The organism is Caballeronia sp. LZ033 (assembly GCF_031451265.1).
GTDB lineage: Bacteria > Pseudomonadota > Gammaproteobacteria > Burkholderiales > Burkholderiaceae > Caballeronia.
Window position 1 is genome coordinate 2906632 of sequence record NZ_JARUXQ010000001.1, and the last position, 55506, is coordinate 2962137.

Sequence of the window (55506 nt, forward strand, 5' to 3'; positions counted from 1 at the left end):
CGCAGAACAGAACCACTGCACTTCCGTCTTGCGTCGCTGCATCAGCAGCAGAGAAACGAGATTATGAACAACGTTTTGAAGTCTGTCAACAAGAAATTCGAACTTCCTTATCGACCAAAACTGCTTTGCGTCGATCCGCCTCACTTGATGCAAACGGGCCGTGTGGACTTCACACGGCCCGTCGACCTCAAGCTTGGTGCCGGCTGCAGGACTCGAACCCGCCACCTCATGATTACAAGTCAAGCGCTCTACCTGATGAGCTAAGCCGGCGAAGGACGAGATTCTACTTCATTTGACGACTTTGAGGTGGGACCTCACAGCCGATTTCGAAGCGTCTTCTCCGAGCCCGGACTGCGGCTCTTCGCGCGCGGCATCGGCTGCCTCGCCCGGCGATTCCTCGACCTGGCGAGGAGCGCGCTCGGCGGGACGCGGCGCAAGCGGCGCACCGACCGGTTCCGCGCCAGGATGCGCCGCCGGCTCGACCGGGAAGGCCATGCCCTGCCCATTCTCTCGTGCATAAATGGCGAGCACATTCGCCACCTGCACTTCGATCTTGTGCGACTTGCCAGAGAACCGCGCGCTGAACTCGATCCATTCATTGCCCATCTGCAACTGGCTCGTCGCCTCGAAGCTGATGTTCAACACGATCTCGTCGTTGCGGACGAACTGCCGCGGCACGCGCGTAGCCGCGTCGACCCGCACCGCGATGTGTGGCGTGAACCCGTTATCCGTGCACCATTCGTACAGCGCGCGCAGCAGATAAGGCTTGGTGGAAATCTCTTGCATCAACTTTCCTCCGCCGGGAGCGCCGCGCCGCACAAGTGCGCGCCGCCGCGTCCCAACGCTCTCAGACTAGCGACGCATCACCTTTTCGGAAGGCGTCAGCGCTTCAATATAAGCCGGTCGGCTGAAGATCCGCTCGGCATACTTCATCAACGGCGCTGCATTCTTCGACAACTCGATGCCGTAGTGATCCAGACGCCACAACAGCGGTGCGATTGCCACGTCGAGCATCGAGAATTCTTCGCCCAGCATGTACTTGTTCTTCAGGAAGATCGGTGCGAGCTGCGTGAGACGGTCGCGGATGGCACTGCGCGCCTTCTCGTGATTCTTCTCGGCCGCCTTGCCCTTCTCGTTCTCGAGCGTCCCGACGTGCACGAACAACTCTTTCTCGAAATTGAGCAGGAACAGCCGCGCCCGTGCGCGCTGCACAGGATCCGCGGGCATCAGCTGCGGATGCGGAAAACGCTCGTCGATGTATTCATTGATGATATTCGACTCGTACAGGATCAGGTCCCGCTCGACGAGAATCGGCACCTGGCCATACGGATTCATCACCGCGATGTCTTCCGGCTTGTTGAACAGGTCAACGTCGCGAATCTCGAAATCCATGCCCTTTTCGAACAACACCAGCCGGCAGCGCTGGGAGAACGGGCAAGTAGTGCCGGAATACAGAACCATCATGTTTTTAAAGTTCCTTCAGTAAACTCGAAGGGCCGGCCGCGGCATTTTCCTGAGAAAACGCCGTCGCGCCGACCCACGCCGTTGAAGGCGCGCTATTTGATATCTTTCCAGTATGCCGCGTTCAGGCGCCACGCGAGGAAACTCAAGAGCGCCAGGAACAGCAGAACCCAGACGCCGAGCCGCTTGCGCGTCTGCTGCGCAGGTTCCGACATCCACGACATGTACGAAACGAGATCGGCTACAGCAGAATCATAATCCACGGACGACATGGCGCCCGGTGTAACCTGAGTGTAACCCACGAATCTTCTTACCTTTTCGCCAGTGTGCTCGTCGACGTCGGTCTCGAACTTGGCGTCCCGGATGCCCTGCAACGTCCACAACACATGGGGCATGCCGACGTTCTCATACACGAGATTGTTCCAGCCGGTGGGCCGGGTCGGATCACGGTAGAAGCTCCGCAGATACGTGTACAACCAGTCCTTGCCGCGCGCCCGCGCCTCCACCGACAAATCCGGCGGCGCCGCGCCGAGCCACGCCTTCGCGTCTTCCGGACGCATCGCTATGGACATGGTATTGCCGACCTTGTCCGTCGTGAAGAGCAGATTTTCCTGAATTTGCTTCTCACTGAGGCCGATGTCGGTCAGCCGGTTGTACCGCATCAGCGTCGCGCTATGGCAGTTCAGGCAGTAGTTTACAAAAATCTGGGCGCCATGCTGCAGGGACGCAAGATTGTCGGAACTGTCCGGCGCGCGATCCAGGACCGCGCCTTCCTGGGCATGCACCGTCGTCGCCGTTCCGAACGCAAACAGCACCGCACCGATCATCGATATTGTAGAGAGCCATTTTTTCATCGTATTCGTCTCCGGACGTGAGCTCAGTGAGGTTTGTAGTGCACTCGCTCCGGCGGCGTCTTGAATTTGCCGCGCGGCGTCCAGAACGGCATGCCGAGGAAAAACGCGAAGTAGATCAGCGCGCAGATCTGCGCGATCAGCGTCGCGGCGGGCGATGGCGGTCGCGTTCCCAAAAAGCCCAGCAGCAGGAAGGCGAACACGAAGATCCCGTAGAACACCTTGTGGAACAGCGGCCGGTAACGGATCGACTTGACCGGGCTGCGGTCAAGCCACGGCAGGAAGAACAGCGACACCACCGCCGCGCCCATCACCACCACGCCCCAGAATTTCGATTCGGTCAGCGCCATGAAGATCAGCACGAGCACCGCCAGCACCGGCAGGCCCAGCCGCCACTTGCCGCGCGCCTTCAGCAACGCGAGCAAACCAAGCACCGCGATCACGATCATCAGCACGATCTTGAACGGATCCGTGGTCGCGCGCAGCATCGCGTAGAAAGCCGTGAAATACCAGACCGGCGCGATTTCCGGCGGCGTCTGCAACGGATTGGCCGGCACGAAGTTGTTCGCTTCGAGGAAATACCCGCCCATTTCCGGCGCGAAGAAGATGATCGCCGCAAAAATCAGCAGAAATACGCTCACGCCCATGAAGTCGTGCACGGAGTAGTACGGGTGGAACGGAATGCCGTCGACCGGGATGCCGTTCGCGTCCTTCTTCGCCTTGATCTCGATGCCGTCCGGATTGTTCGAGCCCACTTCATGCAGCGCGACCAGATGCGCGACCACCAGACCCAGCAGCACCAGCGGAATTGCAATGACGTGGAACGCGAAGAAGCGGTTCAGCGTGACATCGGAGACGACGTAATCGCCGCGAATCCACAGCGACAGGTCCGGCCCGATGAACGGAATCGCCGAGAACAGGTTCACGATCACCTGCGCGCCCCAGAACGACATCTGCCCCCACGGCAGCAGATAGCCGAAGAACGCCTCGGCCATGAGACACAGGAAGATGGCGCAGCCGAAAATCCACACGAGTTCGCGCGGCTTGCGGTACGAGCCGTACATCAGCCCGCGGAACATGTGCAGGTAGACGACGACGAAGAACATCGAGGCGCCCGTCGAGTGCATGTAGCGGATGAGCCAGCCCCATGGCACCTCGCGCATGATGTACTCGACCGATGCGAACGCGAGCGTCGCATCGGGCTTGTAGTTCATCGTCAGGAAGATGCCGGTGACGATCTGGTTCACCAGCACCAGCATGGCAAGCGAGCCGAAGAAGTACCAGAAGTTGAAGTTCTTCGGTGCGTAGTATTCGGAAACGTGCTTCTTCCACGTGGAGGTCAGCGGAAACCGGCGATCGATCCAGCCGATCAGGCCCGTAGTCTCCACTTCCTTGTCTGCGGTCGCCATTTACGCCTCTCCCTTTTCGTCCTTGCCGATCACGAGTTGCGTCGCGGAAGTGAACATGAACGGGGGAATGTCCAGGTTCTGCGGCGCAGGCTTGTTTTTGAAGACGCGGCCCGCCAGGTCATACGTGGAGCCGTGACACGGGCAGAGGAAACCGCCCGGCCAGTTATCGGGGAGATTGGGTTGGGCACCTTCCTGGAAGCGCGGCGTCGGCGTGCAGCCCAGATGGGTGCACACGGCGACCGCCACGAGAATGTTCTTGCGATCGGCACGGGACCGATACTCGTTGTTGCAGTACTCCGGCAACGGCATCGAGAATTCCATCTTGGACTTCGGGTCGGCCACTTCGTTGTCGGCCTTCTTGATGTCCGCGAGCATCTCGTCGGTGCGGTTGAGGATCCACACCGGTTTGCCGCGCCAGGCAACCGTCATCATTTCGCCCGGCTTGAGTCCGCTGATGTCGACCTCGACGGGCGCGCCCGCCGCCTTGGCCTTCTCCGATGGAGCGAACGAGCCCACGAAGGGCACGAGCGTTGCCACACCTCCGACACCACCTGCTACGGTCGTCGCAATCAGCCAGGTACGGCGGCCGCCGTCGACGCGTTTCTCATCCTTGTCTCGCATCACACGCCCCACTTCTGAGTTGGATTTATACCGTCACATCAGTGTTCCGCCGTTAGTGTGCGCGAATGGACTTGGCATTTACAAGGGCTGACTAGCAAAAATCACTCGAAGTAATTGATGCTTCAGGGTTTTCCCCACGTTTTTCGCGCAATCTCGTGAAGCATTCTTTTAACGCTGTTAAGGCGGTTGCAAGCAGAAATAATCGATGCTGCGACTTAATGGCGCATTAAACCGGGTTATCGATGTCGATAAAAAGATGCTCGATATCGAACTGCTCCGAGAGATGTGCGCCCAGCGCCTGCACGCCATAACGTTCGGTGGCGTGATGACCCGCGCCGATATACGCGACGCCCGATTCCGCCGCCGTGTGCATGGTCTGCTCGGAGACTTCGCCGCTCAGATACACGTCGGCGCCGGCCGCGATGGCTTCGTCGAAATAGCCTTGCGCGCCGCCGGTGCACCATGCCACGCGGCGCAGTTCGCGGTCCGCATCGCCGAATACGAGCGGCTTGCGGCCGAGCGCATTCTCGACCATCGCGCTGAAGTGCTCGAGCGAGAGCGGCATCCCGAGCGTCGCGATCCAGCCCAGGTCCTGGTCGGCGAAACGGTTGTCCGCGATCAACCCGAGCCGCGCACCGATCTGCGCATTGTTGCCGAATTCCGGATGCGAATCGAGCGGCAGGTGGTAGGCGAACAGGTTGACGTCGTTGGCGATCAGCGTGCGCAGTCTGCGATGCTTGCGCCCCGTGATCTGCGGCGCCTCGTTGCGCCAGAAGTAGCCGTGATGCACGAGCACGGTGTCGGCGCCCCATTCCAGCGCGGCCTCGAGGAACGCCAGCGAGGCCGTCACGCCGGTCGCGATCTTCTGCACGCGGCGCGTGCCTTCAACCTGCAGACCGTTCGGGCAATAGTCCTTGAAGCGGCCGATTTCCAGCAGATTGTTCAGATACAATTCGAGTTCGATCCGATCCATGAAATCCTCTATCCCTTCAAATGCTTAGACGCTTCTGGCTATTTTTTGCCCAAGCGGTCACCGTGCTTTTGGCCCTGATGTTCATCATTGCGACCTTGAAACCGCAGTGGCTTCAGCGCCAGGGCCAGTTCGGCAAGCAGCTTGCCGAGCCGATCGTCGCGTTGCAGGAAGTGGCGCCGAGCATCGGCTCACGCCCCGTTCAATCGTCCTATTCGGAAGGCGCGCAAAAGGCGATGCCGGCCGTCGTGAACGTGTTCTCCAGCAAGGACGGCAACCTGCCGCCCGACCCGCGCGCGAAAGACCCGCTGTTCCGCTATTTCTTCGGTGACAAGAACAAGCGCAAGAGCGACGAGCCGCCGGCGTCGAATCTCGGCTCAGGTGTCATCGTCAGCTCGGAAGGTTACATTCTAACGAACCAGCATGTCGTCGACGGCGCAGATCAAATCGAGGTTGCGCTCGCCGATGGCCGCACGTCCAGCGCAAAGGTGATCGGCGTCGATCCGGAAACCGATCTGGCGGTGCTGAAGATCAACATGACCAACCTGCCGTCCATCACGCTCGGCCGCATGGACCAGACGCGCGTCGGTGATGTCGTGCTGGCGATCGGCAATCCGTTCGGCGTCGGGCAGACGGTCACGATGGGCATCGTCAGCGCGCTCGGCCGCAATCACCTCGGCATCAACACGTTCGAGAACTTCATCCAGACCGACGCGGCCATCAACCCGGGCAATTCCGGCGGCGCGCTCGTCGACGTCAACGGCAACCTGCTCGGCATCAATACTGCCATCTACTCGCGCAGCGGCGGTTCGCTCGGTATCGGCTTCGCGATTCCGGTGTCCACTGCGCGCAGCGTGCTCGAAAGCATCATCACGACGGGCAGCGTGACGCGCGGCTGGATCGGCGTGGAGCCGCAGGATGTGACGCCGGAGATCGCCGAATCGTTCGGGCTGGACCAGAAGGCCGGTGCGATCGTTGCGGGCGTGCTGCAAGGCGGCCCGGCCGACAAGGCCGGCATCAAGCCGGGCGACATCCTCGTGTCCATCAACGACGACACGATCACCGACACCACGCGCCTGCTCAACGTCGTTGCACAGATCAAGCCGGGCACCTCGGTGAAGGTTCACCTGATGCGCAAGAACAAGGAGCTCGACGTCAACGTGATGATCGGCAAGCGCCCCGCGCCGCCGCGCGCGCCGCAGATGCCGGAAGACGATCAGGGCGACCAGGGCGATCAGAACGACGAGTAAGAGGCGCCGCGTCTGAATAGCGAAAAAGGCAGCTTCGATGACTCGAAGCTGCCTTTTTATTTGCATGAGCGCGTGGGGCGCGACAATCGGCCGCACCCGTTCGGCTATTCCGTTGCCGCTTCGTCCTTCTTGACGCCATCCTTGCCGATCACCATCCGCGCCGCGATGATGCCGGCCTCATAGAGAATCACCAGCGGAATGGCGAGGATCAGTTGCGAGAACACGTCGGGCGGTGTGACCACCGCCGAAATGACGAAGGCGCCGACGATCACGTAAGGGCGGATCTGCTTGAGCTTCTGAATGGACACGACGCCCATGCGCGCGAGCAGCACCACGACGATCGGCACCTCGAAAGTCACGCCGAACGCAAGGAACATGGTCAGCACGAAGCTCAGATAGTTGTCGATATCCGTCGTCATTTCCGCGCCGAGCGGCGCATTGTAATGGGCCATCACGCGGAAGATGGTCGGGAACACGACGAAATAGGCGAACGCCATGCCGCACAGAAACAGCGAATAGCTGCTGAACACGAGCGGCGCGACCAGCTTCTTCTCGTGCTGGTATAGACCCGGCGCGACGAACGCCCAGATCTGGTACAGCACGAACGGCAGCGCAATGACGAAGGCGACGAGCATGGTCACCTTCATCGGCACGAAGAACGAGCCGGTGACGTCGGTGACGATCATCTTGCCGTCGCGCGGCAGGTTCTGCATCAGCGGGCGCGCCAGCAGCCGGAAAATGTCCGGCGCCCAGTACACCAGCCCGATGAACACGACGATGACCGACGCGCCCGCGCGAATGATGCGGTCACGCAGTTCGACGAGATGGGAAATGAACGTCTCTTCGACAGGCTCTTGCTTTGTTTCTTGCGGGTCGCTCACGCCGCCCTCGGTTGGAGTCATCGGTGAAGGAAGTGCGGCTCTCAGAAGAACTTCGTCGGCCGGCGCAGGGTGGCCGGCGTATGGCGGGCAACGCGCGCCGCGCCCGATTGCACGCGCGTGCGATGCACGGTGGTGCGTTTGTACCAGTTGGGGATTGCGCCCTGCTTGACGCGCCAGTTCTTGCGCTTCGCCGTGCCCGAAGTGGACGACGACTGCGCCCAGGGCTTGTCCGATCCAGCCGACGCCATGTCCACCGCTTCATCGGCACCGCCCGCGATGCTCGGCGCGACCGACGTGCCCTGATTCCACGCGTCGTTGAGTTCGGTTTCGTGGCGCTTCAGATTCTCGTGGATCGACGTTTCGACGTTGGACGCCGCCGTCTCGAACTCGGTGCGCATCTTCTTGAGTTCGTCGAGCTCCATCTCGCGCACGACTTCCGACTTGACGTCGTTGATGTAGCGTTGCGCGCGCCCGAACAGCGCGCCCGCCGTGCGGGCCACGCCGGGCAGGCGCTCCGGCCCGAGGACCACCAGCGCCACGACGCCGATGACCGCCATTTTTGTCAGACCGAGATCGAGCATTGAACGAGCTGTGAAGAGTTGCGGTCGGCGGACGGATTAACGGTAGTCGCCCGAACGGGACTTGTCCTTCGCTTCGACGTCCACCGCGCCGTTACGCGGCAGTTCGCGCTGGTCGGCCGGAGTGGCAGCCGTTTCATTCTCGCGCATGCCTTCCTTGAAGCCCTTCACCGCGCCACCCAGATCGCCGCCGATGTTACGCAGCTTCTTCGTGCCGAAGACCAGCGCCACGATCAACAGAACGATCAACCAATGCCAAATGCTCAACGAACCCATGAATGAAAACTCTCCGTGATTCCGCCCCGATTGGGATTCCGCGACGGAAGGTCGGCCTTTCAGCCCGTGCCGAGACAGGTCGCCTCTGCATCAGTTATCGATTTTGCTCGCCCAATATTTCATTGGAAAGGAGAAAGCCAACAAACCTTTCAGTTTTATCCCATCCGGCGCCACGGACGGTCGCCCGCCAGCAGATGCGCATGAATGTGATACACCTCCTGACCGCCCCCCGGCCCGGTATTGATGACCGTGCGAAAGCCGGTTTCGCCGCCCGTGTAGGCCACGCCCAGTTCCTTCGCCAGCCGTCCGACGAGGCTCACCATTCTACCAAGCAGCGGACTATCGCTTTCCGTGCAGTGCGAAAGTGTCTCGATATGTTTCCGCGGAATCACCAGCACGTGCACCGGCGCCGCCGGATTGATGTCGTTGAAGGCGACGAATTCATCGTCTTCGTAGACTTTCGTGCTCGGCAACTGGCCCGAAGCAATCTTGCAGAAGATGCAGTTGTCTTGGCTCATGAATTTTCCGTGGATCAGAACCACGCACGCGGTTCGATCGTCTTGTTTTCGTAGAGAAACAGCCAGCCCTTGACGACGCGGTAAAGCGTCCAGATGCTGACCGCGGCAAGAATCAGGAAGCCGACGCCGATCCAGATCGTCACGAGTCCGATCACATGGCCGAGCAGCGCCCACCAGAACGTGCGGATCTGCCAGGTGAAGTGATCTTCGTACGGCGTGCCGGCGGCGTCGCCGCGCTTGATGTAGTTGAGAATGATGGCGATCAGGCCGGTCAGCCCGCCCGTCAGCCAGTAGACGGCGTACAGCGCATACAGCACATGGGTGAAGGTGCGCATGTTGCGCGGATCGCTCGAATCCTGCACGACAGGCGGCGGATACGGTTCATAAGGCCGGTTCATGCTTGCCCTCCTTCGCATTGAAGCGAAAAGCTCGTCAGCCGCCGTTCTGCTCGCGCTCGCGCGACTTGCGCAGCGCCTTCTCCTCGATTCCCGACAAACCTTCGCGCCGCTCCAGTTCCGCGATCACGTCGGCAGGGCTCAAGTCGAAGTGCGACAGCATCACGAGACAATGAAACCACAAATCGGCGACTTCGCTGACAAGCGCCTTCGGCGCGCCGCCATGTCGCGCGTCCTTCGCGGCGAGCACGACTTCCGTCGCTTCCTCGCCGATCTTCTTCAGGACCGCGTCATCACCTTTGTGAAAGAGTCGCGAAACGTAGGATTGTTCCGGATCGCCGCCCTTGCGGCCGTCGATGACGGCGGCAAGGCGCAACAACGTGTCCAGCGTGGTGGCTTGCGTCATTTGTAGATGCGTTCGGGGTCTTTCAGCACGGGCTCGACGGCAACCCACTCGCCGCTGTCCGCCGTGCCTTCGAATTTCTGGAAAAAACAGGAATGGCGGCCGGTGTGGCACGCAATGCCCGACACCTGCTCGACCTTGAGCAGCACGACGTCTTCGTCGCAATCGAGCCGCACATCGTGGACATGCTGCACGTGTCCGGATTCCTCGCCCTTGAACCACAGGCGCTGGCGCGAGCGCGAGAAATACACCGCGCGCTTGAGTTCGATGGTCTTCGCGAGCGCCTCGCGGTTCATCCACGCGAACATCAGGACGTCGTTGGTCGAGGCTTCCTGCGCGATCACCGGCACGAGGCCGTTCGCGTCCCACTTGACGTGGTCGAGCCAGCTGGCGTTGTCAGTCATGCTTCAGGTCCTCACCGCGATGCCCTGCCCGGCCATGAAGCGCTTCGCTTCGCCGACCGTGTGCTCGCCGTAGTGGAAGATGCTGGCGGCCAGCACGGCGTCCGCATGACCTTGCACGACGCCGTCCGCGAGATGCTGGAGCGAACCCACGCCGCCCGACGCGATCACCGGCACCGGCACCGCGTCCGAGACGGCGCGCGTCAGGGCGAGATCGAAGCCGGACTTGGTGCCGTCGCGGTCCATGCTGGTCAGGAGAATTTCGCCCGCGCCGAACTCGGCCATCTTGCGCGCCCATTCGATCGCGTCGATGCCGGTCGCCTTGCGGCCGCCGTGCGTGAAGACTTCCCAGCGCGACGGTTCGCCGTCCGCCGACACACGCTTGGCGTCGATGGCGACCACGATGCATTGCGAGCCGTGCTTGTCCGAGGCGTCGCGCACGAGCTGCGGGTTCGCGACCGCCGACGAGTTCATGCTGATCTTGTCCGCGCCGGCATTGAGCAGGCGCCGCACGTCTTCCACGGCGCGCACGCCGCCGCCGACGGTCAGCGGAATGAACACCTGGGACGCGACGGCCTCGATGATCGGCAGGATCAGGTCGCGCTGGTCCGAGGTGGCGGTGATGTCGAGGAAGGTGAGTTCGTCGGCGCCCTGGTCGTCATAGCGGCGCGCGATTTCGACGGGATCGCCGGCGTCGCGCAGCTCGACGAAGTTGACGCCCTTCACGACGCGGCCCGCGGTCACGTCGAGACAGGGAATGATGCGTTTAGCGAGAGCCATGTTCTGCCACTACTGGTTCGGTACGAAGTGAGGGCGGCTCGCGCCGCCCGATGCGCTTCTCAACATGTCCGCGCTGCAACGGCTTCAGGCGCCGTCGGCCTCGCGCAGCGCGTCGGCGCGCGTCTGGGCCGACTGGAAGTCGAGGTCGCCGGAGTAGATCGCGCGGCCGCAGATCACGCCTTCGATGCCTTCCGACTCGACCTCGCAGAGCGATTCGATGTCCGCCAGGTTCGACAGGCCGCCGCTCGCGATCACCGGAATCTTGACCGACTGCGCGAGCCGCACGGTGGCGTCGATGTTGATGCCCTGAAGCATGCCGTCACGGCCGATGTCGGTGTAGATGATCGACTCGCAGCCGTAGTCCTCGAACTTGCGCGCGAGATCGACGACTTCGTGACCGGTGAGCTTGCTCCAGCCGTCGGTGGCGACCTTGCCGTCCTTGGCGTCGAGCCCGACGATGATATGTCCGCCGAACGCGCTGCAGGCATCGCGCAGGAAACCCGGATTCTTCACCGCCGCCGTGCCGATGATCACATAGGCGAGGCCGTCGTCCAGATAGCGCTCGATGGTCTCGAGATCGCGGATGCCGCCGCCCAGCTGCACGGGGATCTGGCCGCCGACTTCATCGACGATGGCGCGGATCGCGTCGCCGTTGCGCGGCTTGCCTGCGAATGCGCCGTTCAGATCGACGAGATGAAGCCGCCGTGCGCCGCGATCGACCCAATGTCGGGCCATGGCCGCTGGATCTTCTGAAAAAATGGTCGCCTGGTCCATATCGCCCTGCTTGAGGCGCACGCACTGACCGTCCTTGAGATCGATGGCCGGAATGAGCAGCATAGGTATCGCGTATCTTCTGGGTGGAGTTGATCAAAACGGCGCCGGGCCGGTGCCCTTGCGGAGGCCTGCCCCGCGCGCCGTCTCGCTAGTGTAGTACAAGTCTTGCAGCGGTCATGCGCCCGTAGCAATACGTGCAAACGCAAGCGTATGCACGGTTTTACGGGTTCCAGTGAACGAAGTTCCGATACACGCGCAAGCCCGCCTCCGCGCTCTTCTCGGGGTGAAACTGGGTGGCGAAGAGGTTGTCGCGCGCCACCGCCGACGTGAACGCGGCGCCGTAGACCGTTTCGCCCGACGTATGCGCCGGATTCGCCGGCACCACGTGGTAGCTGTGCACGAAATAGAAGAACGCGCCGTCCGCGACGCCGTCCCACAGCGGATGCCGCTGCGTCTGGCGCACGCGGTTCCAGCCCATCTGCGGCACCTTGAAGCGCGAGCCGTCGTCCTGCAGCTGGCCGTCCAGCTGGAAGCGCACGACCTTGCCCGGCAGCAGGCCGAGGCCTTTCGTGTCGCCTTCCTCGCTCCAGTCGAACAGCATCTGCTCGCCGACGCACACGCCGAGCATCGGCTTTTCGCGCGCCGCCTGCAGCACGGCTTCCTGCAAACCGGATTCGCCCAGATGCGCCATGCAGTCGCGCATCGCGCCCTGCCCCGGCAGCACCACGCGATCCGCCGTGCGAATGCCTTCCGGCTGGGCGACGATCGCCACCTCCGCTTCGGGAGCCGCCTTCTTCAGCGCCTGGTAGACCGAGCGCAGGTTGCCCATTCCGTAATCAACAATCGCAATCGAAGTTTTCATTTCAAAGATGGCATCAGAGCCTTCAGACCGTTGACGATGAACTCCACCGCCAGCGCGGACAACATCAAACCCATGAGACGCGTCCCGATATTGATTCCGGTGCGTCCGACCCAGCGCGCAATGGGCTCCGCGAGATTCAGCGCGCCGAAGCACAGCCCCGCGATGATCGCGCCCAGCAGGACCAGTCCGAAGCGGTCGTACCAGTGCTGCGCATTGGCAGCATAGACGATCACCGTGCTGATCGAGCCGGGGCCGGTGAGAAGCGGAATGGCGAGCGGCACGACCGCGATGCTGTTGCGTTCCTCGGCTTCCATGCGTTCTTCCGGCGTGGAGCGCGCGTTGCCGACCTGCGCGTTCAACATGCTGATCGCCATGAGCAGCATGATGATGCCGCCGCCCACTTCGAACGAGCCCACCGAGATGCCGAAGAACGCGATGATCTGCTGACCGAGCAGCGCCGTCACCCCGATCACGCAGAACACCGAAATGGACGCGACGCGGATGGTATTGCGCCGCTCGATATCGGATTGCTGCGAGGTCAGACTGAGAAAAAACGGGATCGCGCCGATCGGATTGATCAGCGCGAGCAACGAGATGAACGACTTGAACAGATCCATCGTGGTCGCGGCACGCGCGCTCCCGGACAGCGTGATCGCTTAGAGACTGCCCTTGGTCGACGGAATCTGCCCCGCCGCGCGTTCGTCCAGTTCCACGGCCATGCGCAGCGCGCGGCCGAAGGCCTTGAAGACGGTCTCGACCTGATGGTGCGTGTTGAGGCCGCGCAGGTTGTCGATATGCAGCGTGACGCCCGCGTGATTCACGAAGCCGCGGAAGAATTCAATGGTGAGATCGACGTCGAAGGTGCCGATGCGCGCGCGCGTGAACGGCACATGGAACTCGAGACCCGGCCGGCCGGAGAAGTCGATGACGACGCGCGACAGCGCCTCGTCCAGCGGCACGTACGAATGACCGTAGCGGCGAATGCCCTTGCGGTCGCCGATGGCCTTCGCCACCGCCTGCCCGAGCGTGATGCCGGTGTCTTCCACCGTGTGATGGTCGTCGATATGGAGGTCGCCATGCGCTTCGATGTCGAGATCGATGAGCCCGTGACGGGCAATCTGGTCGAGCATGTGATCGAGGAACGGGACGCCGGTGGCGAGCTTCTGCTTGCCGGTGCCGTCCAGATCGAGCTTCACACGGATCTGCGTTTCGCTGGTGTTGCGAACGACTTCCGCAATGCGCATGGTGATTCCTTGAGACTGATCGAATGTGGGGGTTAGTTTGGGGCGAGCGGTGCGAGCTTTTTCAGCGCCGCGACCATGTGCGCGTTCTCTTCAGCCGTTCCGACCGTCAAACGCACGCAATTTGCCAGCAATGGGTGCATTTTACCCACGTTTTTGATCAAAACCCGCGAAGTCAAAAGGGTTTCGAAAGCCACCGCGGCATCCGGCACGCGCACCAGCAGGAAGTTGCCGGCGCTCGGAAAAACCGTCATGCCGGGCAAGGCCGCGACTTCCGCCGCGAGCTGCGTGCGCTGGCGGCGCAACTCGGCGGCCTGGCCGTCGAGCACGTCGAGGTGATCGAGCAGGAAGGCGGCGGTTGCCTGCGTCAGCACGTTGATGTTGTATGGCGGGCGCACCTTGTCGAACTGCATGATCCAGCCGGGACGCGCCGCCATGTAGCCCAGCCGGATGCCCGCGAGCCCCAGCTTCGATACGGTGCGCATCACGGCCACGTTGTCGAACTCCGCCGCGCGCGGCATCCAGCTCTTTTCCGCGAACGGCTGATACGCCTCGTCGATCACGACGAGACTCCGGCTCGCTGCGGCGATGACGCGCTCGATGTCGGCGTCGTCGTAGAGCGTGCCGGTCGGATTGTTCGGGTACGCGAGATACACGAGCGCGGGCGTGTGCGTTTCGATGGCGGCGATCAGCGCATCGATGTCCAGCGTGAAGTCCGCCTTCAGCGGCACGCCGATGAAGTCGAGATGCGCGAACTTCGCCGACATCTCGTACATGACGAAGCCCGGCACCGGCGCGACGATCTTCGCGCCCGGCTTCGAGCACGCCACCGACATCATGCTGATAAGTTCGTCCGAACCGTTGCCGAGCAGCACGTCGCAGGCATCGGGCACCTGCATCGTGCGCTTGATCTTCGCGAGCAGTTCGGCGGGACGCGGCGCCGGATAGCGGTTCAGCGCGACGCCGGCGAGATGCTCGCCCAGCGCCTTCGCGAGACTCTCCGGCAGCGTCCAGGGATTCTCCATCGCGTCGAGCTTGATGAGGCCCGTGGCGTCGGGCACCGGATAGCTCGCCATCGCGAGGACGTCGGGACGAATGATGTCTTGTGCTGTGGTCATGTTGTTCCAGCGTCTCTCTCGCCGGTCAGACGGCAACTCTCAGGTTGCCTCGTTCAGTGGGCCGGCCTTGTTCAGCCGACGTTCTTCATCCGGTATTCCGCGCTGCGCGCATGCGCCTGCAAGCCTTCGCCGTAAGCCAGTTCCGCCGCGATCTCGCCGAGCGTCTGCGCACCGTCCGCGCTCACTTCGATCACGCTCGAACGCTTCATGAAGTCGTACACGCCGAGCGGCGACGAGAAGCGCGCCGTGCGCGAGGTGGGCAACACGTGATTCGGTCCGGCGCAATAGTCGCCCAGGCTCTCACTCGTGTAGCGGCCGAGGAACATCGCGCCCGCGTTGTGGATCTGCGCGGCCCATTGATGCGGATCGAGCGCGGAGATTTCCAGGTGTTCCGGCGCGATGTCGTTGGCGATCGCGCACGCTTCGGCCATGTCCTTCACCTTGATGAGCGCGCCACGGTCTTCCAGCGAACGCAGGATGACGTCGCGGCGCGGCATCGCCGGCAGCAGTTCGATGATCGCTTCCTCGACGCGCCGGATGAACGCCTCGTCCGGGCACAGCAGGATGGATTGCGCGAGTTCGTCGTGCTCGGCTTGCGAGAACAGGTCCATCGCGACCCAGCGCGGGTCCGTGGTGGCGTCGCAGATCACGAGAATTTCGGACGGTCCCGCGATCATGTCGATGCCGACCGTGCCGAACACGCGCCGCTTCGCCGACGCCACGTAGGCATTGCCCGGGCCGCAGATCTTGTCGACGGCCGGCACGGTCTTCGTGCCGTAGGCGAGCGCGGCCACGGCCTGCGCGCCGCCGATCGTGAACACGCGGTCCACGCCGCCCAGCAGCGCCGCCGCGAGCACCAGCGGATTCTTCACGCCGTCGGGCGTCGGCACGACCATGACGATTTCCTTCACGCCTGCGACGCGCGCCGGAATCGCGTTCATCAGCACCGACGACGGATACGCCGCCTTGCCGCCCGGCACGTAGATGCCCGCGCGGTCGAGCGGCGTGACCTTCTGGCCGAGCACGGTGCCGTCGGCTTCCGTGTATTGCCAGCTATGGCTGCCGCACTCGATGCGCTGCTTCTCGTGATAGCCGCGCACGCGCGCCGCCGCCGCTTCGAGCGCCGCGCGACGCTTCGGTTCGAGTCCTTCGAGCGCGGCTTCCATCTCGGCGAACGGCAGTTCGAGCGCAGCCACGCTGTCCGCCTTCAGGCGGTCGAACTTGTTGGTGTAGTCGAGCACGGCTGCGTCGCCGCGCGCCTTCACATCGGCGAGGATCTGCGCGACCGAGCGCTCGATCGCTTCGTCTTCACTGGCCTCGAAGGCGAGCACCGCGCGCAGCGCCTGCTGGAAGCCGTCGGTGCTGGAATCGAGTTTGCGAATCTTGATGGACATGCCGGTTTTCCGTTTTGCTGATGGCGCGCCGCGTGTGCGGCCCGTCTAATTGCCTGACCCGCCGGTGGCGCGCTCGAACGCGTCGAGGTACGGCTTCAGCGCCGCCCGCTTGAGCTTCAGCGCCGCCTGATTTACGACGAGGCGCGACGAAATCTGCATGATCTCCTCCACCTCGACCAGATTGTTCGCCTTGAGCGTGCCGCCCGAGCTGACCAGGTCGACGATCGCATCCGCGAGCCCGACCAGCGGCGCCAGTTCCATGGAGCCGTACAGCTTGATCAGGTCCACGTGCACGCCCTTCGACGCGAAATGCTGCCGCGCCGTCTCGGTGTACTTGGTCGCGACCCGCAGGCGCGCGCCCTGGCGCACCGCGCTCGCGTAGTCGAAACCGGCCTTGACCGCGACCGACATCCGGCACCGCGCGATATCCAGATCCACCGGCTGATACAGGCCGCCGCCGCCATGTTCGATCAGCACGTCCTTTCCCGCCACGCCGAAGTCCGCCGCGCCGTATTCGACGTAGGTGGGGACATCGGTTGCGCGCACGATGATGACGCGCAGATTCGGATTGGTGGTCGGCAGAATGAGCTTGCGCGAGCTTTCCGGATCCTCGGCCACCTGCACGCCGGCTGCCGCGAGCAGCGGCAGCGTTTCCTCGAAGATACGCCCTTTCGACAAGGCGAGCGTCAGCGGCGCGCTCGCCGCCAGCGACGACGACGTCTGCGGCAACGAACTCATTGTTCGCCTCCGCTGCCCGCGATACGGCGCACGTTGGCGCCGACCGCTGTCAGCTTCGCTTCCATGCGGTCGTAGCCGCGGTCGAGGTGGTAGATGCGGTCGATCAAGGTTTCGCCGTCTGCGCACATCGCCGCGATCACGAGGCAGGCCGAGGCCCGCAGGTCCGTTGCCATGACCTTTGCGCCGGACAGCTTCTCGACGCCGGCGACCAGCGCCGTATTGCCGTCGATGGTGATGCTCGCGCCCAGACGGTTCAGCTCCTGCACGTGCATGAAGCGGTTCTCGAAAATCGTCTCGACCACTTGCGAGGTGCCGTTGGCAATGGTGTTGAGCGCCATGAACTGCGCCTGCATGTCGGTCGGGAACGCCGGGTATTCGGAGGTGCGGATGTTCACCGCTTCGGCGCGCTGCGCCATGCGCACGCGCATCCAGTCGTCGCCTTCCTCGATGCTCACGCCCGCCTCGCGCAGCTTGGCCGTCACGGCATCGAGCAGATGCGGCCTGACGTGACGCAGCGTGACGTCGCCGCCCGCCGCCGCGACCGCGCACAGGAACGTGCCCGCTTCGATACGGTCCGGCACGACCGCATGCCGCGCGCCGTGCAATTTCTCGACGCCCTGGATCACGAGCCGGTCCGTGCCGATGCCGTCGATCTTCGCGCCCATTTTCACGAGCAGTTGCGCGAGGTCCGTCACTTCCGGTTCGCGCGCGGCGTTCTCGATCACCGTCTCGCCGTCAGCGAGGACCGCTGCCATCAGCAGGTTCTCGGTGCCGGTCACGGTGATCATGTCGGTAATGATGCGCGCGCCCTTCAGACGCTTCGCGCGCGCTTCGATGAAGCCGTGCTCGATGTTGATCTCGGCGCCCATCGCCTGCAGGCCCTTGATGTGCTGATCGACCGGACGCGCGCCGATCGCGCAGCCGCCCGGCAGCGACACCTTCGCCTCGCCGAAGCGCGCGACCAGCGGCCCGAGCACGAGGATCGACGCGCGCATCGTCTTCACGAGCTCGTACGGCGCGACGAGGTTGTCGACCTTCGATGCATTGAGCGTCACGCGGCCGTCCGCCGACACTTCCGACTGCACGCCCATCTGTTTCAGCAGCTTGAGCGTGGTGCGCACGTCCTGCAGGTTCGGCACGTTCGACAGATGAACGTCGTCCGCGGTGAGCAGGCTTGCGCAAAGAATCGGCAGCGCCGCGTTCTTGGCGCCCGAGACGGTGATTTCGCCGGAAAGCGGGGTGCCTCCCGTAATGACCAGTTTATCCATGATGACGTGTCCTTCGACCGAGCTTCCTGCTGCGGAGCCGCTTTCGACGCCGCGGTTGTCTTTGATGATTCGCACTGTCTACTGCCTATGTCTGCGTGATTCTCCCGGCGATGCCGGCATGGCCGGCCGGGTTCAGGCCGCTTGCCACTCCTCGGGCGTGAGCGTCTTCATGCTGAGCGCGTGAATTTCCTCGCGCATGCGCTCGCCGAGCGCGGCATAGACGAGCTGATGGCGTGCGATCGGCCGCTTGCCGGCGAACGCGTCGCTCACGATGGTCGCGAAGAAGTGCTGGCCGTCGCCCTCCACTTCGAGATGCTGACAGGCGAGACCGGCTGCGATATAGCCTTTCACCTGCTCCGGAGTCGGTTGCATGGAAGTCTCCTTGAATTTAATGACGCAGCTTGAAGCCGCTCGCGAGCATGCGCACGGCGATCAACGCCAGCGCGGCCAGGAATGCGCCGACGATGCACAGGCTCACCAGCGGATTCACGTCCGAGACGCCGAAGAAGCCGTAGCGAAAGCCGTCGATCATGTAGAAGAACGGGTTCAGATGCGACACCGCGCGCCACAGCGGCGGCAGCGAATGTGTCGAGTAGAACACGCCGGAAAGAAACGTGAGCGGCATGATCAGGAAGTTCTGAAATGCGGACAGATGGTCGAACTTGTCGGCCCAGATGCCCGCGATCAGACCCAGCGTACCGAGGATGCCCGAGCCGAGCACCGCGAACGCAATGATGTAGAACGGCGCGGAAAAAGACATCGGGATGAACCATATCGTCACGATGAACACGCCTAGCCCGACGCACAGCCCACGCGCCACCGACGCCAGCACATAGGCGAAGAACATCTCCCAGTGCGCGATGGGCGGCAGCAGCACGAACACCAGATTGCCGGTGATCTTCGACTGGATCAGCGACGACGAGCTATTGGCGAACGCGTTCTGCAACACGCTCATCATCACGAGGCCGGGCACGAGAAAGCTCGTGTAGCCCACGCCCGGATACACCTGCACGTGCCCCGACAACGCATGACCGAAGATGGTCAGGTACAGGAGCGCCGTCACCACCGGCGCCAGCACGGTCTGGAACGACACCTTCCAGAAGCGCAGCAGCTCCTTGTAGAACAACGTCTGGAAACCGCTCATGAAAGTCCCTCGACCACTTCGGGCCCGTTCATCACCTGCATGAACACGTCTTCGAGATCCGCCTTGCGCACTTCGATTTCGTCGAAGGTGCAGCCGGCCGCGCGGCATTTGGCGAGGATCGGCTCGACGTCGTCGTAGCTCGTGAGCCGCAGCAGATGCTGGGCGCCGGACACGGCCTGCGGATCTACTTCGAGCGCACGCAGTTCGGCGGGCAACGGGCCATTCGCCAGACGCAGGTAAAGCTGCATGCCGGCGAAGCGCTGCAACAGCGTGCTCGTGCGTTCCAGCGCGACGACTTCGCCGCGCCGCAGCATCGCGAGGCGGTCGCACAGGGATTCGGCTTCTTCCAGGTAATGCGTGGTCAGCACGATGGTGTGACCTTCGCGGTTCAGGCGCGAGATGAACTTCCAGAGCGTCTGGCGCAATTCGACATCGACGCCGGCGGTGGGCTCGTCGAGCACGATCACCGGCGGCCGGTGCACCAGCGCCTGCGCCACCAGCACGCGGCGCTTCATGCCGCCCGACAGCGCGCGGGTGTTGACGTCGGCTTTCTCGGTGAGATCGAGGTTGGCCATCACTTCATCGATCCAGTCGTCGTTGCGGCGCAGGCCGAAGTAGCCCGACTGGATCCGCAGCGACTCGCGGACGGTGAAGAAAGGATCGAACACGAGTTCCTGCGGCACCACGCCCAGCGCGCGGCGCGCCGCGCGAAAGTCGCTGACGACGTCGTGTCCGCGCACGGAGATCGTGCCGCTATCGGCACGGGCGAGGCCGGCCAGGATGCTGATCAAGGTGGTTTTGCCCGCGCCGTTCGGGCCGAGCAGGCCGAAGAACTCGCCCTCTTCGACCGTGAGGCTCACGCCTTTGAGCGCCTGGAGCTCCTTGTAGCGCTTCCTGACGTTTCGGATTTCTATCGCTGACATGGACTGTGCGCGGGCCACGTTCGGCCGCGCCTCGATTGTGCGGGGATGGCGCTTTCGGGCCCGCTCGAACCGGCTCGCATAAAGAGGGCCGGGGCAACGCCCGAAAAAACGTTTGATTATAGGGCAAAGCGGCCTGGGCCGACCTTGCGGCGATCCTGCTGGCGTGAACGCAGCGGCCACCTGGGCCGCTGCGAGTTCAGTGCTGGATCAATGTCGGAAGGAGAGAAGCGTATCGACGCCATAGGCTCGCGCAAGACTCTCGAGCCCGGAGGGAAGATTGAAGACGCCGAGCGCGGCGCCACGCGCCGACGCGGCGCGCTGCCATGCGAGCAGCACGGCGAGCGCGGAGGAATCGAACTGCGTGAGCGGTGCGCAATCCACCTCGCTCGCGCCCGCCGCGATGCGCGACAGGCCGGCTTCGAGCGCGGCCTTCGCGCTCTCATGCGTCAGCGACGCGGCCGCCTGAAAACGGCCGCCCGTGGCCGGCGTACTCACGATGCCTTGCCGCTCGCGAGCTGCTGATTGCGCTGCGTGAGGAACTGCAGGAGGCCGCTCACGCCATGCTGCTGGATCTGCTCGTTGAACTGCTGCTGATACGCCTGGATCAGCCACGCGCCGAGCACGTTGATGTCGTACACGCGCCAGCCTTGCGTGGTCTTGTACAGGCGGTAATCCAGTTCGACCGGCGAACCGTTGTTCATCACGACCGAGCGGACCACGACATCGTTATCTTCCGGCGACGCGCGGAACGGCTTGTACTGGATGGTCTGGTTACGCACTTGCGCCAGCGCGCCCGCGTAGGTGCGGATCAGCAGCATCTTGAACTGCTCGACGATCTGCTTCTGCTGTTCGGGCGTGGCCGTGTTCCAGTTGCGGCCCATCACGAGACGCGTGGTGCGCGTGAAATCCGTATAAGGCAGGATCTTTTCGTTGACGAGCTTGGTGATCTCGTTGATGTTGCCCGACTGGATCTGCTTGTCGGACTTGAGTTGATCGAGTACTTGCGTGGTCACGGTCTTGATCAGCTGTTCCGGCGAATTCGCATCCACCGACTGCGCCGACGCCGATCCGCAGAAAGCCACCAACATGGCGAAAAGGGGAAGAAGCAATAGTTTTTTCATCGCAAACCCTGCAGAGATAGAGGCTTCAGTTTGAGCGTGCTGCCTGAATCGAGTTCAGGCGAGACACGCTCCAAATCGTAAGAAATGACGTCAGCTATGTTACCGCGCGTTAGCTAACCACCGCTCAACGCAGGCGGAACGAAGGGAACCCGGGCGGCGCGCGCGGCGGCACGTACTGGTTGCCGGGCACGGTGCCGTTGACGTCGCTCGCCGGAGCAGGTGCAGCCGCCGTGCCTGATGCCGGCGCGGCGCCCTCGGCTGCCGATGATGCTGCCGACGCGGGCTCGGCGGGTGCTGCCGTTTCCGATGCCCCGGTCGCAGCGGCCGCGCCTTCGCTGTCGGAATAATTCGGCGGCGGCGTTTCATAGTCGGACATGCTGCTGCCGCCCCCGGTAATCAGGAACTGGCGGCGCTGCAGGTACGTGTTGCGCACGAACGTGTATTTGTCGAGGGCGGCGTCGGCGAGCAGGTCGGAGACGTCCAGCAAATTCGCCCGCGTGTTGATGAGGTTCACGCCGTACAGCGCCCAGCTCACCGAATCCGGGCTGACGTAGGTCAGCGGATTGCCGAAATAGTCGACCACCAGGCCGGCGGAATCGCGCACGGTGCTCGGGCCGAGCAGCGGCAGCACGACATACGGCCCCGGCGGCACGCCGTAATGGCCCATGGTCAGGCCGAAATCGCCCACGTGCTTCGGCAGCTTCGCGAGCGTTGCGACGTCGAACAGGCCGCCGACGCCGAACACCGTGTTGATCGCGACGCGCATGATGTCCGACACGCCGTCCGCGATCTTCAACTGCATGAGATTGTTCGCGGCGATGTACACGTCGCCGATGTTCGAGAAGAAGTTGGTCACGCTGTTGCGCACCGGCTCCGGCACCGCCCACACGTAGCCCTTCGCCACCGGCTTCAGCGCGTAGCGGTCCACCGTGTCGTTGATCGTGAACATCGTGCGGTTGTAGCTCTCAAACGGATCGCCCTTGCTGGGCGTCGTCACGGTGGCACACCCGCCGAGTGCCGCTGCGCACACGATCATCGCCGCGCACCGCATCCCCATGGCCTGCATGTTCTTCTCCTTATTGAGCCGCGCCCGATGCAGGCGACGCAGCCGAAGCCCCAGAAGCCCCCATTGCGCTCGCCGCGCCCGGGAAGGCCGGTGCAGCGGGAGCCGGTGCAGCCGGCGCCTTCGATGCGCCGGAATCCGCCGCCTTGTTATAGAGGAACTGGCCGATCAGGTTTTCGAGCACCACGGCGGACTGCGTCATCGTGATGGTGTCGCCGTTCTTGAGCATCTGGTCGTCGCCGCCGGGATCGAGGCCGATGTACTGCTCGCCGAGCAGGCCCGAGGTCAGGATCTTCGCCGACGAGTCCTTCGGAAACTGGTACTGCTTGTCGATGTCGATGGTGACCACGGCCTGGTACGTGTTCTGGTCGAAGCCGATGCTGCCGACCCGTCCCACGGTCACGCCCGCGCTCTTGACCGGCGCGCGCGGCTTCAGTCCGCCGATGTTGTCGAACTTGAGCTTCACCGCATAGGTTTGCTGGAACGACAGGGAACTCATGTTGCCCGCCTTCAGCGCGAGAAACAGCAGCGCCACGAAACCGAGCACCACGAACAGGCCGACCCAAAAGTCGAGAGCAGTCTTTTTCATCGTCTTCCCAAAGAGAATCTTTTCGCAGATGGCGCGTGACGGTCTGTGGCCTTCACAACGCCCGCGCCGGATCCGGCGCCTGGCACCGGGTTCTAGCTGAACATCAGCGCGGTCAGCAGGAAATCGAGCCCGAGCACGGCCAGCGACGCGTACACGACGGTTTTCGTCGTCGCGCGCGACACGCCTTCCGGCGTCGGCCTCGCTTCGTAGCCTTGGAACAGCGCGATGAACGTCACCGCGAAACCGAACACCACGCTCTTGAGGACGCCGTTGCCGACGTCGCGCCAGACATCCACGCCGCTTTGCATCTGCGACCAGAACGCGCCCGGATCCACGCCGATCAGCATCACCCCGACCACATAGCCGCCGAGAATGCCCACCGCGCTGAAAATGGCCGCCAGCACCGGCATGGCGATGATGCCCGCCCACAGGCGCGGCGCCACGACGACCCGCAAGGGATCGACGGCCATCATTTCCATGGCCGTGAGTTGTTCGCCGGCCTTCATCAAGCCGATTTCCGCCGTCAGCGACGTGCCCGCGCGCCCGGCGAACAGCAGCGCGGTGACGACCGGGCCGAGTTCGCGCACCAGCGACAGCGCGACCAGCAGGCCGAGCGCCTGTTCGGAACCGTAGCGGCTCAGCGTGTAATAGCCCTGCAAGCCGAGCACGAAACCGACGAACAGGCCCGACACCGCGATGATGACGAGCGAATAGTTGCCGACGAAGTGAATCTGTTTCGTGACGAGCCGCGGACGGCGCAGCAGCGGGAAGAATTCGAGCACGAGCCGCGCGAACATGCGCGTGGCGTAGCCCGCGGTGCCGAAGCCGTCCAGCACCCAGCGTCCGATTGCGCTGATCATGCGCGCCCTCCGATGCCGAAATCCTCAGCAAGCGGAGTGCTCGCGTAGTGGAACTTGAACGGGCCGTCCGGCGTGCCGTCGATGAACTGGCGCACGGTCGGGTCTTCCGAGGCCCGCAGTTGCGCCGGCGTGCCTTCGGCGTGAATGCCGCCGTTCGCGATGAAATACACGTAGTCGGCGATGGCGAAGGATTCGGGCACGTCGTGCGTGACCAGAATGGATGTGGCGCCGAGGGCGTCGTTGAGCGTGCGGATGAGCTGCGCCGTGATGCCGAGCGAGATGGGATCGAGGCCGGCGAAGGGCTCGTCGTACATCATCAGTTGCGGATCCAGGGCGATGGCGCGCGCCAGCGCCACGCGCCGCGCCATGCCGCCGGAAATCTCCGACGGCGCGAGGTCGCGCGCGCCGCGCAGGCCGACCGCGTTCAGCTTCATCAGCACGAGGTCGCGGATCAGATCTTCCGGAAGATCGGTGTGTTCGCGCAGTGCAAACGCGACGTTTTCGAACACGGTCTGGTCCGTGAACAGCGCGCCGAACTGGAACAGCATGCCCATCTTGCGGCGCAGTGCGTACAGGCCTTCGCGCGTCTGCGCGCCGACGTCCTGGCCGCCGAACATCACCTGGCCGCGGCTCGCCTTCACGAGGCCGCCGATCAGACGCAAGGTAGTGGTCTTGCCGCAGCCGGAGCCGCCCATGACGGCGACCACCTGCCCACGCGTGAAACGCATGTTCAGGTTGGATAGAACGAGCCGGTCGCCGTAGCCGAAATCGACGTCGCGCAGCTCCAGCAGAGTCTCGGAAGAAGCAGGCACTGGGTAAGAGATTCCGTTGACGCAAGAGGCCGAATTATAGGGCCTGCGCGCAATCGGTGCTTTGCCTAGGGCCGTGCCTCCGCCTTTTTGAGAGTTTTCACGGTTGACCAGCAAACATTTGTTGCAATGTCGAAACCGCTACGGCGGTGTCCGGCGCCTCGGTGACGGCACGCACTACCGCGCCGCTGCCGACGCCCGTCGCGAGCACGCCGGGCATCGCCTGGGCATCGATTCCGCCGATCGCCACCAGCGGCACGCGGCCCGACAGCAACTGCACGTAGCGCGCGAGCCGCGCCAGGCCCTGCGGTTTGGTCGGCATGACCTTGGTCGTGGTCGGGAACACGGCGCCGAGAGCCAGGTAGCTCGGCCGGAAATGCAGCGCGCGCAGCATCTCGTAATAGCCGTGCGTGGACAGGCCGAGCCGCACGCCGGCCCGCGCGATCGCGTTCAGATCCGCCGTCTGCACGTCTTCCTGGCCGAGATGCACGCCATAGGCGCCCGCCGCGATCGCCTCGCGCCAGTGATCGTTGATGAACAGCTGCGCGCCGTGCCGGCGCCCCGCTTCGACCGAAAGCGAAATTTGCTCGCGCAAAACGGCGGGCGTGTCGGAGCCGGTCGACTTGCGGCGCAGCTGCGCCGTGCGCACGCCGAGATCGAGGACCCGTTCCACCCAGGTGGCATCCGGCAGCACCGGATACAGCCCGAGCCGGTCCGGACACGGCGCGAAGCCGCCTTCCGGTGCGGGCGGCAAGTCCGCGACGCGCGGGAAGGTCGCGAAATCGACGGGCCATGCGTCGTCGCGCGCCTCGTCGCCGGCACGCCACGCGAGCGCGAGCACCAGCGCGTCTTGCGGCTCGAAGTTGCAATCAAGGAACGCCGCGAGCGCCGCGAGCCAGTCGTCGCTGCGTGCGCCTTCCAGTGCGAAACGCTCGTCGCCCCGATGCAGCACCACGCGCTCCTCATGGGCTTCGAGCACGGCCGCGCCCTGCTCCGTCAGGCGCCCGGCGTCGGCGTCGTGCGCCTCGGTGAACACGATCAGGTCGTTCGCCTGCGGCGTTTCGGGCGCGGTCAGGCAAATGCGCCAGCGCGTTTCCGCAACGGGCCAGTCGCCCAGCCGGGCGCGGATCCGTTCCGCGACCTCGATCAGCTCGTCCGCCGGCGGCCAGAACACTTCACGATTCAGCAAGCTCATGCCGCGCCTCCTTCCTGATGCCAGAACGGCATGCCGACCACCGGCGTGCTCGCCTGCGCGCTGTCGCGCTCGGCCATCGGTCCGGCGAGAAACGCGGTGCGTCCCGCCTCGACGCCCAGCGCGAACGCCCGCGCCATCTGCGGCGGAAAGGTCGCCTGCGACACCGCCGTGTTGAGCAGCACGCCGTCGAAGCCCCATTCCATCACCTGACTGGCGTGCGACGGCACGCCGAGCCCGGCATCGACGATCAGCGGCACGTCCGGCAAACGCTCGCGCAGCGTGCGCAGCCCGTACGGATTGGTCACGCCGCGACCGGTGCCGATCGGCGCGCCCCATGGCATCAGCGCTTCGCAGCCCACGTCGAGCAGGCGCCGGCCGATCACGAGGTCTTCCGTGCAATAGGGCAGCACCTTGAAGCCATCGCGGATCAGCTTCGACGCCGCCTCGACCAGACCGATCGGATCGGGCTGCAAGGTGTAGTCGTCGCCGATCAGTTCGAGCTTGATCCAGGGCGTCTCGAACACTTCGCGGGCCATGCAGGCCGTGGTCAGCACCTCGTCGACGCTCTGGCAGCCCGCCGTGTTCGGCAGCAGCGCGACGCCGTGACGCTTGAGCACGTCGAAGAAGCCGGCCTCGCCAGTCTCGGACTGGCGCCGCAGCGCAACCGTCACCATGCCGGGACGCGCGGCGTCGATGGCGTCCGACAGCGATTGCAGCGACGGATAACGCGACGTGCCGAGCAAGAGCCGGCTCGGGAACGACTGGCCGTAGAGCGTGAGCACGTCGGCGGTCTGTGTGGTCATGATGGGATCCTTCGATTCTTCGGAATGCGTCATGCGACCTAGCCGCCCGCGACGGGCGACACGACGTCGAGCCGGTCGCCGGCGGAAAGCGTACGGATGGCGTGCTCGCCGCGCGCGACGAACTGGCCGTTGAGCGCGACGGCGAACGGCGGTTTCGCGCCGAAGGCGGCGAGCGCCTCGTTGACGGTGGCGGCGTCGGGCAGCTCGAAGGCGCGCTGATTGATGTGGATGTTCATGGCTTTGTCTCTTGTCTAGTGCGACAGCGCCGGCGCCGGTGTCGCAACAGTGTCGGCCGCGCCATGCAGCAGTTCCGGCCAGCGGGCGGCGCGGCGATGTTCATCGAAGCTCGCGTGGCTGGCTACATTGCCGGCGATGAGCGCTTCCGCCAGCCGGCACGCGGCGTCCGCGACTTCGGGCGCAATCATGAAGCCATGCCGATACAGCCCGTTCACGCGCACCGTCCGTGCCCCGTCCCAGACGATGGCGGGCCGGTGATCCGGCAAGGTCGGCCGGCAGTGGGCGTTGAGCTCGAGGATGCGCGCCTCGCCGAAACCCGGATGCACGGCGAACGCGGCGCTCAGCAGTTCGAGCGCGGACCGCACGCTCACCGGCGACATGTCCTCGCCTTCGATTTCCGTCGCGCCGATCACGTAGAGATCGTCCTGCTTCGGCGCGATATAGAGCGGATAGCGCGGATGCAGCAGCCGCACCGGCCGCGACAGCCCGATGCCCGGCGCGTGCACTCGCGCCACCTCGCCGCGAATTCCGCGCAGCGCGGGCCAGGCGGGCTTGCCGCCGAGGCCGCGGCAATCGATGATCCAGCGCGCGTCGGGCATGGCCTCGACCGTCGTGTTCCAGTGCGTGCGCACGCCGCGCGCGGCGAGTCCCGCGGCCAATGCGGCGAGCGCCTGGCGGTTGTCGAGCTGTCCTTCGTTCGGCAGCAGCCAGCCTTGCGCGAAACGCGTGCCGAGCGCCGGTTCCGCCTGCGCGACCTGGGTGCCGGCGAGCTTGACGAAGCCGCCATCGAGCAGGCCGGCCGGAGAATTGGCGCGCAGCCGGCGTTCGAGCAAGGGCGCCTCGGCGCGATCCGCGCCATGCCAGACGACAAGCGTGCCGTTGCGCTGGAAAAAGACCGGCTCGGGCAATTGCGCGATGAGCCCCGGCCAGCGTTCGAGCGATGCCGCGCCGAGCCCGACCACAAGCGGTTCCGCGCTGGCGGCTTCGGCGAGCGGCGCCAGCATCGCGGCGGCAACCCAGGCGGCCGACTGCGAGCCGAGCGCGTCGCCGCGCTCGAAAAGACTCACTCGATGCCCCGCGCCTGCGAGCTGCCAGGCCACGAGCCGGCCGACGAGCCCGCCGCCGATCACGGCGAAATCCGCCTGGGGGTCGGCGGTCTGATGGATGCTGTTCAATTCGATGTCTCCTATCGGCCGGCGCGGGCACATAAAGCGTGCGCACGAGGCTCATGCCTCACGCTGCGTCAGAAAGGAGGAAGGCAGAATTGGCCCGATCCGTCCGTGCAGGCGCTGCGGCACATCACAAGGACGACATGGGCGGAGAGACCGGCCCGGCTGCGGATGCGCGCCGGACGGAAAGAACAAGGTGCGGAAGAAACTGGAGGAATGGCGCGGGTGGCGCGCGTTCTCCGGAAACTTCCCTCGCCGGTATTACCCGGATCGGGTGCAAAGGGTCTCTCTCAGCCTCGCTGCGTGAGGGCCGGTTCCGGCCGTCGATGCATGCAAAGCACCCCTGTTTCGTCGAAGGTCATTAGAACATGAAAGGCAAAGGCGCTGCAAACCGGGATTGCGCCCTGCTTTTTTCCTGTGCGGCGGCACTCTGGCACAATGCCGCGAACACGGTTCAGCCGGCGAGCGCGCGAAATTAAGTGAGCGTTAAGGCAAGTTCGGAACAATTTGCAGGCCCGAAACTGGCTGCCCTGAACACCACCGCAGGCCGCAGCCGGCCGCACCGCGCAGCACGCCCGTCGCGCGACCACGCAACAATCCGCCGCCCGAAGGGCGCATCGGCAGGAAGCTCATGATCGACACACGCACCGAAAATACTCAGCAAAAGGCCGACGAAGTCTCGGCGTGGAGCCTCATCAAGCCCTACTGGGTTTCCGAGGAACGCGGCTTCGCGTGGGGCCTGCTCGTGGCGATCATCGCGATCAACATGACGGTCGTGTGGATCAACGTCCGGCTCAACAGCTGGAACGCGGACTTCTACAACGCGCTGCAGAACAAGAACGTCAAGGATTTCCCGCACCTGCTGCTGATCTTCACCGGCCTGGCATTCGCTTACATCCTGCTCGCGGTCTATGGACGGTATCTGCGGCAGATGCTGGCGTTCCGCTGGCGGCAATGGCTGACGAACAAGTATCTCGAACAATGGTTCGGCGACAAGGCGTTCTATCGAATTGAACGCGACCGGCTCGCCGACAACCCTGACCAGCGTATCAGCGACGACCTGCAATCCTTCGCGACCACGACGCTTTCGCTCTCGCTCGATCTGCTCTCGACGCTCGTCACGCTGGTCACGTTCATCACGATCCTGTGGACCATCGCGGGCGCGCTGACCTTCTCGCTCGGCGGCACGCCGATCACGATTCCGGGCTACATGGTCTGGGCCGCCGCGCTGTACGCGATCCTGGGCTCGCTGATCATCCAGAAGGTCGGGCATCCGCTGGTATCGATCAACTACCAGCAGCAGAAGGTGGAAGCGGACTTCCGCTTCGGGCTGATCCGCGTGCGCGAGAACGCCGAACAGATTGCCTTCTACGACGGCATCACGACCGAAACGGCGACCGCCAAGTCCATCTTCCAGCGCATTCGCGACAACTGGTGGCTGATCATGAAGTACACGAAGCGCATGACCTTCGTGCTGAGTTTCTATGGCCAGATCGCCATCATCTTTCCGATCATGGTCGCGGCGCCGCGCTACTTCGCGGGCGCGTTCTCGTTTGGCGTGCTGATGCAGATTTCATCGGCGTTCGGCACGGTCAGCGATTCGTTTTCCTGGTTCATCAACAGTTATTCGACCTTGGTCGAATGGCGCGCCACGGTGAATCGTCTGCGTGAATTCAAGCGCGTGATGCGCTCCACCCACATCCGCGAGGAAAACTCGCCGGCGACCGCGCGCGGCGGCATCAACCTGCACTACACGAGCACGCCGTCGCTCACGACCAAGGGTCTGACGCTCGCGCTGCCGAACGGCACGCCGCTGTCGCGGGTGGCGAACGTGTCGGTGGAGCCGGGCTCGCGCTGGCTGGTGGTCGGACCGTCGGGCTCGGGCAAGAGCACCCTGATGCGGGCGCTCGCGGGACTGTGGCCGTTCGGCGACGGCACCATCGACGCTCCCGTCGACGCGAAGATGATGTTCATCCCGCAAGTGAGCTATCTGCCGATCGGCACGCTGCGTGCGGCGCTCGCGTATCCGTCGCCGGGCGGCACGTTCAGCGACGAAGAAACCCGCGAGGCGCTGCGTCTCTGCAATCTCGGGTCGTATGTGGATCGGCTGGAGGAAAGTGCGCATTGGGCGCGGAGTCTGTCGCCGGGCGAGCAGCAACGTCTGGCCGCGGCGCGCGTGCTGCTGCACAAGCCGGATTTCCTGTTCCTCGATGAAGCGACCAGCGCGCTCGACGCGGAGAACGAACTGCATATCTACAACACGGTGCTGGAGAAGCTGCCGAAGGCGGCGATTCTGAGCGTCGCGCATCGTGAGTCGGTCGCGATGTTCCATGACTACAAGATCGAGATCGAGAGGACGATGGCGGAAGCTTGAGGCGGTTTTCGGTTTCGGGTGGGTCGCGAGGACCACATCGGTGAGGGATTGCTGGTGCGGTTTTTTCTTTGCTATCTGGCGCAGTAGTCAACAGCGCCTGCGCTCCTGAAAACCAAAAAGGCGGACAGCCTTTCGACCATCCGCCTTTCTCAAGCCTGACAAGACGACCCTTTAACGCGGCAGCTCACTGCTCCCCATCAGGAACGCATCGACCGACCGCGCGCACTGGCGTCCTTCGCGAATCGCCCACACCACCAGCGACTGGCCGCGCCGCATATCGCCCGCCGTGAACACCTTGTCCACCGACGTGTAATACGCTTTGTCGCCTTCGGTCGAAGCACGCACGTTGCCGCGCGCATCCTTCTCGACGCCGAACGCTTCCAGCACCGGCGACACCGGCTGCGTAAAGCCCATCGCGAGCAGCACGAGATCGGCCTTCATCTCGAACTCCGAACCCGGCACTTCCTGCATCTTGCCGCCCTTCCACTCGACGCGCACCGCAATCAGCTTCTCGACCTTGCCGTTCTTGCCCTCGAAGCGCTTCGTCGCCACCGACCAGTCACGCTCGCAGCCCTCTTCATGCGACGAAGACGTGCGCAGCTTGATCGGCCAGTACGGCCACACGAGCGGCTTGTTCTCTTCTTCAGGCGGCTGCGCCAGCAGTTCGAACTGCGTCACGCCCTTCGCGCCATGCCGGTTCGACGTGCCGACACAATCCGAACCCGTATCGCCGCCGCCGATCACGACCACATGCTTGCCCTTGGCCAGCAGCTGGTCCGGGACCTTGTCACCGGCATTGACCTTGTTCTGCTGCGGCAGGAATTCCATCGCGTAGTAGATGCCCTGGAGCTCGCGGCCCGGCACCGGCAGATCACGCGGCGTTTCCGACCCGCCCGCGATCACCACGGCGTCGAACTGTTCCTTCAGCTCGTCCGGCGTGATGGTTTCCTTCGCCGTGTTGGCGATGTATTCCGGCATCGCTTCCTTGCCGATGAACACATTGGTGCGGAACGACACGCCTTCCGCTTCCATCTGGCGCATGCGGCGGTCGATCAGCCACTTCTCCAGCTTGAAGTCGGGAATGCCGTAGCGCAGCAGGCCGCCGATGCGGTCGTTCTTCTCGAACACGACGACGTCATGTCCCGCGCGTCCCAGCTGCTGCGCGGCAGCGAGTCCCGCGGGACCGGAACCGACCACGGCAACCTTCTTGCCCGTCTTGTGCTTCGGCGGCTGCGGCACGACCCAGCCTTCGGCGAAGGCCTTGTCGATGATCGCGTGCTCGATCGATTTGATGCCGACCGGATCGTCGTTGATGCCCAGCGTACACGCCGATTCGCACGGCGCCGGGCAGATGCGGCCCGTGAACTCCGGGAAGTTGTTGGTGGAATGCAGCACGTTGATCGCGCTCTTCCAGTCCTGCTGGAACACCAGATCGTTGAAGTCCGGAATGATGTTGTTGACCGGACAGCCGTTGTTACAGAACGGAATGCCGCAGTCCATGCAGCGCGCGCCCTGAACCTTCGCGTCTTCATCGGTCAGCGCTGCAACAAATTCCTTGTAGTGCTTGACGCGGGTCAGCGGTGCTTCGTACGCCTCGTGCTGGCGCTCGAACTCGAGAAAACCGGTTGCCTTGCCCATTTCTTTCTCTGTATTTGGTGAGGATCACGCGCTCCGACGTCTTTGCGGCAGAGCGCGCTTGTTTCTGTGTGAACGAGGCGTCAAGCCGCGATGGCGTCCTTCGACTTCTTCGCGCCAATCTCAGCCAGCGCGCGCTTGTACTCCGTCGGAAAGACCTTGACGAACTGGCGGCGCGACGCGTCCCAGTTTTCGAGCAAGGCCTTCGCGCGCGGCGAGCCGGTGAACTGGAAGTGACGCTCGATCAGCCCCTTGAGCAGCGCTTCGTCGGTCTTGCCGGCGTGCCACAGCGCGCGGTCCACCGTGCGCTCCTGTTCGGCCTGCTGCAGCACCGGATCGAGCGCGACCATCGACTTGTTGCACTTGCCCGCGAAGCTGCCATCCGGGTCGTACACGAACGCGATGCCGCCCGACATGCCCGCCGCGAAGTTGCGGCCAGTCTCGCCGAGCACGACCACCGTGCCGCCGGTCATGTATTCGCAGCCGTGGTCGCCGGTGCCCTCGACGACCGCCGTCGCGCCCGAGTTGCGCACGCAGAAGCGCTCGCCCGCGACGCCGCGGAAATACGCTTCGCCTTCGATCGCGCCGTACATCACCGTGTTGCCGCAGATGATGTTTTCCTCGGACTTGCCGCGGAAGTCGTTGGTCGGGCGAATGATGATGCGCCCGCCCGAAAGGCCCTTGCCGACGTAGTCGTTGCCGTCGCCGACCAGATCCAGCGTCACGCCCTTCGCGAGGAACGCGCCGAAGCTCTGACCCGCCGTGCCCTTCAGCTGGATGTGGATGGAGTCGTCGGGCAGGCCGTCGTGGCCATGCTTCTTCGCGATCGTGCCGGACAGCATGGCGCCGACCGTACGGTTCACGTTGCGCACCGGCTGGATGAACGACACATGCTCGCCCTTCTCGATGGCGGCCTTCGACTTCTCGATCAGGATGTGATCGAGCGCCTTGTCCAGACCGTGGTCCTGCACGTCCACATGCTTGCGCGCGACATCGGCTTCCACCGGCACCTGATAGAACACGCGCGAGAAATCGAGACCCTTCGCCTTCCAGTGCTCGACGCCCTTCTTCGTGTCGAGCAGCTCGGCGCGGCCGATCAGGTCGTCGAACTTGCGGATGCCGAACTGCGCCATGATTTCGCGCACTTCCTCGGCCACGAAGAAGAAGAAGTTGACGACGTGTTCCGGCTGGCCGGAGAACTTCGCGCGCAGCACCGGGTCCTGCGTCGCGACGCCGACCGGGCACGTGTTCAGATGGCACTTGCGCATCATGATGCAGCCTTCGACGACGAGCGGCGCCGTTGCGAAGCCAAACTCGTCCGCGCCGAGCAGCGCGCCGATCACGACGTCGCGGCCGGTCTTCATCTGGCCGTCGGCCTGCACGCGGATACGGCCGCGCAGACGGTTCAGCACCAGGGTCTGCTGGGTTTCGGCGAGACCGAGTTCCCACGGCGTGCCCGCATGCTTGAGCGACGACAGCGGCGAAGCGCCCGTGCCGCCGTCATGGCCCGCGATCACGACGTGATCCGCCTTCGCCTTCGCGACACCGGCCGCCACCGTGCCGACGCCCACTTCGGACACCAGCTTGACGGAAATGCTCGAACCGGAGTTCACGTTCTTCAGATCGTGGATCAGCTGCGCCAGGTCTTCGATCGAATAGATGTCGTGGTGCGGCGGCGGCGAAATGAGCCCGACGCCCGGCACCGAGTAACGCAGCTTGCCGATGTAATCCGACACCTTGTGACCCGGCAGCTGACCGCCTTCGCCGGGCTTCGCGCCCTGCGCCATCTTGATCTGGATCTGGTCCGCCGACGCGAGATACTCCGCCGTCACGCCAAAGCGGCCTGATGCCACCTGCTTGATCTTCGAGCGCAGCGAATCGCCTTCCTTCAACGGGATGTCGGTGACGACCTCCTTGCCGATGATCGATTGCAGCGTGTCGCCGTTCTTGATCGGAATGCCGCGCAGTTCGTTGCGATAGCGCGTTTCGTCCTCGCCGCCTTCGCCGGTGTTCGACTTGCCGCCGATACGGTTCATCGCGACCGCCAGCGTGGCGTGCGCTTCCGTGCTGATCGAGCCGAGCGACATGGCGCCGGTCGCGAAACGCTTGACGATGTCCTTGGCCGATTCGACTTCTTCGAGCGGAATCGCCTTGGCCGGGTCGACCTTGAACTCGAACAGACCGCGGAACGTCATGTGACGCTTCGTCTGGTCGTTGATGATGTGCGCGTATTCCTTGTACGTCTGGTACGAGTTGCTGCGCGCCGAGTGCTGCAGCTTGGCGATGGCGTCAGGCGTCCACATGTGCTCTTCGCCGCGCACGCGGTACGCGTACTCGCCGCCCGCGTCGAGCATGTTGGCGAGAACCGGGTTGTCGCCGAACGCATCGCGATGCAGGCGAATCGCTTCCTCGGCCACTTCGAAGATGCCGATGCCGCCGACCTTCGACGCCGTGCCCTTGAAGTACTTCTCGACCAGATCCGCCGACAGGCCAACGCCTTCGAAGATCTGCGCGCCGGTGTAGGACATGTACGTCGAGATGCCCATCTTCGACATGACCTTGAGCAGGCCCTTGCCGACCGCCTTCGTGAAGTTGTAGATGACCTTCTCGGCCGAGAGATCGCCCTTCAGGCCTTCGGCCATGTTGGCGAGCGTCTCCAGCGCGAGGTACGGGTGCACGGCTTCCGCGCCGTAGCCCGCGAGCAGCGCGAAGTGATGCGTCTCGCGCGCCGAGCCGGTTTCGACGACCAGACCCGTGCTCGTGCGCAGACCGTGCGCAACGAGATGCGAGTGAATGGCCGAGGTGGCGAGCAGCGCCGGGATCGCGACATTGTCACGATCCGCGCGGCGATCCGACACGATCAGGATGTTGTAGCCCGACTTGACGGCGTCCACGGCTTCCGCGCACAGCGACGCGATGCGCGCCTCGATGCCTTCCTTGCCCCATGCAACCGGATAGCAGATGTTCAGTTCGTACGAGCTGAATTTGCCGCCGGTGTACTGGTCGATGGCGCGGATCTTTGCGATGTCCTTGAAGTCGAGCACGGGCTGCGACACTTCGAGGCGCATCGTCGGGTTGATGTTGGTCGTGTCGAGCAGGTTCGGCTTCGGGCCGATGAACGAGACGAGCGACATCACCATGTTCTCGCGGATCGGGTCGATCGGCGGGTTCGTCACTTGCGCGAACAACTGCTTGAAGTAGTTGTACAGCGTCTTGTTCTTGTTGGACATGACTGCCAGCGGCGAGTCGTTGCCCATCGAGCCGATGGCTTCCTCGCCCGATTGCGCCATCGGCGCCATCAGGAACTTGAGGTCTTCCTGCGTGTAGCCGAACGCCTGCTGGCGGTCCAGCAGCACGGCGGCTTCGCGGCGCTGCGTCTCGACGTCTTCCGCCTTCGGCTCGATCTCGTCGAGCTTGATGCGCACGGCCTCGATCCAGCTCTTGTACGGCTTGGCGTTCGCGAGGTTGTCCTTGAGTTCCTTGTCCTGGATGATGCGGCCCTGCTCCATGTCGATCAGGAACATCTTGCCCGGCTGCAGGCGCCACTTCTGGACGATCTTCGACTCGGGAATAGGCAGCACGCCCGACTCCGACGCGAGGATCACGAGGTCGTCGTCGGTGACGAGATAGCGCGCCGGACGCAGGCCGTTACGGTCCAGCGTTGCGCCGATCTGACGGCCGTCGGTGAACGCGATCGCGGCGGGACCGTCCCACGGCTCCATCATCGCGGCGTGATATTCGTAGAACGCGCGGCGGTTGTCGTCCATCAGCGTGTGCTGCTCCCACGCTTCCGGGATCATCATCATCATCGCGTGGACGAGCGGGTAGCCGGCCATCACGAGCAGTTCGAGACAGTTGTCGAACGAAGCCGTGTCCGACTGGCCCGGGTAGATCAGCGGCCAGAGCTTCGGCAGGTCGTCGCCGAGCACGTGCGAGGCGATCGCGCCGGTGCGCGCGTTCAGCCAGTTGACGTTGCCCTTCACGGTGTTGATTTCACCGTTGTGCGCGATCATACGATACGGGTGCGCGAGCTCCCATGCCGGGAAGGTGTTGGTCGAGAAGCGCTGGTGCACGAGCGCCAGCGCCGAGACGACGCGCTCGTCCTGCAGGTCGCGGTAATACACGCCGACCTGGCCCGCGAGCAGCAGCCCCTTGTAGACCACGGTACGCGACGACACCGACGGCACGAAGTATTCCTTGCCGTGCTTGAGCTTGAGCGCCTGGATGCGATGGCTGGCGGTCTTGCGGATGATGTACAGCTTGCGCTCGAGCGCGTCCGTCACGACGATGTCCTTGCCGCGCCCGATGAAGATCTGGCGGATCAGCGGCTCGGTGGCCTTGACGGCGGGCGAGATGGGCATGGTGGAGTCGACGGGGACGTCGCGCCAGCCGAGCACCACCTGGCCTTCTGCCTTCACGGTACGTTCGAGTTCCTGTTCGCACGCGAGACGCGAGGCGTGTTCCTTCGGCAGGAAGATCATGCCGACGCCATATTCGCCCGCCGGCGGCAACGTCACGCCCTGCTTGGCCATTTCCTCGCGATAAAAACCGTCCGGCACCTGGATCAGGATGCCGGCGCCGTCGCCCATCAGCGGATCGGCGCCCACTGCGCCGCGGTGGTCCAGATTCTCGAGAATCTTGAGACCCTGCTGAATGATCTCGTGGCTCTTTTTCCCTTTGATGTGGGCGACGAAGCCGACGCCGCAGGCGTCATGCTCGTTGGCAGGGTCGTACATGCCCTGCGCGGCGGGAAGCGAACCGACTGCCGGTTGCTGATGATCGTTCATGGGGACACCGTCTCTACTGTGAGGGGCCGACTGACGCGGCCGTTGAACCATTTTCTTGTTGCTGTGCGACCGTTTTGTTTCAACGAATCAGGTCGCACTGCACGGTCGTGCGCGGCACGCTGCACCGCGGCAATCGCCAGAAATCGAAATATACGCGACGAATCAAAAAGATGGCAAACAAAATGTGATGGTCTGGCACCTATTATCGATATGGTGCAAAGTTGCCCCATTTATTTGGGGCCACATTGAAAAATCGCCTAGAAAAACGGCGTTTCGATGAAATCCGAGACGCCGTTTCGTTTTTTCCTTCAGCTTTGTATTGACGGGTCGTTATTGGGCCTGTGGAGTCTCGCGAACCTTGCGCGGCCGGCCGCGCGGCAGCGGCGACACCCGGCGATTGGCTGCCCGCGCGGCCCATTCCCGATAGGAATCGCTGCCGAGCACCCAGCCTTTGAGTGTCGCTTGCAGGAGACGCGTGGTTTCGCGTTCGTCGAGCGGTTGTTCGCACAGTTCCTTGTAGGCGTGCTGACGTTCGAAAGGCGTGTTGCCGAGCGACCAGAACAACGGATGGTCGGTGATCAGTCCATCGAGCGTAAGGCCGATGTGATGACGGAAGCTCGACCACTTGTAGTCCTGCGGCGCCGCGACGAGTTGCGCACGCACCGGCGCCATTTCGACAACGCGCGTGGCGAGCAGGAAGTAGCGCTCGCCCTCGATGACGGTCGCCCGGTAGCGGCCTTCCCAGAGTGTGCCGCGTCGCATGTAACGTCGATTGAAGTGCGCTACGTAACGACGTCCGACTGCCTGCATCGCCTTGGGCAAGCTGGATTCGTCGCGCGGCGTGACCAGCAGATGCACCGCCTGCGGCATCAATGCATAGGCGTGAATGGAGAGGTGATGATCACGCGAAGCCGTTCTCAGGCAGTCGATGAAGAGCTCATAGTCCTGGTCATCAACGAAGGCGGGCTGCTGGTCGAGACCACGCAGGATGACATGCTGCGGCTGTTCGGGAACGTAGAGTCGTGCAAGCCGTGCCATTCTGGATATTCCGTTGGTCGCGTTTGTGTTACCCCGGCAGGGGTCCTTGGGAGCCATTCCGGCATCATGTGCAAAAGCCATGCAAATGCCGTGCAACGAGGCTCCGAAGCCGCTCTGTGCCCTAGGGAAAATGCTCTACGGCACCGCTATGGTTACTTTGAAATGTTGTGTTCATAATGAGCGTGCTTTTTCGGAGGAGCACAAATTGAAAATAAAACAGGTCATCACGGGGATCGCGGCATTGGCGTGTGTGTCCACAGCGGCGCATGCGCAATCAGCCGGATCCTTCTATGTCACTGGAGGCTGGTTTCATTTTGCCCCGCAAGACAGCAGCGGTCCGCTCAAAGAAACAAGTGTAGGCGGATCTCCCGTCAATATCGATGTTCCCGGCACGGGCGCCGGCATTTCAAGCGCTGATACCGCCGGCTTCACGTTCGGTTACTTCGCAACCGATCACATCGCCGCTGAACTCGAGATGGGCATCCCGCCCACGTTCGACCTCGAAGGCACCGGCACGCTTTCGCGCTACGGCAAGCTTGGCAGCGCGAAGCAGTGGAGCCCGACGCTGCTCTTCAAATACTTCTTCAATGCTCCTCAAGCGAAGTTCCGTCCGTTCGTCGGCATTGGCGTGACGCGCACCTGGTTCACCGACGCCAAGATCACCAATGACCAGTTCGAAGGCTCGGTCCTGCATGGTCCGACCAGCGTCGACACGGATAGTTCTTGGGCGCCTGTCTTTAACGTCGGCGCAACCTACAACTTCACGGAGCACTGGTTCGCCGGATTTTCGGTTTCGTTCATTCCGCTGAAGGCAACCGCCAAGCTCAACACTGCCGCGCAAACGCCGGTGGGTACGCTCAATGTGCAATCGCAGGCAAAAATCACGCTCAATCCGATCGTGACGTATTTGCGCGTAGGTTATCGCTTCTAAAAAGCGTGTTGCTGCGTATGCGAGATTGAAAAGATCGAAGCGAAAGCGATTAACAAAGATAACGCCGGCATGTTTTCACATTCCGGTATTTTCATTTGCGCAATGCTTGTAAATGTGACCTTCGATGCATCGCATCGCTTGCACATGTTACGTGTCGCGAGCATGTACCATGTCTCGTCGGGCGCGGCCACGCGTCCCGTCAGCGGTTTATGAAACACCGGCACCGAACTTGCTCAGTCATGGGTTTTTCCCGCTGATTCAAGGGCGGGCTATCCACGACTCATCCATCGACGGAGCGATCTATGAACGCACTGCCCAACACGCGTGACGCCATCGGAGATTCATGGACCACGACCAGCCGCCGGGCTCGACGCATGGCGCGGCATGGCCGTGAAGCAGCCGAGGATATCGGCTCGGAACTGCGCTCATTGCTGAGCGAACTGGAAAGCGCGCTGTCTGAGGGCACTTCGGCCGATGCCGCCGCGTTGCGCGCGCAGATCAGCGATCGGCTCGACAGCGCCCGTGCACGCCTCAACGATACCCACGCCGTGCTGCGTCAGCGCGCGGGTGCCGCGCTCGAAGATGCCGACGCATTCATCCACGAAAAGCCCTGGCAGACGATCGCACTGGTCGGCGGCCTTGCGCTCGTCGCCGGGATTCTGCTCGCCCGCGTGCGTTGACCTTCTAGTCCGACGCCGCCTCCAGAAAATCCGCGCCAATGATGTCGATGCGATCCGTACAGATCGCATCGATGCCCCATTGCGCGAGCAAGCGTGCACGCGCTGGATCGTTGACGGTATAGGCGAGGATGCGCAGCCCGGCATCCTTGATCTGCGCCACCAGCGCTTCATCGAGCGCGCGATGGTTCGCATGCAGCGACACACATGCAAGCGCCGCCGTCTGCGCGTGCCAGTCCGCCGGCACGCGCTCGTATAGCATGCCGCGCGGCAGGTCGGGCGCGGCATCGCGTGCGGCTTCGAGCGCCGCATAAGAGAACGACGACAACAGCGGCGCCGGATCGGCGTCCGCCCACAGGCTCGCCGCCTCGCGCGCCACGATCTCGCCGGTCCGGACTTCGCGTCCCGTGCTCGGCTTGATCTCGATGTTTGCCGCCATTCCATGACGCATACAGCGCTCGTGAACCTGGGCGAGCGTCGGCATGCGCGCGTGCGCGAACGTCGCGCCAAACCACGCGCCTGCATCGAGCGCCTGCAATTGCGCCAGGCTCAGCGCCTGCGCCGCGCCCTGGCCATTCGACGTGCGGTCGACATCGTCGTCATGCAGCAGGAAGACGAGGTCGTCGGCGGAAAGCTTCGCGTCGAATTCGATCATCCGGTGTCCGTAACGCGCGCCGACGTCGATGGCTTCCAGCGTGTTCTCCGGCGCAAGCTTGCCGCCGCCGCGATGCGCGACGATGGCGGGATAAGGCCAGGTTCTCATCGCGGCTCCTTCAGTTGGCGCGCCTTCCGCTTGCTGCATCGAAGAAATGCAGATGGCGCGCCGGCAGCGACAGCGCCAGTTGCTCGCCGCGCCGCGGCCGATGCTCATGCGGCAGCCGCGCCGCCACATCGTGCTTGCCCCACTTGCCGTGGGCCAGGTTGTCGGCGCCGAGCAGTTCCGCCGAATCGACCTCCAGCGTTGCACTCGGCACGCCTTCGACGCCCGGCGTCATGTGCTCGGGACGAATGCCGAGCGTCCACTCGCGCCCGTGCATCTCGCGCGTGACGCCGTTCGCTCCCGACACGGGCAGTGCAGGCCCGTCGCCGGCCACATGAAACGTCGCGCCATCGTCCGCAAGGCGCCCTTCGAGCAGGTTCATCGCAGGCGAGCCGATGAAGCTCGCGACGAACACCGTCGCCGGCCGCTCGTAGACTTCGGTCGGCGCGCCGATTTGCTCGGCATGGCCCTTGTTCATCACGATGACGCGTTGCGCGAGCGTCATCGCTTCGATCTGATCGTGCGTGACATAGAGGCTCGTGGTCGCGAGACGCGCGTGCAGGCGCTGGATCTCGAGACGCATCTGCACGCGCAGCTTGGCGTCGAGGTTGGACAGGGGTTCGTCGAACAGGAACACCGCCGGTTCACGCACGATCGCGCGGCCCATCGCGACGCGCTGCCGCTGTCCGCCCGACAGTTCGCGTGGCTTGCGGGCGAGCAGATGCTCGAGTTCGAGGATGCGCGCTGCATTGGCCACGCGCGCGTCGATCGTCTTGCGGTCCGCGCCGCCGATCTTCAGCGCATACGCCATGTTCTGCGCCACGCTCATGTGCGGATAGAGCGCGTAGTTCTGGAACACCATCGCGATGTCGCGATCCTTCGGCTCCAGCTTGTTCACGACCTTGCCGCCGATTTCGATTGCGCCTTCGGAGACGCTCTCCAGTCCCGCCACCATGCGCAGCAGCGTGGACTTGCCGCAGCCCGACGGGCCCACCATCACGACGAACTCGCCATCGGCGACTGCCACGTCGATGCCGTGCAGCACGTACTGCGAGCCGTCGTAGGTCTTCTTCACGCCCTTGAGATTCAGCGCAGCCATCTATCCAGAGTCTCCGGTTATTTTTCCGCGTCGACGAGGCCGCGCACGAACCAGCGCTGCATCGTCAGCACGACGGCGAGCGGCGGCAGCATCGCGAGCAGCGTCGCGGTCATGACGAGATGCCACTCGGTCGCGGTGTCGCCCGACGCGATCATGCTCTTGATGCCGACCACCGCCGTCTGCAGCGATACCTCGTTGGTGATGAGAATCGGCCAGAGATACTGGTTCCAGCCGTAGATGAACGTGATGACGAAGAGCGCCGCGATGTTCGTTTTCGACAGCGGCAGCACGACGTCCCAGAAGAAGCGCAGCGGCCCGGCGCCGTCAATGCGCGCGGCCTCCATCAGCTCGTCGGGCAGCGTCATGAAGAACTGCCGGAACAGGAAGGTCGCGGTTGCCGACGCGATCAGCGGCAGCGTGAGGCCCGCATACGTGTTCGACAGATGCATCGACGACACGACCTGCACCGTCGGGAAGATGCGCACTTCGACGGGCAGCATCAGCGTGATGAAGATGAGCCAGAACGCGAGGTTCTTCAACGGAAAACGGAAGAACACGATGGCATAGGCCGAGATGATCGACACCGCGATCTTGCCGATGGAAATCACGAGCGCCATCACGAGACTGTTCAGCAGCATGAGCCCGAAGGGCGCCGCCGCGTTGCCGCTGCCGTAGGTCCAGACGTGCGCGATGTTCTCGAACAGATGCGAGCTCGGCACGAGCGAGAGCGGCACGCTGAACACTTTCTTCGAGTTCATCGTGGCGGCGCAGAACGCGACATACACCGGAAACACGATCAGCGCGACGCCTGCCAGCAGCACCGCGTGACAGAAGATATCGAAGCCGCGACGGTTCTCGATCATGAGTATTGCACCCTGCGTTCGACGAAACGGAACTGCACCACGGTCAGCACGATGACGATCACCATCAGCACGACCGACTGCGCGCCCGAACTGCCGATGTCGAGTCCCTGGAAGCCTTCCGCGAAGATCTTGTAGATCAGCGTCTTGGTGGATTGCGCGGGTCCGCCGCCGGTGGCCGCGTCAATGACCGGGAAGGTATCGAAGAACGCATAGACGAGGTTCACGACCAGCAGGAAAAAGCTTGTCGGCGACAGCAGCGGCAGCGCGATGCCGAAGAAGCGTCGCACGGGACCGGCGCCGTCGATGGCGGCCGCTTCGATCAGCGATTGCGGAATCGCCTGCAGGCCGGCATAGAAGAACAGGAAGTTATAGCTCACCTGCTTCCAGACCGAGGCGAGCACGACGAGGAACATGGCCTGCGTGCCGTTGAGCGCATGATTCCACTGGATGCCCTGCTTCGCCAGCGCATACGTGACGAGCCCGATGCTCGGATTGAACAGGAACGACCAGAGCACGGCGGCGATGGCGGGCGCGACCGCATACGGCCAGATCAGCAGCGTCTGGTACGCCTTCGCGCCGCGCGTCACGCGATCCGCGCACGCCGCGAGCAGCAGCGAAATCACGAGGCCCGACACCGTGACGAGCGCGCAGAAGATCATCGTCGTGTTGAACGAGGACAGATACAGCGGGTCCGCGAACAGCTGCCTGAAGTTCGCCAGCCCGACGAATTCGCTCGACGTGCCGAACGCATCCTGGCTCTGCGTGGCCTGCCAGAGCGCTTCGCCCGCCGGCCACAGGAAGAACAGCGCGGTGATGGCGAGCTGAGGGGCGACGAGCAGATACGGCAACACGCTCGTATCGAAACGAGACCGTTTTTCCATGCGATGTGTCCTGAACGAAGGCGCCCGCGCCGCGCGCGGGCGCACATGCTTGCACGTGCCTAGTTGCCGGCCCCGGCCTTCTCGAAGCGGGTCAGCAGTTCGTCGCCGCGAGAGACTGCTGCGTCGAGCGCCTGTTGCGGCGTCTTCTTCTCCGCCCAGACCTGTTCCAGCTCTTCATCGACGATCGTGCGGATCTGCGGCATGTTGCCCAGACGCAAGCCCTTGGTGTACGGCAGCGGCGGCTTGTTCAACATCTGCTTGATCGCGATGTCGGCGCCCGGGTTCTTCGCGTAGAAGCCCTGCTTCTGCGTGAGTTCATATGCGGCCTGCGTGACCGGCAGATAGCCCGTGTCCTGGTGCCACTTCGCGGCGACTTCCGGCGACGACAGATACGCGAGGAACTTCGCGACGCCCTTGTACACGGCCGGGTCCTTGCCCGACAGCACCCACAGGCTCGCGCCGCCGATGATCGCGTTTTGCGGCGCGCCCTTCACGTTCGCGTCGTAGGGCATCATGCCGACGCCGTAATCGAACTTGGCGAACTTCGCGATGGTCGCGCGCGAGCCCGACGAATTCGTGATGATGCCGCAGTCGCCGCTATAGAACTTCGACACCGGCTCGTCCTTGCGGCCGACATACGTAAAGGTGCCTTCCTTCGCCATGTTCTGCAGGAACTGGATGTGCGCCACCTGCAAGGGCTTGTTGAATTCGAGCTTCGCGTCAAGACCGTCGAAGCCGTTGTTCTTCGTCGCGAACGGCGCCGCATGCCACGCGCTGTAGTTCTCGAGCTGGATCCAGCTCTGCCAGCCGGACGAATAGCCGCACGAGTAGCCGGCCGCCTTCAGCTTCTTCGCGTCGGCTTCGACATCGGCCCAGGTCTTGGGCGGCTGGTTCGGATCGAGACCGGCCTTCTTGAACGCGTCCTTGTTGTAGTACAGCACGGGCGTCGAGCTGTTGAAGGGCATCGAGAGCAGATGGCCGGTCTTCGCATCGCTGTAGTAGCCGGAGATGGTGGGCACGAAGGCTTTCTCGTCCAGCGGCACGCCGGCCTGCTTGAAGACGTCGTACACCGGGACGACAGCTTTCTTCGCCTGCATCATCGTGGCCGTGCCGACTTCATAGACCTGCAGGATGGCCGGCGCGTTGCCGCTGCGATACGCCGCGATGCCTGCCGCCAGCGCCTGGTCGTAGGTGCCCTTGAACACGGGGACGATCTTGTAATCGCTCTGCGACTTGTTGAAATCGTTGGCGATGTCGTTCACGCGCTCGCCGAGCGCGGCTTCCATCGCGTGCCAGAACTGGATTTCCGTAGCGGCGTGCGCCGCGGTGCTGGCGCCGAAGGCCAGAACGGCCGCGGCGGAGATCGTGCGGAACAAGGGCTTGCAGCTCATCGATGAGTCTCCTTTGTGACAGGGTTCGCGCTCTGAAACGCGCGATATTAATTGTTGTCGATGACAAACAGGCGTTGATACTCTTTCAAGGCATAGCGGTCGGTCATGCCGGCGATGTAATGCGAGATGAGCCGCGCCTGGGCGCTGTCGCGGCCGACGGCAGGCGCGTCGTTCGCCGATTCCTCGGCCACCGGCTCGCGCGCCTGATAGGAAGGCGGCAGCAGGCGCGGATCTTCGGTGAAGGCTTCGAAGAGGCCGGCCACGACGCGCCGCGCCTTGTTCGCCATCCGCATCACGCGATAGTGCCGGTACAGGTTCTTGAACAGAAAGCGCTTGAGCTGCGCGGCCTGCGCGGCGACCTCGTCGCTGTGCGCGACGAGCGTCGGCGCCGCGCGCACGTCGTCGAGCGACTGCGGCATCACGCGTTGCAGATTGCGGCTCGTGGAATCGATCAGATCGACGATCAGCGTATTGATGATCCGGCGAATGGTTTCGTGAATCAGCCTCCGCCCTTCGATGTCCGGATACTCGCTGCGCGCGGCGTCGAAATGCGTATGCCAGAGGCTCACCTCGGACAGCTGTTCGAGCGTGATGAGGCCGGAGCGCAGGCCGTCGTCGACATCATGATTGTTGTAGGCGATTTCATCGGCGACATTGGCGATCTGCGCTTCCAGCGACGGCTGCTTGCCGGTCAGGAAACGCTCGCCGAGCTCGCCGAGCCTGCGGGCGTTGTCACGCGAACAGTGCTTGAGAATGCCTTCGCGCGTTTCGAAGCAGAGGTTCAGTCCGTTGAACGCGCCATAGTGTTCTTCCAGCTGGTCGACAACGGCGAGGCTCTGCAGATTGTGTTCGAAGCCGCCGTGATCGCGCATGCATTCGTTCAGCGCGTCCTGTCCGGCATGGCCGAACGGCGTATGACCGAGATCGTGCGCCAGCGAGATGGCTTCGACGAGATCTTCATTGAGCCGCAGATTGCGTGCGACCGACCGCGCGATCTGCGCCACTTCGAGACTGTGTGTGAGACGCGTGCGGAACAGGTCGCCTTCGTGATTGACGAACACCTGCGTCTTGTATTCGAGCCGGCGGAACGCGGTGGAATGCACGATGCGGTCGCGGTCGCGCTGGAACTCGGTGCGCGCGGCGGGCGGCGTCTCGGCAAAGCGCCGTCCGCGCGACTGCGACGAATGCGCGGCGTACGGCGCGAGATGCGCTTCGAGTGCCAGCGACGAGGGCGCGCTCGCCGGAAGATTCAATTCTTGTTCGCTCACCGGCTGCTCCGCATCGTCTTGATTCTCGCCGCCGCTCGCGTGGATCAGACGCTGGCCGCGAGGGTTTCGCGCACGGTCCCGTCAGGCGCGCTGGTGATCTCAGTTGCGCCGAAGCGCGTCAGCAAGATGAACTTGATCTCGCCGGCTTCGGCTTTCTTGTCGACCTTCATCAGGTCGACGTAGCGGTCGGGGCCGAGCTTCGGCGCCTTGACGGGCAGTTTCGCCGCCTCGATCACGCGCACCAGACGCTGGCGTGCGGCTTCGTCGAGCCGGCCGAGCCGCACCGAAAGATCCGCCGCCATCACCATGCCGCAGCCGACGGCCTCGCCGTGCAGCCATTCACCGTAGCCCAAGCCGGCTTCGATGGCGTGGCCGAACGTGTGGCCGAAGTTGAGAATGGCGCGTTGGCCGCCTTCGCGTTCGTCCGACGCGACGACCGATGCCTTGATCTCGCACGAACGCTTCACGGCGTGCACGAGCGCGTCGAGGTCGCGACGGTTGAGCGCGCCGACGTTCGCTTCGATCCAGTCGAAGAATGCGGCGTCCGCGATCGCCGCGGTCTTGATGACTTCCGCGATGCCCGCCGCCATCTCGCGTTCCGGCAGCGAGCGCAGCGCGCCGATGTCGGCGATCACGGCCTGCGGCTGGTAGAACGCGCCGATCATGTTCTTGCCGAGCGGATGATTGATGCCGGTCTTGCCGCCCACGGACGAATCCACTTGCGAAAGCAGCGTGGTCGGCACCTGGATGAACGGCACGCCGCGCATGTAGCTGGCGGCGGCGAAGCCGGTCATGTCGCCCACGACGCCGCCGCCGAGCGCGATCAGCGTGGTCTTGCGGTCGGCGCGCCCGGTCAGCAGCGCGTCGAAGATCAGGTTGAGCGTTTCCCAGTTCTTGTACGCCTCGCCGTCGGGCAGCACGACGGTGGTCACCTTCTTGCCGAGCGGCGCGAGGGCCGCGCGCAACTGCTCGCCGTACAAGGGATCCACGGTGGAGTTGGTGACGATGGCCACCGACGCACCCTTGATGTGCGGCGCGAACAACTCCGTGCGGCCGATCAGGCCCGCACCGATGTGGATGGGATAGGCGCGCTCGCCCAGGTCGACGCTGACGGTAATGGTTGGGGCATTCATGGCGGACATTATGACTGAGCCGGTTTGACGACGCCGGCCACCTCCAGTTGCATCAGGACCATGTTGACGAGCGCGTTGACGGTCGGCCGCCCGGTCTCGACAACGAAATGAGCGGTTTCATGATAGAGCGGATCACGTGACTGAAACAGCGCTTCGAGCTTGCCGCGCGGGTCTTCGGTCTGGAGCAGCGGACGGTTCTTGTCGCGCCGGGTGCGCTGCCAGAGATCGTGCGGATTGGCGCGCAGATAGATGACGATGCCGCGATTCCTCAGATGTTCGCGATTCTCGGGCCGCAGCACCGCGCCGCCGCCCGTGGCGAGGACGATGCCGCTGCGCTGCGACAGGTCGTCGATGACGTTCGCCTCGCGCTGCCGGAAGCCGGTCTCACCTTCCAGCTCCCAGATGACCGGAATGCGCGCGCCGGTACGTGCTTCGATCTCGTGATCCGAGTCGATGAACGAGCGCTGCAGACGGCGCGCAACCGCACGGCCCACGGTGGTTTTACCCGCTCCCATGAGTCCGACGAAAAAGATGTTCGCGTTCGCGTGCCCTTCCTGCAACTCGTTTTCCTTCCAGTCCGATGCAATTTGTTCGTGCGGCAGCTTAAGGGCAAACCGCCCGCTTTGTCGAGTCGCGCCAGCCGTGGCGCGGGTCCGGCGCGGGTCCGGCATGTGTCGTGTGCTCATCGGCGCTCATCCGCTCATCCGCCGCTTGCGATGACATGCGGCGTGATCAGGATGACCAGCTCGCTTTTTGAGCGGCGCCGGGCCTCATGGCGAAACAGCCAGCCGAGCAGCGGCAGTTTCGACAATCCCGGCACGCCGGTCGTGTCGTCGCGCTCGTCGTCGGAATAAATGCCGCCGATCGCCACCGTCCCGCCATTCTCCACTTCGACGCGCGTCTGGACATGCTTCGTATGGATCGCCGGCCCGTTCGCGGTCTGCTCGCCCAGGCTGTCTTTCGTGATGTCGAGATCGAGAATGACGTGCCCGTGCGGCGTGATCTGCGGCTCGACCTCCAGTTTGAGCGTGGCGCGCCGGAACTGCACGCCCGACATGCCGTTGCCCACTTTCGCCTGGTACGGCACTTCCATGCCCTGCTCGACGATCGACTTGACCCGGTCCGCCGTGACCACGCGCGGCCGCGACACGATCTGCCCGCGCCCTTCCGCCTCGAGCGCGCTCAGTTCCAGATTGAGCAACCGCGTTGCGTGCGCGACGAACAGGGTGAGCCCGGCCGTGGCGGCGTCGAAGCCGTTGAGCGGTCCCGCCGACAAATCGTATACCACACCGTCCTTGCCGCCCGCGAAACCGCTCGCCGGATCGTTTTGCGCCGCAATGTTCAACTTGACGCCGAGATTGCGCGACAGCCCGGCCTCGCCTTCGACGATCTTCGCCTCGATCATCACTTGCGGCGTCGACCGGTCGATCAGCGCGAGAAGATCCGCGATCTGCCGCACGCGCGCGTCGAGATCGGTGACGAACAGCAGGTTGGTGCGCGCGTCGGCCATGGCGGAGCCGCGTTTCGACAGCACGCGCTGGCTGCCGGAGCCGCTCAGCATCTTGCGCATGTCCTCGGCGCGGGCATAGCGCAGTACGAATGTACGGCTAGAGAGCGGTTCCAGGTCGGCGGCGCGGGCGTGCGCTTCGTAGCGCAGTTTCTCGCGCGCCGCGAGTTCGGCCAGCGGCGCGACCCAGATCACGTTGCCGTGCTGTTCCATCGCGAGACCGTTCACTTCGAGCAGCGTGTCAAACGCGCGCCGCCACGGCACGCCGGCAAGATTCAGCGAAACCTGACCGCGCACCTTCTCGCTCGCGACGATATTCAGGCCGGTGAACTGCGCGAACGTGTGCAGCGTGGCGCGCAGTTCCGCGTTCTTCAGGTCGAGCGTGATGGTCTTGCCGTCGCCGCCGGGAACCGGATCGGCGTCGCTCAGCCGCTCGACGGGCCGCAACGGCACCGGCGGTCCTTCCAGCGGCGCGTCGGGCGCAGCCGGAGGTTCGGCGACGGGCTTGGCGGCGGGCACATCCGGAGCGGGTGGTTCGGACGGAAGATTCGCGTCGGTCGTCGCCTGCTCCGTGGTCAATTCGTCGAACGCGGCCGGTAGCGGCGGCAGCGGTGCGACGGGCGCGTCATCGCTTCCCACGGCAAACGATGCCTGAGCGAACAGACACGCGACGGCCGCTACGGACAGGACCGGCCTGGCGACGCCGCGAAAGAACTGCGCGCGCGGGTTCACTTGCGATCCTCCGCCATCGTCAGTTTCCGCGACGGACCGCGGTCGGGCATGAGCTCCACGACACGCGGCACGACCCACGCAAGCCGTTCAGCGCCGATCTTCTGCCCCGGCGCGTAGCCGCTGACTTCGCTGCCGCTTTGCAGAAGCGCCATCGCGCGCCGGGTGCCGACCAGCGTGCCCACCAGCAGGATATCGCCACCCTGGGCGAGCGCATCCCCGCCGCCAAAAGGATCGATGACGAACGAACTGGCGCGCGGCGCAGCGACGGTCAGCGGAATACCCGGCTGATTCTCGAACACCCGGAGCGACGCCTCGACCGCGAGCGCATCCGCGAGCCCGCCCGATGAACGCACGCCGGCGGGCTGCCTGATCTGCGCTCCTTCCGGCACCACGAGCCGCGGCAAACCGGCCAATGCCTCCAGGAAACGGTGAATCTCGTCGAAAGAACCTTCCGCGCGAAGCTTGAGCGGCCGCCCGGACTCAACTTGCGACGGCGCTTCCGGACCGGCGCCCGCGCGCGCGGCCGGCTCGATCGACACGTCGCGGAGCCCGCTCTGTGCCGCCAGTTCCACGACGGCACGCAGCGCATCCGCCGTGCTCCACTGCTCCGGCTGCAGGCGGGCAGAAAGCGCGCGCGCCTTCAGGCCAGGCAACTCCGCCCTGATGCGCCTGACTTCGTGCTCGCGGGTTTGTGCCGCCGTCAATTCGGCGCGTGCGAGTTCGAGTCCGCCCGGATCCGACATTCGCCACGCAGTCGTGCCCGCCACACCCACGAGCAGAGTCAGCGCAAGCGCGCTTGCCGCAAGCCGGGTACGCGACCAGGCATCGAGCGGCCGCAGCAGCGCAGCCACGCGCATGTTCCGGCGTTTATCCCGGTGCAACAAGAGATTCATCGGCATCGCGTTCATGGGCGCCTCCCTTGCGCGCCCGGGCGGCCCGCCGTGAGTACCGGCCGGGCACGACGCGAAGCGTCCTCATGGCCGGAGCGGTCCGACTCGTAACGCACGAGCGCGACGAACTCGTAGTGCCCTGCTCCCTCAGACGGCGGCGCGCCACGAACCCCTCGCGTATCCACAGCGCTGCGCCGCTTCATCTCGACGACCTCCACCGCCTCCACCCCGCGCACCTGTTCCAGCCGCTTGAGCCAGTGCGCCGCAGCCTGCGAATCAGGCGCCCGCGCCGCGAGTTCGACCTCGTCCGTCCGCTGCGAGACGCGTTGCAGCGCCACGCCGGTTTGCGCCGGCACGTCGGCAAGCGCTTCCAGCAGCGCAAGAAAGCGTTCGCGCGGCGCAGCAAGCGGCTGGGCGCTTTCACGGGCGCGCCGCCGTTCCTCGGCGGCACGCACCAACCGCGCATGTTCGTCGACCGGTGCGCTCGATGCCAGCAGCGAGGCCTCCAGCGCCGCGCGGCGCTCGGTCAGCCGCGCATGCTCGAAGGCATCGCGTCCCGCGACCACGCCCACTGCGGCGCATCCCGCGATGCTCGCAGCCGCCAGCAGCGCGAGCCGCCGGCGCCTCACCTCGCGCCGCCGCCGCGCCCGATACGGCAGCAGATTGAATCCGTCCAGCATGGCGGCGCTCATTGCATCACCTCGCGTAACGCCAGTCCGAACGCCGCCGCGAAGCGTGGCGAATGCCGGTGCGCCGCGACGATCGCCGACGCGCCGTTGCAATACGGCGCCGCCTCGAACGGCAGCGCGGGACAGCCCAGGCTCTTGCCCAAAACGGGCAGCGCCAGACCCGCATGACCCAACAGTTCGATCCGGCCGCCCGCATAAACGCAGTCGAGCGGCGCGCCGTCACCCGCCAGATCCTGCAGCGCCTCGGCCATGCTGCGATATTCGAGCGCAGGATAGCGCGCCTCCTTCTCGACACCCCGCGCGCCGACGAGCCAGCCATGCAATCCTGTGTTCTCCAGCCAGCAGACCATATAGCGCGCGTCTTCATCGAGCTCCACCGAGCCCACGTGACGCATGGCGCGCAAGGCGGCAGCCGCTTCGCCGTCGATGGCCGACAGCGCGACGCCCGCCTCCGCCGCCGCTTCGACACGCGCTTCGACGTGCCGCCGCGCCGTTGCCGCGATCGACACCTGCGCCTGGCCGTCCTCGCCGGTCTGCACCGACCAGTCCACGGCAAGTGCCGCGCGCTCGACGCCCGTCGCACGTTCGGCCTCCGCGAGCACGGCCGGCTCCAGCACGCCGTGCGGGTCGCTGCCGGCGCCCGCGGGCAAGGGTTCACGCGCTTCCATCAGACGCGCCAGCGGCACCTGCGTGGTGACCGTGGCCGACGCGGGCAAACCCATCGCGCAACGCAGCGCCCGCCACGCGCCGCCGCTCGGCAAGCACGTGAAGGCCTCGCGCAAGGCCGAGACGATTGCCGTGCGGTCGATGAAATCCCCGTCGATCACCGCGCCCGAGGGCAGTGGCACGAACGCCAGCTGCTCCACGCACACCGCCGCATTCGCCCGCAACCGTTTGCTCATGACCACGAGACGCACGCCGTCCTCGCCTACGTCGATACCCGCCGCATAGCGCCGCGTCACCGTCAACATCGTGCCGCGCAGCGCACTTTCCTTGCCCATGTCCTGCTCCTTCCATTCACTTGCGCGCCCGAACCGTTCGAGCGCCTGAGGTGGAAGAATTGTCGCGAGCAGGGACGACGGCGAACATTCAGCCGAACGGCCAGCGTGCACGATAAGAAGGTGCTTCCGCGCGTGATCGCGCGTATTGTCGAAACAGCAGCGGGCGAGCGTCACGGCCGGCGGCGCTGTAAGCGTCCAGAAAAGTCCCGAATGCGGGCGGCTATAATCGCGTCACTGTTTCTGGTGGTGCCATGCAATCCTCTTCCCCGAACAACCCTTCATCCACGCCGCCCGAGGGGCACAAGAAAGCCAGGCGCCCATGGTGGGCGCGGCTGCTGCTGGGCTTCGGCGTCAGCATGTTCGCGCTCGTCGTCTGCGCGGGTCTGGTGCTCGGTTACGCGCTCGTCGTCGCGCTGCCGAACCTGCCCTCGCTCGAAGCCCTGACGGACTACAAGCCCAAGGTGCCGCTGCGCATCTATACGGCGGATCACGTGCTGATCGGCGAATTCGGCGAGGAGCGGCGCCGCGTCGTGCGCATCCAGGATGTGCCCGACTACATGAAGAAAGCCGTGCTCGCCATCGAGGACGCGCGCTTCTACGATCACGGCGGCGTCGATCTCACCGGCATCCTGCGCGCGGGCACGGTCGCGCTGACCAACGGCCATGCCTCGCAGGGCGCGAGCACTATCACCATGCAGGTCGCGCGCAATTTCTTCCTGTCGAGCGAAAAGACCTACACCCGCAAGATCTACGAGATGCTGCTCGCGTACAAGATCGAGCGCGCGCTGACGAAGGATCAGATTCTCGAGGTCTATATGAATCAGATCTATCTCGGGCAGCGCGCCTACGGTTTCGCCAGCGCGGCGCGGGTGTATTTCGGCAAGGACCTGAAGGACGTCTCGCTCGCCGAGGCCGCGATGCTCGCGGGTCTGCCGAAGGCGCCGTCGGCCTACAACCCGGTCGTCAATCCGAAGCGCGCCAAGGTGCGTCAGGAATACATCCTGCAGCGCATGCTGGAGCTGGGCTTCATCACGCGCGACCAGTACGAGCAGGCCATCGCCCAGCCGCTCGTGGTCAAGGGGCAAGGCCGTGAATTCAGCGTGCATGCCGAATACGTCGCGGAAATGGTGCGCCAGATGATGTACGCGCAATACCGCGAGGAAGCCTATACGCGCGGCCTGAATGTCGTGACCACGATCGATTCCGCCGACCAGGACGCCGCCTATCGCGCGGTGCGCCGCGGCCTGATGGACTATGAGCATCGGCACGGCTATCGCGGGCCGGAAGGCTATATCGACCTGCCGGCCAATCCGGACGATCGCGAACAGGCCATCGACGACGCCCTCGCCGAGCATCCGGACAACGGTGAAATTGTCGCGGCGGTGGTGACGTCGGCAAGTCCGAAGGAAGTGAAGGCGAGCTTCCTCGACGGCAACACGGTGACCATCAGCGGCGCCGACCTGCGCTTCGTGCAGTTCGCGCTCAGCACGCGCGCGCAGCCGAACGCGCGCATCCGTCCGGGCGCGATCGTGCGCCTCATGAAGAACGACGACGGCGACTGGACCATCACGCAACTGCCGCAAGTGGAAGGCGCACTGATCTCGATGGTGCCGCAGGACGGCGCGATCCGCGCGCTGGTGGGCGGCTTCGACTTCAACAAGAACAAGTTCAACCACGTGACGCAGGCCTGGCGTCAGCCGGGTTCGAGCTTCAAGCCGTTCATCTATTCGGCCTCGCTCGAAAAGGGCCTGTCGCCCGCGACCATCATCAACGACGGTCCGCTCTTCTTCAGCGCCGCCGAAACCGGCGGGCAGGCGTGGGAGCCGAAGAACTACGGCGGCGGCTTCGACGGCCCGATGACCATGCGCTCGGCATTGCAGCGCTCGAAGAACATGGTGTCGATCCGCATCCTCAATCACATCGGCACGAAGTACGCGCAGAACTACATCACGCGCTTCGGCTTCGACGCCGACCGCAATCCCGCCTATCTGCCGATGGCGCTCGGCGCCGGGCTCGTCACGCCCTTGCAGATGGCCGCCGGCTACGCGGTCTTCGCGAACGGCGGCTATCGCGTGAATCCGTATCTGATCGCGGACATCACGGACCCATACGGCCGCGTGGTCTCGCACCCGCAGCCGCTCATCGCGCAGCAGAGCGCGCCGCTCGCCATCACGCCGCGCAATGCGTACGTGATGAACAGCCTGTTGCAGAGCGTCGCGCAGCGCGGCACCGGCGCGAAGACGAATCAGCTGAAGCGCACCGATCTTGCCGGCAAGACCGGCACGACCAACGATTCGCGCGACGCCTGGTTCGCCGGCTATCAACGCTCGCTGGTGGCGATCGCGTGGATCGGCTATGACAACCCGCGCAGCCTCGGCGACAAGGAAACCGGCGGCGGCCTCGCGCTGCCGGTCTGGATGGACTACATGGGCCGTGCGTTGAAGGGCGTGCCCGAGTACAAGCCGATGATGCCGCCCGATGTCACGTCGCTCGGCGGCGAGCTGTACTTCGACGACATGACGCCGGGCCACGGCTTTATCGCGACGGTTGGCGTGAGCCAGGCGCCGCCGCAGGACGGCGTGTCCGGCGTGACTGCGCCCGCGCCCGAAGTGGGCGAGCAGGAGAAGCAGGACATCATGAATCTGTTCAAGGGGCAATAGAGGCAGCAGGCGCGCCCTTGCAATCGAGGAAGCGAGCGGATCGAAAGACCCGCTCGTTTTTTTATGCCTTGAAGCGGACGGGTTCGCCGGCTTGCTCGGTCGAATACTTGCTCAGGGTCGCAAAGAATTCACTGTTGTCGCGGGTGTCGCGCCACGCGCCATCGACGTATTTGTAGTGAAAGCCGCCCGCTTTCGCAGCGAGCCAGATCTCGTGTTTCGGCGGCTGCAAATTGACGATGACCTTCGTGCGGTTCTCGAATTCGAGCGTCAGCACATTGCCGCTGCGTTCGAATTCGATGTCGGCGTCGGCCTCGTCCACTGCGCGCTCGATGGCGCTCAGCGCGGCCTCCGCCAAGGTCAGGTATTCCTGGTCTGTCATGCTAAACTCCGGCGATTAATCGTATAGGGACGGTCATGCGAGTCGTATTCAGGATGAGCGCGATTGTAGCGGCTTTGAGCATGAGCGCCGCTGCCACATTGGCGCTCGGCGGGTGTGGTCAACGCGGTCCGCTGTATCTGCCAACCGTGCCGCCGCTGCCGCAACGTCCCGGCGATCTCCAGAATACCCCGCCTTCGGACACGACTCCGGACAGTGAAAGCGCAGCGCGTCGCGGCACCGTGCCGGACACGTCGGGCGAGCCGCTCTCGCTCTCGCCCGAAACGGATCTGAAGTCCGGCGGCAGCAACGCTGCCTCGGCGCCGAAAGCCGCATCGTCCGCTTACTGAACACCCGCCTGAAACACGCGCCATTCGGCTTCGGGCGCATTTTCGATTCCACGCATGAGTGATTCCGCATTCCATTACGTCGACGGCGTGTTGCACGCCGAAGGCGTCTCAGCCGCGTCGCTCGCGGAACAGTTCGGCACGCCGCTGTATGTCTATTCGCGCGACGCACTGACGCAAGCCTATCGCGCCTACGCCGATGCCTGCGCGGGACGCAACGCAACGGTCCACGTCGCCGTGAAGGCCAACAGCAATCTCGCCGTGTTGAACGTGTTCGCGCGCATGGGCGCGGGCTTCGACATCGTGTCGTCGGGCGAGCTCGCGCGCGTGATCGCGGCAGGCGGCCGCGCGGAGCACACCGTGTT

58 protein-coding genes, 1 tRNA gene and 1 riboswitch (1 of these 60 only partly in view) are annotated in these 55506 nt (G+C 64.2%); of the genes, 7 read left to right on the forward strand and 52 right to left on the reverse strand.

Annotated features, from left to right (window positions below; translation table 11 throughout):
• Positions 1-194 precede the first annotated feature (194 nt).
• The 7 genes from QCE62_RS13500 to QCE62_RS13530 all read right to left on the reverse strand — a co-directional run bounded on the left by QCE62_RS13500 (position 195) and on the right by QCE62_RS13530 (position 5315).
• A tRNA-Thr gene (locus QCE62_RS13500) sits at positions 195-270 on the reverse strand.
• An 18-nt stretch (positions 271-288) separates the two neighbouring features.
• Positions 289-786: a ClpXP protease specificity-enhancing factor gene (locus QCE62_RS13505; protein WP_309918717.1), complete on the reverse strand. Its 498-nt coding sequence runs from the start codon at positions 784-786 to the stop codon at positions 289-291.
• Positions 787-852: 66 nt separating this feature from the next.
• Entirely contained in the window at positions 853-1464 is a 612-nt protein-coding gene (locus QCE62_RS13510; protein WP_008344155.1) for a glutathione S-transferase N-terminal domain-containing protein, read from the reverse strand.
• A gap of 92 nt (positions 1465-1556) precedes the next feature.
• The gene (locus tag QCE62_RS13515) at positions 1557-2315 is read right to left on the reverse strand and encodes a cytochrome c1 (RefSeq protein WP_309918722.1); all 759 of its coding nucleotides are present in this window, start codon (positions 2313-2315) and stop codon (positions 1557-1559) included.
• A gap of 23 nt (positions 2316-2338) precedes the next feature.
• A complete protein-coding gene (locus tag QCE62_RS13520) occupies positions 2339-3721 on the reverse strand; it encodes a cytochrome bc complex cytochrome b subunit (RefSeq protein WP_309810173.1) in 1383 nt (460 codons plus the stop codon).
• A complete protein-coding gene (gene petA / locus QCE62_RS13525; RefSeq protein WP_309833512.1) occupies positions 3722-4342 on the reverse strand; it encodes a ubiquinol-cytochrome c reductase iron-sulfur subunit in 621 nt (206 codons plus the stop codon).
• A 226-nt stretch (positions 4343-4568) separates the two neighbouring features.
• Complete coding sequence (locus tag QCE62_RS13530; protein WP_309810175.1) at positions 4569-5315, reverse strand: Nif3-like dinuclear metal center hexameric protein; 747 nt, start codon at positions 5313-5315, stop codon at positions 4569-4571.
• Between the two features lie 20 nt (positions 5316-5335).
• Between QCE62_RS13530 and QCE62_RS13535 the strand changes: the two genes are divergently transcribed.
• Positions 5336-6562, forward strand: coding sequence for a Do family serine endopeptidase (locus QCE62_RS13535; protein ID WP_309810178.1), 1227 nt, complete (start codon positions 5336-5338; stop codon positions 6560-6562).
• 104 nt (positions 6563-6666) lie between these two features.
• Here the strand turns inward: QCE62_RS13535 and tatC are convergent, their stop codons facing one another.
• From tatC to QCE62_RS13680, 29 genes are all read right to left on the reverse strand, one after another.
• The gene (tatC, locus tag QCE62_RS13540) at positions 6667-7443 is read right to left on the reverse strand and encodes a twin-arginine translocase subunit TatC (RefSeq protein ID WP_309918725.1); all 777 of its coding nucleotides are present in this window, start codon (positions 7441-7443) and stop codon (positions 6667-6669) included.
• A 41-nt stretch (positions 7444-7484) separates the two neighbouring features.
• A complete protein-coding gene (tatB, locus tag QCE62_RS13545) occupies positions 7485-8024 on the reverse strand; it encodes a Sec-independent protein translocase protein TatB (protein ID WP_309918728.1) in 540 nt (179 codons plus the stop codon).
• 36 nt (positions 8025-8060) lie between these two features.
• On the reverse strand, positions 8061-8297 hold the full coding sequence (tatA, locus tag QCE62_RS13550) for a Sec-independent protein translocase subunit TatA (protein WP_309918734.1): 237 nt from the start codon (positions 8295-8297) through the stop codon (positions 8061-8063).
• Between the two features lie 155 nt (positions 8298-8452).
• A complete protein-coding gene (locus tag QCE62_RS13555; protein WP_309918737.1) occupies positions 8453-8815 on the reverse strand; it encodes a histidine triad nucleotide-binding protein in 363 nt (120 codons plus the stop codon).
• 14 nt (positions 8816-8829) lie between these two features.
• Entirely contained in the window at positions 8830-9213 is a 384-nt protein-coding gene (locus QCE62_RS13560; RefSeq protein WP_309810190.1) for a hypothetical protein, read from the reverse strand.
• 34 nt (positions 9214-9247) lie between these two features.
• Positions 9248-9616, reverse strand: a complete 369-nt coding sequence (locus tag QCE62_RS13565; protein ID WP_309810192.1) for a phosphoribosyl-ATP diphosphatase — start codon at positions 9614-9616, stop codon at positions 9248-9250.
• Complete coding sequence (gene hisI, locus QCE62_RS13570) at positions 9613-10017, reverse strand: phosphoribosyl-AMP cyclohydrolase (protein ID WP_309810197.1); 405 nt, start codon at positions 10015-10017, stop codon at positions 9613-9615. Before hisI ends, QCE62_RS13565 begins: the two co-directional genes overlap by 4 nt.
• Before the next feature lie 3 nt (positions 10018-10020).
• The gene (hisF, locus tag QCE62_RS13575) at positions 10021-10794 is read right to left on the reverse strand and encodes an imidazole glycerol phosphate synthase subunit HisF (protein ID WP_309810200.1); all 774 of its coding nucleotides are present in this window, start codon (positions 10792-10794) and stop codon (positions 10021-10023) included.
• Between the two features lie 84 nt (positions 10795-10878).
• Entirely contained in the window at positions 10879-11631 is a 753-nt protein-coding gene (hisA, locus tag QCE62_RS13580; RefSeq protein WP_309810203.1) for a 1-(5-phosphoribosyl)-5-[(5-phosphoribosylamino)methylideneamino]imidazole-4-carboxamide isomerase, read from the reverse strand.
• Between the two features lie 157 nt (positions 11632-11788).
• The gene (gene hisH, locus QCE62_RS13585; RefSeq protein ID WP_309810205.1) at positions 11789-12430 is read right to left on the reverse strand and encodes an imidazole glycerol phosphate synthase subunit HisH; all 642 of its coding nucleotides are present in this window, start codon (positions 12428-12430) and stop codon (positions 11789-11791) included.
• Positions 12427-13047, reverse strand: a complete 621-nt coding sequence (locus QCE62_RS13590; RefSeq protein WP_309810208.1) for an NAAT family transporter — start codon at positions 13045-13047, stop codon at positions 12427-12429. The genes hisH and QCE62_RS13590 overlap by 4 nt, the downstream gene beginning before the upstream one ends.
• A gap of 39 nt (positions 13048-13086) precedes the next feature.
• Positions 13087-13674, reverse strand: a complete 588-nt coding sequence (hisB, locus tag QCE62_RS13595) for an imidazoleglycerol-phosphate dehydratase HisB (protein ID WP_309810210.1) — start codon at positions 13672-13674, stop codon at positions 13087-13089.
• A gap of 32 nt (positions 13675-13706) precedes the next feature.
• A complete protein-coding gene (hisC, locus tag QCE62_RS13600) occupies positions 13707-14789 on the reverse strand; it encodes a histidinol-phosphate transaminase (RefSeq protein ID WP_309918741.1) in 1083 nt (360 codons plus the stop codon).
• 71 nt (positions 14790-14860) lie between these two features.
• Positions 14861-16183, reverse strand: a complete 1323-nt coding sequence (gene hisD, locus QCE62_RS13605) for a histidinol dehydrogenase (RefSeq protein WP_309918744.1) — start codon at positions 16181-16183, stop codon at positions 14861-14863.
• 45 nt (positions 16184-16228) lie between these two features.
• Positions 16229-16921, reverse strand: coding sequence for an ATP phosphoribosyltransferase (hisG, locus tag QCE62_RS13610; protein WP_309810219.1), 693 nt, complete (start codon positions 16919-16921; stop codon positions 16229-16231).
• The gene (gene murA, locus QCE62_RS13615) at positions 16918-18189 is read right to left on the reverse strand and encodes a UDP-N-acetylglucosamine 1-carboxyvinyltransferase (protein ID WP_309918748.1); all 1272 of its coding nucleotides are present in this window, start codon (positions 18187-18189) and stop codon (positions 16918-16920) included. The genes hisG and murA overlap by 4 nt, the downstream gene beginning before the upstream one ends.
• A 132-nt stretch (positions 18190-18321) precedes the next feature.
• Positions 18322-18561: a BolA family protein gene (locus tag QCE62_RS13620; protein ID WP_309810225.1), complete on the reverse strand. Its 240-nt coding sequence runs from the start codon at positions 18559-18561 to the stop codon at positions 18322-18324.
• Positions 18562-18577: 16 nt separating this feature from the next.
• A complete protein-coding gene (locus tag QCE62_RS13625) occupies positions 18578-19333 on the reverse strand; it encodes an ABC transporter permease (protein WP_309833534.1) in 756 nt (251 codons plus the stop codon).
• Positions 19330-20256 (reverse strand): ABC transporter ATP-binding protein, encoded by a 927-nt coding sequence (locus tag QCE62_RS13630; protein ID WP_309810231.1) that lies wholly within the window; start codon positions 20254-20256, stop codon positions 19330-19332. Before QCE62_RS13630 ends, QCE62_RS13625 begins: the two co-directional genes overlap by 4 nt.
• A 207-nt stretch (positions 20257-20463) precedes the next feature.
• Positions 20464-20751, reverse strand: a complete 288-nt coding sequence (locus QCE62_RS13635; RefSeq protein ID WP_309918751.1) for an STAS domain-containing protein — start codon at positions 20749-20751, stop codon at positions 20464-20466.
• The gene (locus tag QCE62_RS13640) at positions 20748-21377 is read right to left on the reverse strand and encodes an ABC transporter substrate-binding protein (protein WP_309918754.1); all 630 of its coding nucleotides are present in this window, start codon (positions 21375-21377) and stop codon (positions 20748-20750) included. The genes QCE62_RS13635 and QCE62_RS13640 overlap by 4 nt, the downstream gene beginning before the upstream one ends.
• Positions 21378-21501: 124 nt before the next feature.
• Positions 21502-22443, reverse strand: coding sequence for a VacJ family lipoprotein (locus tag QCE62_RS13645; protein WP_309918757.1), 942 nt, complete (start codon positions 22441-22443; stop codon positions 21502-21504).
• Positions 22444-22453: 10 nt separating this feature from the next.
• A complete protein-coding gene (gene mlaD / locus QCE62_RS13650) occupies positions 22454-23029 on the reverse strand; it encodes an outer membrane lipid asymmetry maintenance protein MlaD (protein ID WP_309918760.1) in 576 nt (191 codons plus the stop codon).
• 92 nt (positions 23030-23121) lie between these two features.
• A complete protein-coding gene (gene mlaE / locus QCE62_RS13655; RefSeq protein WP_309918763.1) occupies positions 23122-23889 on the reverse strand; it encodes a lipid asymmetry maintenance ABC transporter permease subunit MlaE in 768 nt (255 codons plus the stop codon).
• Positions 23886-24701 carry an ABC transporter ATP-binding protein gene (locus QCE62_RS13660; RefSeq protein ID WP_309918766.1) on the reverse strand — a complete coding sequence of 272 codons (816 nt, stop codon included), beginning with the start codon at positions 24699-24701 and terminating at the stop codon, positions 23886-23888. The genes mlaE and QCE62_RS13660 overlap by 4 nt, the downstream gene beginning before the upstream one ends.
• A gap of 97 nt (positions 24702-24798) precedes the next feature.
• The gene (gene thiE / locus QCE62_RS13665) at positions 24799-25893 is read right to left on the reverse strand and encodes a thiamine phosphate synthase (protein ID WP_309918769.1); all 1095 of its coding nucleotides are present in this window, start codon (positions 25891-25893) and stop codon (positions 24799-24801) included.
• On the reverse strand, positions 25890-26696 hold the full coding sequence (locus QCE62_RS13670; protein WP_309918773.1) for a thiazole synthase: 807 nt from the start codon (positions 26694-26696) through the stop codon (positions 25890-25892). Before QCE62_RS13670 ends, thiE begins: the two co-directional genes overlap by 4 nt.
• A gap of 38 nt (positions 26697-26734) precedes the next feature.
• A complete protein-coding gene (gene thiS / locus QCE62_RS13675) occupies positions 26735-26932 on the reverse strand; it encodes a sulfur carrier protein ThiS (RefSeq protein ID WP_309918776.1) in 198 nt (65 codons plus the stop codon).
• Positions 26933-26947: 15 nt separating this feature from the next.
• Positions 26948-28108: an FAD-dependent oxidoreductase gene (locus QCE62_RS13680; protein ID WP_309918779.1), complete on the reverse strand. Its 1161-nt coding sequence runs from the start codon at positions 28106-28108 to the stop codon at positions 26948-26950.
• A gap of 224 nt (positions 28109-28332) precedes the next feature.
• Positions 28333-28457: riboswitch (TPP riboswitch) on the reverse strand.
• A gap of 276 nt (positions 28458-28733) precedes the next feature.
• On the opposite strand from QCE62_RS13680, the gene QCE62_RS13685 reads away from it, so the two are divergent.
• Positions 28734-30476 carry an ABC transporter ATP-binding protein/permease gene (locus QCE62_RS13685; RefSeq protein ID WP_309918783.1) on the forward strand — a complete coding sequence of 581 codons (1743 nt, stop codon included), beginning with the start codon at positions 28734-28736 and terminating at the stop codon, positions 30474-30476.
• Between the two features lie 171 nt (positions 30477-30647).
• Here the strand turns inward: QCE62_RS13685 and QCE62_RS13690 are convergent, their stop codons facing one another.
• From QCE62_RS13690 to QCE62_RS13700, 3 genes are all read right to left on the reverse strand, one after another.
• Positions 30648-32114 (reverse strand): glutamate synthase subunit beta, encoded by a 1467-nt coding sequence (locus QCE62_RS13690; RefSeq protein WP_309918786.1) that lies wholly within the window; start codon positions 32112-32114, stop codon positions 30648-30650.
• Positions 32115-32194: 80 nt separating this feature from the next.
• The gene (locus QCE62_RS13695; protein ID WP_309918789.1) at positions 32195-36898 is read right to left on the reverse strand and encodes a glutamate synthase-related protein; all 4704 of its coding nucleotides are present in this window, start codon (positions 36896-36898) and stop codon (positions 32195-32197) included.
• Between the two features lie 330 nt (positions 36899-37228).
• Positions 37229-37936, reverse strand: a complete 708-nt coding sequence (locus QCE62_RS13700) for a transposase (protein WP_309810277.1) — start codon at positions 37934-37936, stop codon at positions 37229-37231.
• A 205-nt stretch (positions 37937-38141) separates the two neighbouring features.
• Here QCE62_RS13700 and QCE62_RS13705 point away from each other — a divergent pair, with 205 nt between their 5' ends.
• The gene (locus QCE62_RS13705; protein WP_309811703.1) at positions 38142-38867 is read left to right on the forward strand and encodes an OmpW family outer membrane protein; all 726 of its coding nucleotides are present in this window, start codon (positions 38142-38144) and stop codon (positions 38865-38867) included.
• A 302-nt stretch (positions 38868-39169) separates the two neighbouring features.
• Entirely contained in the window at positions 39170-39547 is a 378-nt protein-coding gene (locus tag QCE62_RS13710) for a DUF883 family protein (protein WP_309810280.1), read from the forward strand.
• A 4-nt stretch (positions 39548-39551) separates the two neighbouring features.
• Here QCE62_RS13710 and ugpQ read toward each other — a convergent pair whose 3' ends face one another.
• The 12 genes from ugpQ to pilM all read right to left on the reverse strand — a co-directional run bounded on the left by ugpQ (position 39552) and on the right by pilM (position 51758).
• On the reverse strand, positions 39552-40307 hold the full coding sequence (gene ugpQ, locus QCE62_RS13715; protein WP_309918792.1) for a glycerophosphodiester phosphodiesterase: 756 nt from the start codon (positions 40305-40307) through the stop codon (positions 39552-39554).
• 10 nt (positions 40308-40317) lie between these two features.
• Positions 40318-41403 (reverse strand): sn-glycerol-3-phosphate import ATP-binding protein UgpC, encoded by a 1086-nt coding sequence (locus tag QCE62_RS13720; protein ID WP_309918794.1) that lies wholly within the window; start codon positions 41401-41403, stop codon positions 40318-40320.
• A 17-nt stretch (positions 41404-41420) separates the two neighbouring features.
• Positions 41421-42266, reverse strand: coding sequence for a sn-glycerol-3-phosphate ABC transporter permease UgpE (ugpE, locus tag QCE62_RS13725; RefSeq protein ID WP_309918797.1), 846 nt, complete (start codon positions 42264-42266; stop codon positions 41421-41423).
• Entirely contained in the window at positions 42263-43147 is an 885-nt protein-coding gene (gene ugpA / locus QCE62_RS13730) for a sn-glycerol-3-phosphate ABC transporter permease UgpA (protein ID WP_309810293.1), read from the reverse strand. The genes ugpE and ugpA overlap by 4 nt, the downstream gene beginning before the upstream one ends.
• Positions 43148-43206: 59 nt before the next feature.
• Positions 43207-44538: a sn-glycerol-3-phosphate ABC transporter substrate-binding protein UgpB gene (gene ugpB, locus QCE62_RS13735; protein WP_309918799.1), complete on the reverse strand. Its 1332-nt coding sequence runs from the start codon at positions 44536-44538 to the stop codon at positions 43207-43209.
• Between the two features lie 47 nt (positions 44539-44585).
• Positions 44586-45806: a deoxyguanosinetriphosphate triphosphohydrolase gene (locus QCE62_RS13740; RefSeq protein WP_309918801.1), complete on the reverse strand. Its 1221-nt coding sequence runs from the start codon at positions 45804-45806 to the stop codon at positions 44586-44588.
• A 44-nt stretch (positions 45807-45850) separates the two neighbouring features.
• Complete coding sequence (gene aroB, locus QCE62_RS13745) at positions 45851-46948, reverse strand: 3-dehydroquinate synthase (protein WP_309918804.1); 1098 nt, start codon at positions 46946-46948, stop codon at positions 45851-45853.
• Positions 46948-47454: a shikimate kinase gene (locus QCE62_RS13750; protein WP_309919847.1), complete on the reverse strand. Its 507-nt coding sequence runs from the start codon at positions 47452-47454 to the stop codon at positions 46948-46950. Before QCE62_RS13750 ends, aroB begins: the two co-directional genes overlap by 1 nt.
• 185 nt (positions 47455-47639) lie before the next feature.
• Positions 47640-49133: a type IV pilus secretin PilQ gene (locus tag QCE62_RS13755; RefSeq protein ID WP_409017856.1), complete on the reverse strand. Its 1494-nt coding sequence runs from the start codon at positions 49131-49133 to the stop codon at positions 47640-47642.
• A 41-nt stretch (positions 49134-49174) separates the two neighbouring features.
• Positions 49175-50086, reverse strand: coding sequence for a type 4a pilus biogenesis protein PilO (pilO, locus tag QCE62_RS13760; RefSeq protein WP_309918807.1), 912 nt, complete (start codon positions 50084-50086; stop codon positions 49175-49177).
• The gene (locus QCE62_RS13765) at positions 50083-50748 is read right to left on the reverse strand and encodes a PilN domain-containing protein (RefSeq protein WP_309918810.1); all 666 of its coding nucleotides are present in this window, start codon (positions 50746-50748) and stop codon (positions 50083-50085) included. The genes pilO and QCE62_RS13765 overlap by 4 nt, the downstream gene beginning before the upstream one ends.
• Positions 50749-50756: 8 nt before the next feature.
• On the reverse strand, positions 50757-51758 hold the full coding sequence (gene pilM / locus QCE62_RS13770; protein ID WP_309918813.1) for a pilus assembly protein PilM: 1002 nt from the start codon (positions 51756-51758) through the stop codon (positions 50757-50759).
• Between the two features lie 251 nt (positions 51759-52009).
• Here pilM and QCE62_RS13775 point away from each other — a divergent pair, with 251 nt between their 5' ends.
• Positions 52010-54418 (forward strand): penicillin-binding protein 1A, encoded by a 2409-nt coding sequence (locus tag QCE62_RS13775; RefSeq protein WP_309918815.1) that lies wholly within the window; start codon positions 52010-52012, stop codon positions 54416-54418.
• A 61-nt stretch (positions 54419-54479) separates the two neighbouring features.
• Here QCE62_RS13775 and cyaY read toward each other — a convergent pair whose 3' ends face one another.
• Positions 54480-54797 carry an iron donor protein CyaY gene (gene cyaY / locus QCE62_RS13780; protein WP_309810316.1) on the reverse strand — a complete coding sequence of 106 codons (318 nt, stop codon included), beginning with the start codon at positions 54795-54797 and terminating at the stop codon, positions 54480-54482.
• Between the two features lie 35 nt (positions 54798-54832).
• Here cyaY and lptM point away from each other — a divergent pair, with 35 nt between their 5' ends.
• Both lptM and lysA read left to right on the forward strand, forming a co-directional pair.
• Complete coding sequence (gene lptM / locus QCE62_RS13785) at positions 54833-55144, forward strand: LPS translocon maturation chaperone LptM (protein WP_309810319.1); 312 nt, start codon at positions 54833-54835, stop codon at positions 55142-55144.
• A 54-nt stretch (positions 55145-55198) separates the two neighbouring features.
• Positions 55199-55506, forward strand: the start of a protein-coding gene (gene lysA / locus QCE62_RS13790; RefSeq protein WP_309918818.1) for a diaminopimelate decarboxylase. 955 nt of this gene lie beyond the right edge of the window; only the first 308 of its 1263 coding nucleotides appear in the window; the start codon lies at positions 55199-55201; its stop codon lies beyond the right edge, outside the window.

Coding starts and splice junctions, on each gene's coding strand:
- QCE62_RS13505 (WP_309918717.1), bottom strand. CDS start 786: ATGCAAGAGATTTCCACCAAGCCTTATCTGCTGCGCGCGCTGTACGAA.
- QCE62_RS13510 (WP_008344155.1), bottom strand. CDS start 1,464: ATGATGGTTCTGTATTCCGGCACTACTTGCCCGTTCTCCCAGCGCTGC.
- QCE62_RS13515 (WP_309918722.1), bottom strand. CDS start 2,315: ATGAAAAAATGGCTCTCTACAATATCGATGATCGGTGCGGTGCTGTTT.
- QCE62_RS13520 (WP_309810173.1), bottom strand. CDS start 3,721: ATGGCGACCGCAGACAAGGAAGTGGAGACTACGGGCCTGATCGGCTGG.
- petA (WP_309833512.1), bottom strand. CDS start 4,342: ATGCGAGACAAGGATGAGAAACGCGTCGACGGCGGCCGCCGTACCTGG.
- QCE62_RS13530 (WP_309810175.1), bottom strand. CDS start 5,315: ATGGATCGGATCGAACTCGAATTGTATCTGAACAATCTGCTGGAAATC.
- QCE62_RS13535 (WP_309810178.1), top strand. CDS start 5,336: ATGCTTAGACGCTTCTGGCTATTTTTTGCCCAAGCGGTCACCGTGCTT.
- tatB (WP_309918728.1), bottom strand. CDS start 8,024: ATGCTCGATCTCGGTCTGACAAAAATGGCGGTCATCGGCGTCGTGGCG.
- tatA (WP_309918734.1), bottom strand. CDS start 8,297: ATGGGTTCGTTGAGCATTTGGCATTGGTTGATCGTTCTGTTGATCGTG.
- QCE62_RS13555 (WP_309918737.1), bottom strand. CDS start 8,815: ATGAGCCAAGACAACTGCATCTTCTGCAAGATTGCTTCGGGCCAGTTG.
- QCE62_RS13560 (WP_309810190.1), bottom strand. CDS start 9,213: ATGAACCGGCCTTATGAACCGTATCCGCCGCCTGTCGTGCAGGATTCG.
- QCE62_RS13565 (WP_309810192.1), bottom strand. CDS start 9,616: ATGACGCAAGCCACCACGCTGGACACGTTGTTGCGCCTTGCCGCCGTC.
- hisI (WP_309810197.1), bottom strand. CDS start 10,017: ATGACTGACAACGCCAGCTGGCTCGACCACGTCAAGTGGGACGCGAAC.
- hisF (WP_309810200.1), bottom strand. CDS start 10,794: ATGGCTCTCGCTAAACGCATCATTCCCTGTCTCGACGTGACCGCGGGC.
- hisA (WP_309810203.1), bottom strand. CDS start 11,631: ATGCTGCTCATTCCGGCCATCGATCTCAAGGACGGTCAGTGCGTGCGC.
- hisH (WP_309810205.1), bottom strand. CDS start 12,430: ATGAAAACTTCGATTGCGATTGTTGATTACGGAATGGGCAACCTGCGC.
- QCE62_RS13590 (WP_309810208.1), bottom strand. CDS start 13,047: ATGGATCTGTTCAAGTCGTTCATCTCGTTGCTCGCGCTGATCAATCCG.
- hisB (WP_309810210.1), bottom strand. CDS start 13,674: ATGCGCATTGCGGAAGTCGTTCGCAACACCAGCGAAACGCAGATCCGT.
- hisC (WP_309918741.1), bottom strand. CDS start 14,789: ATGACCACAGCACAAGACATCATTCGTCCCGACGTCCTCGCGATGGCG.
- hisD (WP_309918744.1), bottom strand. CDS start 16,183: ATGTCCATCAAGATTCGCAAACTCGATTCCAGCACCGACGGCTTCCAG.
- hisG (WP_309810219.1), bottom strand. CDS start 16,921: ATGAGTTCGTTGCCGCAGACGTCGTCGTCGCTGGCGGCGAGCGCGCCG.
- murA (WP_309918748.1), bottom strand. CDS start 18,189: ATGGATAAACTGGTCATTACGGGAGGCACCCCGCTTTCCGGCGAAATC.
- QCE62_RS13620 (WP_309810225.1), bottom strand. CDS start 18,561: ATGCAACCGACTCCGGAGCAGGTGAAAGGCTATATCGCAGCCGGTCTC.
- QCE62_RS13625 (WP_309833534.1), bottom strand. CDS start 19,333: ATGAGCGGTTTCCAGACGTTGTTCTACAAGGAGCTGCTGCGCTTCTGG.
- QCE62_RS13630 (WP_309810231.1), bottom strand. CDS start 20,256: ATGTCAGCGATAGAAATCCGAAACGTCAGGAAGCGCTACAAGGAGCTC.
- QCE62_RS13640 (WP_309918754.1), bottom strand. CDS start 21,377: ATGAAAAAACTATTGCTTCTTCCCCTTTTCGCCATGTTGGTGGCTTTC.
- QCE62_RS13645 (WP_309918757.1), bottom strand. CDS start 22,443: ATGCAGGCCATGGGGATGCGGTGCGCGGCGATGATCGTGTGCGCAGCG.
- mlaD (WP_309918760.1), bottom strand. CDS start 23,029: ATGAAAAAGACTGCTCTCGACTTTTGGGTCGGCCTGTTCGTGGTGCTC.
- mlaE (WP_309918763.1), bottom strand. CDS start 23,889: ATGATCAGCGCAATCGGACGCTGGGTGCTGGACGGCTTCGGCACCGCG.
- thiE (WP_309918769.1), bottom strand. CDS start 25,893: ATGAGCTTGCTGAATCGTGAAGTGTTCTGGCCGCCGGCGGACGAGCTG.
- QCE62_RS13670 (WP_309918773.1), bottom strand. CDS start 26,696: ATGACCACACAGACCGCCGACGTGCTCACGCTCTACGGCCAGTCGTTC.
- thiS (WP_309918776.1), bottom strand. CDS start 26,932: ATGAACATCCACATCAATCAGCGCGCCTTCGAGCTGCCCGACGCCGCC.
- QCE62_RS13685 (WP_309918783.1), top strand. CDS start 28,734: ATGATCGACACACGCACCGAAAATACTCAGCAAAAGGCCGACGAAGTC.
- QCE62_RS13690 (WP_309918786.1), bottom strand. CDS start 32,114: ATGGGCAAGGCAACCGGTTTTCTCGAGTTCGAGCGCCAGCACGAGGCG.
- QCE62_RS13695 (WP_309918789.1), bottom strand. CDS start 36,898: ATGAACGATCATCAGCAACCGGCAGTCGGTTCGCTTCCCGCCGCGCAG.
- QCE62_RS13700 (WP_309810277.1), bottom strand. CDS start 37,936: ATGGCACGGCTTGCACGACTCTACGTTCCCGAACAGCCGCAGCATGTC.
- QCE62_RS13710 (WP_309810280.1), top strand. CDS start 39,170: ATGAACGCACTGCCCAACACGCGTGACGCCATCGGAGATTCATGGACC.
- ugpQ (WP_309918792.1), bottom strand. CDS start 40,307: ATGAGAACCTGGCCTTATCCCGCCATCGTCGCGCATCGCGGCGGCGGC.
- QCE62_RS13720 (WP_309918794.1), bottom strand. CDS start 41,403: ATGGCTGCGCTGAATCTCAAGGGCGTGAAGAAGACCTACGACGGCTCG.
- ugpE (WP_309918797.1), bottom strand. CDS start 42,266: ATGATCGAGAACCGTCGCGGCTTCGATATCTTCTGTCACGCGGTGCTG.
- ugpA (WP_309810293.1), bottom strand. CDS start 43,147: ATGGAAAAACGGTCTCGTTTCGATACGAGCGTGTTGCCGTATCTGCTC.
- ugpB (WP_309918799.1), bottom strand. CDS start 44,538: ATGAGCTGCAAGCCCTTGTTCCGCACGATCTCCGCCGCGGCCGTTCTG.
- aroB (WP_309918804.1), bottom strand. CDS start 46,948: ATGTCCGCCATGAATGCCCCAACCATTACCGTCAGCGTCGACCTGGGC.
- QCE62_RS13750 (WP_309919847.1), bottom strand. CDS start 47,454: ATGGGAGCGGGTAAAACCACCGTGGGCCGTGCGGTTGCGCGCCGTCTG.
- pilO (WP_309918807.1), bottom strand. CDS start 50,086: ATGAACGCGATGCCGATGAATCTCTTGTTGCACCGGGATAAACGCCGG.
- QCE62_RS13765 (WP_309918810.1), bottom strand. CDS start 50,748: ATGCTGGACGGATTCAATCTGCTGCCGTATCGGGCGCGGCGGCGGCGC.
- pilM (WP_309918813.1), bottom strand. CDS start 51,758: ATGGGCAAGGAAAGTGCGCTGCGCGGCACGATGTTGACGGTGACGCGG.
- QCE62_RS13775 (WP_309918815.1), top strand. CDS start 52,010: ATGCAATCCTCTTCCCCGAACAACCCTTCATCCACGCCGCCCGAGGGG.
- cyaY (WP_309810316.1), bottom strand. CDS start 54,797: ATGACAGACCAGGAATACCTGACCTTGGCGGAGGCCGCGCTGAGCGCC.
- lptM (WP_309810319.1), top strand. CDS start 54,833: ATGCGAGTCGTATTCAGGATGAGCGCGATTGTAGCGGCTTTGAGCATG.